This window comes from Roseivivax halotolerans (genome assembly GCF_900115815.1).
In the GTDB taxonomy this organism is placed as follows: Bacteria; Pseudomonadota; Alphaproteobacteria; order Rhodobacterales; family Rhodobacteraceae; genus Roseivivax; species Roseivivax halotolerans.
In genome coordinates this window covers 167,923-222,266 of record NZ_FOXV01000001.1, presented here as the reverse complement: position 1 = coordinate 222,266, position 54,344 = coordinate 167,923, and the positions used below count along the sequence as shown (strand labels likewise).

The window sequence follows — 54,344 nt, the reverse complement described above, 5'->3', positions numbered from 1 at the left end:
GAGGCAGCACTTGCCGCAGCCGTCGCAAAGCGCCTCCCACTCCGCGGGCGAGAGATCCTTGAGCGCTTTCCGCTCCCAGAACCGCTCGGTCAGGCCGTTCCGGTCGATCGGGTCTTTGTCGCTCATGCCGCCTCGAGGATCGCCCTGGCGCGGGCGCAATCGTCTTCCATTTGTGTGATCAACGCATCCAGACTGTCGAAATTCTCTTCGGGGCGCAGGAATTCCACGAGCGCGACCGAGACCTGCGCGCCGTAGAGGTCGCCTTTGAAATCGAACAGGAAGGTTTCGATATTGGCCTGGTTCTCACCGAACATCGGGCGCACGCCGATGGATGCCGCACCGCGATAGGTGCCTGTATGCGGCCCGGTCAGCACGTCGGCGAAGACGGCGTAAACGCCAAAGCGGGGCGGATGCAGCCCATCGATCGACATGTTCGCGGTGGGATAGCCAAGGTCGCGCCCGCGCTTCTCTCCGTGCAGGACGGGGCCTTCGATCCGGTGCCAATGGCCCAGCAGATCTTGCGCCGCCCTCGGGCGGCCCTCACTGAGCGCGCGGCGGATCGCGGTCGACGACACCTGCCGATCGCCCGCCTTCATGAGCGGCGCGATGGTGACACCGAAGCCCATCTTCGCCCCGAAGGCTTTCAGATCGTCTGCCGTGCCTGCGCGTCCTTTTCCGAAACAGAAATCCGCGCCAACAACAGCATGGGCAAGACCCAGACCGTCGGCGAGTACGTCCTGCGCGAAAGCCTCGGGCGACAGGCTTGCCAGCGCGGCATCGAAGGGCAACTCGAACAGGGTCTCGACGCCGATCTTCTGCAGTCTCGACGCGCGGGCCGCCGCAGATGTCAGGCGAAACGGAGGCGCATCGGGCGCAAAATATTCACGCGGATGGGGCTCGAAGGTCAGGACGCCGAGGGGTGCGTCCGGTGCCGCCTCTCGCGCGATCTCCAGGACGGAACGGTGTCCACGATGCACGCCGTCGAAATTCCCGATGGCGGCGCTTGCGCCGCGGGCGTCCTCGGGTATCCGGCGATGATCGCGAAAGATCCGCATGGGCCGCAATTAGCCCCGGAGCGGGGCCTCTGCAAGGCGCGGGTTCAGTCGAACTTGCGCGTTGGCGCGAGCACGGTCGCCTCGCCGATCAGAACCTTCTTGCCATCGACGGAGCAATGGCAATCGAGCGTCACGCGGCGCTTGCCGACCTCGATACCGGTGACCTTCACCTCGGCATGGACGAGATCGCCGGGCCGCACGGGTGCAAGAAACTTGAGCGTCTGACTCATATAGACGGTGCCGTGACCGGGAAGCTGTTCGCCGATGACAGCCGAGACCAGTCCAGCGGTCAGCATACCGTGGGCGATGCGACCGCCGAAGATCGTATCGCGCGCATAACCTTCGTCGAGATGGACAGGATTCCGGTCGGTTGAGACATCGGCGAATTTCTCGATATCGGCATCGGTAATCTCTTTCTGGAGATACCGGGTCATGCCCATCTCGATATCCTCGATGGGAATCGTGCCGCGCGGTTGATTATCCAACACTTCCGCCTCCGCGTCTTGTGTAAGTAATATCCCGCGACGCGTCGCGGCCTTTCGGGCAACAATATTACTTCGCGAGCGCAGAAATCAAGCGCCGCTTTGGTCGCAGAGGCCCTTAGCGCAGATAACCGATGGCAAAGCTTGGGGATATGCCTTCCTTTGCCAGATACGCCTTCAACGCATCGGGGTCGGGATCGGTGGTGGTGCGCGTCTCTTCAGAGGCAAGTCCACCGGAAATGAAGAGAGAATCGAGATCCTCGCCCATCGCACCCGAGATATCGGTCTGCGGGCCATCCCCGATGGCCAAGATCCCTGAATTGCTCGGCGCTTCGCCCAGTTCGGCCAGCCGGTTGCGCGCAAGATCGTAGATCGGCGGATGCGGCTTGCCGAAATAGAGGCTTTCCCCGCCCATCTCGGTGTAGAGCTTGGCGACCGCGCCCGCGCACCATTCGCGACTGTCGCCGCGGTCGACCACGATATCGGGATTGGCGCAAAGCAGCTTCAGGCCCTTCTGCTTGGCATAAAGGAGTTCGGGCCGGTTCACCGCGATATCCGCGTGCGGATCGAACGGGCCACAGCAGACGATACCCTCGGCTTCCTCAAGCGGGACTTGTTCGATCTCGACCGGGTTGTCGACGATGTGGAGAGGAGAGAAGAAGCTCTTGTCGTGATCCTCGCCCATGAACCAGACCTTGCGGCCAACCGCGCCACGGTACATCGCCGCGCGGGCGGAATCTCCCGAGGTCGCGATCGTGTCCCAGGCATCGTCCGGCACGCCGAGCTTCGCGATCTGGCGCGCCACGCTGTCGCGAGGGCGCGGCGCGTTGGTAACGAGCACCACTTTGCCGCCCGTCGCGCGGAACGCCTGCAGCGCCGTGACCGCGTCGTCATAGGCCACGACGCCGTTATGCACGCAGCCCCAGAGATCGACGAACAACGCGTCATACCGCGCCGAGATGTCAGAGAGCTGGCGGATGATTTCGGTCATGAGGCGGCTCCTGTGGCGATGCGCCTATTGGTAGGGGGCGGGCCCGCGAATGGCTAGATGCCAAACGACGCCAATCATCCTCGGAGTTGATCCGAGGATGACGTGGTTTGAGTTTTGGCTGCGCCGAACGCGCTTACGCCTTCAAATTCGGAATGATCTGCTTTTTCCGGCTCATGACGCCCGGGAGCACGACCGTGTCGCAGTCGACATTCGCACCGAAGCTTTTCTCGGCGATGGTCTTCACCCGGTTGTTCGGGATCAGCATCGTCGCCTCTTCCTTCAGGATGTCGACGACGAAGAGCGTCACCTCGTCCACGCCGTCCTCGACGCAGACATCGCTCATGGAGGCCATCAGGCTCTCCTTGCGCGACAGCACTTGCTCCGGCGCGGTGGTCTCGAGAACGGAGACGCGCAGCTTCACGCCGTCGACCTCGTATTCCTTGCTGTCCATGCGGATGAGCTCTGCATCCGAGAAGGCGGAGACATCGGATTTCGCCGCGAACATCTCGGCGGCATAGTCCGAAATGTCGATGCCGAGATCCTTCGCGAGCTCATGCGCGATGGCCTTGTCTTCCTGCGTCGTCGTGGGCGAGCGGAACTCCAGCGTGTCGGACAGGATGCAGGTCAGCATCGCGCCTTTCACGTGCTTGGGCGCTTGCGCCATGTCCTTGCCGATCATCTTCCACATGATCGTGGCGGTGCAGGCCAAAGGCTCGATACGGATATCGATGGGGCCCTTGGTCTCGAGGCCGCCGACCAGCTTGTGATGGTCGATGATCCCGCGAATGTCGGCGGAATTGATGTTCTCGGGCAGCTCGGCGGGATTGTTCGTGTCCACGATCACGACCGGAGCACCTTCCTCCAGCTTGCCCAGAACGCGCGGCATCGTGAGGCCCCAGCGCTCCAGCATGAAGGCGGCCTCGGTGTTGGGCTCGCCCAAGAGGACGGGCTCGGCTGTCTCGCCCTTGATTTCACTCAGATACCAGGCCCAGATGATCGGGCTGCCGGTGGAGTCGGTGTCGGGCGATTTGTGGCCGAAAACCTGGATGGTCATGGAATGTCCTCGTTTGACGCAACGTATGTCGCGCGCCTTATAGGAGGGCGCGATCAGCTTGTCACCCGTCGCCGCGTGGGCGTTCGACCCTAGTCGTAGACCCGCTCTCCGAAGATCGCCGACCCGACCCGAACATGCGTGGCACCGAAGGAGATGGCCTCCTCGAAATCGCCCGACATGCCCATCGACAAGCCGCTGAGACCGTTACGCTCTGCGATCTTCGCCAGAAGCGAGAAATGCAGCGAAGGTGTCTCTTCGACGGGCGGGATACACATGAGGCCGCGGATCGGCAGATCCAGGTCGCGGCATTCCGCGACGAAGCCATCCACGTCGGCGGGCGCGATCCCGGCCTTCTGCTCTTCCTCGCCGGTATTCACCTGGATGAAGAGATCGGGGCAGGAGCCGATCTCCTGCGCGAGCCGCGCCATGCTCCGCGCCAGTTTCGGGCGATCGAGCGAATGGATCGCCGTGAAAAGCTCCATCGCGCGGCGCGCCTTGTTCGATTGCAGCGGGCCGACGAGATGCACCTCGGTGCCCGGAAAGCGCGCCTGGAAATCCGGCCACTTGCCTTCGGCTTCCTGCACCTTGTTCTCACCGAAGAGGCGATGCCCTTCATTCAGCACCGCTTCGACGCGTTCGTTCGGCTGCACCTTGGAGATCGCGATGAGGTGCGTCGATCCGGGCTCGCGGCCCGCATCCGCCTCCGCCTTGGCGATACGCGCCTTGATGTCGCTCAGTCCCATGGATCGTCTCCCCAGGCCTTGATGAAGGGGGCCAGCTCGGCCTCGTGTTTCGTCCAGGCGGCGCGGCGTCCGGCATGGATCGGTTCGCGCACCTGCGCCACGGACAGCGTTTTGACGGCGCCGCCCGATTCGTGAAAGCGCAGGCAGGCATCTTCCCAATCGAGACCTGCCGCCTCGACGAGCGCGCGGGCCTGCGGTTCGGGATCGCTCACCAGATCCTCGTAGCGGAACTCGACGATGCGGTCGCCGAGCCGGCCCTTCCAATAGGCGATGCTGGCGCGGAAATCCTTGATGACGCCCGCGATATCGCCGAGATCGTTGGCGTAGCGGTGCGTGCCCGTGGCGAAATGGTTGCGGTAGATCGACAGCGCGATGTCGCGCGGATCGCGGTGGATCACGATGAAGCGCGCGCCGGGCAGGGCCTTCGACAGGAACCCGTAGATCAGATGCGTCTGGATCGACTTGTCGGTCACGACGCCGGACCGCGCGCCGGTGTCGCGCCGCACCATCATCGTGTAGGCGCGGGCGAGGTCGCGGATCTGCGCGTCGGACGCTTTGCGGAGCGGCGCCATCCGGCCCTCGGTTACGAAGGATGTCCAAACGAGCCGGAGCGCATGGGCAAGCTCCCCGCCCGCCGTCGCCTCGCTATGCGCGCCTATGATCTGTTCGGCCAGCGTCGTGCCAGAGCGCGGCAGGCCGGTGACGAAGACCGGGCGCGGCTCAGGGGTGGAGCCGATGGGTGTCAGGTCGACGCCTTCCTGCGCGGCGCGGATCGCCAATTGCTCGGCCCGGCGCGCGGCATCGTCATAGGGCGCCGCCTTGCGCTGGAGTTTGTTGGCGCGGTCCAGCTCCTCGAAGGCGCGCGGACCCTCGCCCTGGTCGAACAGCGCTTTCGCCATCGCGAAATGCCCCTGGATTCGCGCCTCGCCGGTCACGGCAGGATTGTTCAACGCCTTCCTGAGAGCGGGCAGAGCCGGATCACCGGCGTCGAGTTTCGAGGTGGCAAAGAACATCCGGTAGAGCGAGCCTTCGCGCGGATGCTTCGCCAGAAGCTTGCGGAAGATATCCTCGGCCTCGTCGAACCGCCCCAGCCGTTGCAGGTAGAGCGCCTTGTCGGCCTTGGGTTTGATCTGCGACGGCGCGGCGGCGATGAGCCGGTCATGGGCCGAGAGCGCGTCTTTCGGAAGATCTGCACGGGCGAACGCCTCCGCCGCCTCGGTCAGCAGCGCAGGCTCGTTTGGCTTCGCGGCGAGCGCATTCTTGAGATACCGCGCGCGGCCTTTCGCATCGCCTTCGAGATGCGCGAGACGCGAGAGCTGAAACAGGATTTCGGGCTGGTTCGGCCGCTCGAGATCGAGCGCGGCAAGGATCTTACGCGCCTCGCCCAGACGCCCGGCCTGCAAGGCGGCGATCCCGGCCTGGAACCGGGCGGTCAGGGGGCCCGGCTGGGCGGTATTTTGCGGCGCGCGCGACATGGGACTCGGTCTAAGCCGCGCCTTCGCAAAAGAAAAGAGCGGGCCCCGAAGGACCCGCTCTCCAATCCAATCTCCGGGGAGATTAGAAGCTCATGCGTGCACCCAGCGAGAAGGTGTCGAAGTCGTCGTCGTAATCAGCAGTCGTGAAGTCGATGTCTGCATCAGAGTAGCCGTAGCCTGCGTTCAGCGACAGACCACCGCCAAGATCGTATGCAACAGCGAGGCCGTAGCCGTCTACTTCGATCTCGTCGCTCTCGTAACGGCCGTAGTTGAGGCCGATTGCCAGAGCGTTCATCTCGTAGCCGACGCCAACGCCAAAGTGCGAAATCGTGGTGTCGATGCTCGGTCTTACGGCACCGCCACCAATACCCGTTACGAGTGCGGTTTCGATTGCGCTTTCAAGAGTGTCATCGATTTGCGTCTGCGCGAAGGACAAACCAGCGGAGAAGCCATTCGAGAACGTCATGTTTGCGCCAATGGAGGCTGTGGACGCCAAGTTCTCGGAAGTCTGGTAGCCAGCGCCCAGCAGAAGGTCAGCACCGCCGAAGGACGTTGCGTAAGAAGCGCCGACACCGAAGACTTCACCAACGTCTGCATTCCCATCGACAACGTTGATAGCCGAGCCGAGGTTGCCGTTGATGCCGCCACGATTCCCCTCGACCAATCCGCCGAATAGGTCGAAATCGAAGTTGTTCGTGTTGTCATTTCCATCCGAGTACTGCTCGACGGAAGCAGAGAGGATCAGGCCGCCGACGGTGTAGTCGAAGCGAGCAACCTGCCCATCGCCGGCACCGTCAATCGCCAGACCACCGCCGCCGAAGATAGCGTAGCCGTCATCGGGGTTATAGCCGAGGTGAATGGTCTCGTCGTCCGCCAGGGAGGACGCACCGCCGACCTTGGCTTCGGGCGAACGTGCGTCAAGCGCACCGTCGGTGTCACCCATGGTGAGCGTTGCGCCACCGAAAGACACGAAAATTGCTTCGCCACCCTGAAGTGCCGGATTCTCATGAACGCCGTTAGCATTGGCCTCGTCGAGGTCGATAGTCGCGCCGAACGACAGGCCGTTGTCTGCCTCGCCGGAGAACGTGAACCGGAGCTCGAGGTCGGTGAAGAATTGAGTGTCATCGTTGCCGTTGTCGAAGATACCCATTTCGGCGCCACCAGTCAGGGCGATATCGGCCTGAGCGACGCCTGCGGTTGCAACGAGCGCAGTCGATGCAAGAAGAAGCTTTTTCATTGTTTCCCTCATGTGTTCGTAAGGCACGTACCAATCCGGATGCCCGGCCTTGATGGGATTTCTATGCGCCGAGCACCCCTGGTCTTGCAAGCGGTGCAGAAATGGCCGGGGGAACAACTCGGTCCATGATGCACATTTGCCACAAAGCTGCCACAGGCCGTGCGGGCTGGCCCGAAGGCGGGCGCGGCATCCCGGCCTTGCCCATTGATCGCTTGTCGGGCGCAGCCGCCGCCGTTAATGAGGAGCGCGTTACTATAGACTATAAGGCGCAAGGGACGGGGACATGAACGCAATGCGGATCGCGAAAGGGCTTGGGCTCACGATGGCGCTGGTGGCGCTCACCGGTTGCGGTGTCTTCCAGCGCGACCCGAACGCGCCGCCGGTCGAGACCCGCCCCGCGAGCGAGATCCTCGACCAGGAGATCTACGGCGACGAAGGCCCTCCTTCGAGCACCATCTGGGATCTTTTCCGCAATCGCGGCGACAACGAGCAGATCGGCGCGGTCAACCGCTACATCTGGAACGCCTCGCTCGAGACGCTGAGCTTCCTGCCGGTCGATTCCATCGATCCCTTCACCGGCGTCATCACCACCGGCTTCGGCACCCCGCCGGGCGGAGGGCAGCCTTATCGCGCGACGGTCTACGTCACCGATCCGGCGCTCGATGCGCGTTCCCTGAACGTGGCGCTGATGACGCGGTCCGGCCCGGCGAACGCGGCGACCGTCCTCGCGGTCGAGGACGCGATCCTCACCCGCGCGCGGCAGCTCCGCCAGCAGGATTCGCGGTTCTGATCAGTCTTGCGGCGGGCGGGCGGTCTTGGCCGCCAGCTCTTCGGCCCAGGCCATCTGCTCCGGCAGGCACCTCGTTCTGAGATCGTAGGTCTCCACAACGTGCCGGCGCGCTGCCGCCCCGAGCCGCGCGCGCGTCTCGGGATCGTCCAGAAGCGCGTATATCTCGCGCAGCAGAGCCTCGCGGTCGAAGAAATCCACCAGCCGCCCCGTCTCTCCCTGCGCGATCACCTCGCGCACGGGCCGGGTGTCGCTCGCCACGATGGCGGCCTCGGCGCTCATCGCCTCGAGCAGCGACCAGCTCAAAACGAACGGGTAAGTCAGGTAGACATGCACGCGGCTGACCTGCAGCACCGACAGGAAGGTCTCGTAGGGAATGCGGCCGAGGAAATGCACCCGCGCCCAGTCCGCATCCGGGATCTGTCCGCGCACCTCATCGAGAAAGATGTCTTTCCAGCTGCGCCCATCGGGTGATTTCGAGCCATAGCTCACGCCATCGCCGCCCAGGATGACGACCTGCGCGTTGGGCCTGTCCCGCAGCAGCCGGGGCAGGGCGCGCATGAAGACGTGATAGCCGCGATAAGGCTCGAGGTTGCGGTTGATGAAGGTGACGACCTCGTCCTCGCGCGAAAGGCGCGGGCCGTTCTCGATCTGTAGCGCAGCGTCAGGGTCGGCGCGGACCGTATCGGTGTCGATCCCGTCATGGATGACGCTGAGCCGGTCCTGGAAGGCGGCGGGGAACGTCCCGGCCTGGAACCGCGTCGGCGACAGGCCGGAATCCATGATCTCTTCGTGCAAACGGTTGTTGAGGTTCTTCAGCCGCAGCTTGAGCGGCTGATCCTCGGGCGTCTTCGGCGCGAATTCGGGATCGAACTGCGTGAATTCCGGGTCTGACAGATGATACAATTCGCAATAAAGCCCCATCCGCGCGTTCGGCCAGACATCCTTGAGAAAGAGGCTCTCGCCCCAGCCGTGATGCGCCAGGATGACATCCGGCTCGAAGCCCTGCTTTTTCAGCGTCATCGCGTTGCGATAGCAGTAGGTCGCCCGCAGGAGCTTGGTCTCGAAATCGGCGACGAGCGGAAAGACGTTCTTGGTCGATGATCGCTCCACCTTGTAGGGCACGAGCTTCACGCCTTTCCACATCGCGCGTTCCTTGACCCTGAGCGTGAGCGCCCAGACATCGTGTCCGGCCTCGACCAGCGCCGGGGCGAGGTGTTTGTACTGGCCGGGAAAGTTCTGGTGGATGCAGAGGATCTTCATGTCGCGCAGGTCCGATGTCGTCTCGCGTGGGATGTGACACGAGCCGGGTGGCAGCGTCACTCCGGATGCGACCGGTTTCCGGGCCATTGTGCCCCGGACGCCCCGCCCTTGGGCTGGACGCCGCGCGCCGTGCGCCCTATCACCCCGAGGCGAAAACACGATCCGATCCCCGAAAGGACGCCCGCATGGCGCGCTACACCCCCGCCGAGATCGAGCCGAAATGGCAGGATGCCTGGCACGAGGCCGGCAGCTTCGAAGCCCGCCGCACCGGCGACAAGCCGAAATACTACGTGCTCGAGATGTTCCCCTATCCGTCCGGGCGTATTCATATCGGCCATGTCCGTAACTACACGATGGGTGACGTGGTGGCGCGCTACAAGCGGGCGACCGGGCATAACGTGCTGCACCCGATGGGGTTTGACGCGTTCGGCATGCCGGCCGAGAACGCCGCGATGGCGTCGGGTGGGCATCCCAAGACCTGGACCTACGACAACATCGACACGATGGTGAAGCAGATGAAGCCGCTCGGCTTCTCGCTCGACTGGAGCCGGATGTTCGCGACCTGCGATCCCGAATATTACGGCCAGCAGCAGGCGCTCTTCCTCGATTTCCTCGAGAAGGGTCTCGTCTACCGCAAGAACGCGGTGGTGAACTGGGACCCCGTCGACATGACCGTGCTCGCCAACGAGCAGGTGGAGGACGGGCGCGGCTGGCGGTCGGGCGCCTTGGTGGAGCGGCGCGAGCTGACGCAATGGTTCTTCCGCATCTCGGATTATTCCGAAGAGCTGCTCGATGCGCTCGATACGCTCGACGACTGGCCCGCCAAGGTGAAGACCATGCAGGCCAACTGGATCGGCCGGTCGCGGGGGCTGCAATTCGCGTTCTCGACGGTGGACGCGCCCGAAGGATTCGACCGGATCGAGGTCTATACGACCCGGCCCGACACGCTGCTTGGCGCGTCCTTCGTCGGCGTTTCGCCCGACCATCCGCTGGCCCGGCAGCTTGAGCGCGACAATGACGAGATCGCCGCGTTCAACGCCGAGTGCCGCCGCATGGGCACCTCCGAAGAGGAGCTGGAGAAAGCCGAAAAGCGTGGCTTTGACACGGGTATCACCGTGCGCCACCCGTTCGATACGAGCTGGGAGCTGCCGGTCTATATCGCGAACTTCATCCTGATGGATTACGGCACGGGCGCCATTTTCGGCTGCCCGGCCCACGATCAGCGCGACCTCGATTTCGCGCGCAAATATGAGTTGCCGGTCACCACCGTCTTTGCCCCGGCGATGGGCGAGGAAGGCACCTTCATCCTGCCGGAAGAGGGCGGGCCCGCCTACGTGCCGCCCAAGGCCGAGACCGTGCGCTATATCAAGGGCTTCGCGGGACAGGAGGCGCAGACCGGTGACGAGGCGCTCGAGGCCGCCATCGCGTTTTGCGAAGAACAGGGCGTCGGGCAGGGCGTGACCAAGTTCCGACTGCGCGACTGGGGTCTCTCGCGCCAGCGCTATTGGGGCTGTCCGATCCCGGTCGTCCATTGCGAGACCTGCGGCGTGGTGCCCGAGAAAAAGGAGAACCTGCCGATCGAGCTGCCGGACGATGTCAGCTTCGACGTGCCGGGCAATCCGCTCGACCGGCATCCGACCTGGCGCGATGTCCCTTGTCCGAACTGCGGTGCGGCGGCTCGGCGCGAGACCGACACGATGGACACATTCGTCGATTCGTCCTGGTATTTCGCCCGCTTCACCGCGCCGCGCGCGGAGACGCCGACGGATCGGGCGGAAGCCGATTACTGGATGAATGTCGACCAGTATATCGGCGGGATCGAGCACGCGATCCTCCATCTTCTCTATTCGCGCTTCTTTGCCCGCGCGATGCACCTGACCGGGCATCTGCCCGAGACCGCGAACGAGCCGTTCGACGCGCTCTTCACGCAAGGCATGGTGACGCACGCGATCTTCCAGACCAAGGACAAGGCGGGCCGCCCGGTCTACCACTTCCCCGAGGATGTCGAGCTGCGCGGCGATTCCGCGTTCCTGAAAGACGGCACCGAGGTCGAGATCGTACCATCTGCGAAGATGTCGAAATCGAAGAAGAACGTCGTCGATCCGGTCTCGATCATCGATCAGTACGGCGCGGATACCGCGCGCTGGTTCGTCCTCTCCGACAGCCCGCCCGAGCGGGATGTCGAGTGGACCGCCGCGGGGGCGGAAGCTGCGTCCAGGCACCTCGCACGGGTCTACCGCATCGCCTCCGAAGCGGCCGCCTCCGAGGCTTCCTCGCAAGAGGGGGACGAGGTGCTCTTGCGCGAGATGCACAAGACCATCGACGAGGTGACGAAGGGCGTTGAAAGCTTTGGCTTCAATGCCGCCATCGCGCGCCTTTACGCCTTCACCAACGCGCTTTCGAAGGCCGAGGCCGGAGGCGAGGCGAAGCGGGAGGCAGCGCGCGTGCTGGCGCAGCTCATGTCGCCGATGACACCGCACCTTTCTGAAGAGCTTTGGTCGATGCTCGGCGGCGAGGGGCTCATCGTCGATGCGCCCTGGCCCGAGGCCGACCCGGCGATGATGGTCGAGGACACCGTGACGCTTCCCATCCAGATCAACGGCAAGCGCCGCGCGGAGATCGCCGTACCGAAGGACATGGACAAGGCCGAGGTTGAAAAGACCGCGCTCGCTCATCATGCTGTGGTCAAGGCGCTTGATGGTGCCGAACCCAAGAAGGTGATCGTGGTGCCGGGACGGATCGTGAATGTGGTCGTTTGAGCGGATCCGGCATGGCGTTGCGGCGAGCCTGATCGCGGCGTCGCTGACCGGCTGCGGCTTCACCCCGGCCTATGGGCCGTCGGGTGGCGCGCAGGTGCTGGACGGTCAGATCCGGGTCGATGCGCCGGACAATCGCTCCGGCTATCTCTTGCGCCGACGGATCGAGGAGCGGATCGGCCGGGCCGAAGGGCCTTACGTTCTGACCGTGAACGTCTCAACCGAAGAGCAGGATTTCGGCACGACCTCGGCCGGCTTCACCACGCGCTTCCGCATCGTCGGCAGCGCCACCTATTCGCTAAAGGATTCGCGCGGCATCGAGATCGCGGAGGGTGAGGCCGAGGAATTCGTCGGCTATTCGGCTACCGGCTCCATCGTTTCGACGCCTGCGTCCCAATCCGATGCGGAGGAGCGGCTGGCGACGATTCTCGGCGACCGGATCGTCGAGGATCTCCTGTTCGTCGCGGACCGTCTGACCCCGGCGCGATGAAACTCTCGCCCCGCGATGCGCCCGCCTATTTCCGAAAGCCCGACCCGGAGGCCGCTGGCCTTCTGATCTATGGCGAGGACGCGATGCGCGTGGCGCTTCGCCGGCAAGAGGTGATCGCGGCGCTCATCGGCCCAAGCGGTGAGGAGGAGATGCGGCTCGAACGCATGTCCGCCGCCGAGCTGAGGAAAGAGCCTGCGCGACTCATCGATGCGATCAAGGCGCAAGGGTTCTTCCCCGGCCCGCGCGTCGCCTTTGTCGAGGAAGGCAACGACAACGTCGCGGCGCCGGTCACCACGGCGCTTGCGGATTGGCAACCGGGCGATGCGCAGATCATCGTCACGGCGGGCCAGCTCAAGGCCACCTCCAAGCTCCGCAAAGCCTTCGAGGCGCATCCTCGCGCCTATGCCGCTGGCATCTACAACGACCCGCCAAGCCGTGCGGAGATCGAGGCCGACCTGGAACGCGCTGGCCTGTCGCGGATCGACCGGTCCGCGGGCGATGCGCTTTTCGCGCTCGCGCGCAGCCTCGATCCCGGCGATTTCCGCCAGACGGTCGAGAAGATTGCGCTTTACAAGATCGGCGACGAGGCCCCGCTATCCGCTTCCGAGGTGGCGCTGATGGCGCCGACCTCGACCGAAGCGGATGTGGACGAGATCCTGCATGTCGTTGCAGAAGGGCGGACCGAAGAGATTGGCCCAGTCATGCAGCGGCTCGAGGCTCAGGGGAGCAACGCGGTGACGCTCGTTATCATGGCGACCCGTCATTTCCGCACGCTGCACGCGGCGGCCTCCGATCCTGGCGGGCCGCAGGCTGGGATCGGGCGCGTGCGCCCGCCCGTCTTCGGGCCGCGCCGCGACCGGATGTTGCGGCAGGCGCAAGGATGGGGCGGGCGCAAGCTCGAACAAGCGCTGACCATCCTGACCGATACGGATCTCAGCCTGCGCTCTGCGGGCCAGACCGCGCCGCAGATGGCGCTGGTCGAGCGCGCGCTCATCCGCCTTGCGATGCTCGCCCGCCGCTGAGCCTTGCCGGGGCAGAAGGTGGCTGTCACTCTGCACCGCAGAGGAGAGCATCAGATGAAATACACCCTTCTTGGCACGGCCAAAACGCGCGCCTTCCGCCCGCTCTGGCTCTTGGAAGAGCTTGAGGTCGACTACGAGCACCAGCCCGTCGGCCCGCGCAGCGACGAGGTGCGGCGCGCAAGCCCACTAGGCAAGGTCCCGGTCCTTCTTGCGGACGATCGGGCCATTCCCGATTCCGCAGCGATCCTGCAATTTCTCGCGGACCGGCACGGGGCTTTCACCTTTGCCGCCGGAACGGTTGAGCGCGCCAAGCAGGACGCCTGGACGTTTCGAATTCTCGACGAGCTCGACGCGCTTCTGTGGACGGCGGCTCGGCACTCTTTCATCCTGCCCGAACCTGCGCGCGTGCCCGCGATCAAGGACAGTCTGAAATCCGAGTTCGCCGAGAACCTGTCGCGGATCACAGACGACATCGCGGGGCCTTACCTTCTGGGTGAAACCATGACCGTGCCGGACATCCTCTTGTGCCATTGCGGCGGCTGGGCACGCGCGGCGAAGTTTCCCGACCCACCCGAGGCCTTCAAGGACTACACGCGGACCCTACGCGCCCGCGAGGCTTACAAACGGGCGTCGGCCCTGCCGTAGCGCGCGGCGGCCCGGCCCGCGCAAAGGCCGGTCGCCATCGAGGCGGTCAGAAGAAAGCCGCCCGTCGGGGCCTCCCAGTCGAGCATCTCGCCAGCGGCGAAGATGCCGGGATGGCTGTTGAGCATGAAGCCGGTATCGAGCGCGTCGGCTTGGATACCCCCGGCTGTCGAAATCGCCTCGTCCATTGGCCGCAGCCCGTCATGCTGAGCGGTCAGGTATTTGACGCATGCGGCAAGCTCGGCGGCATCACCAGGAAGGGGTCGACCCCATTCCATCAAAAGCGCCTGCGCCTGGGGCGCGAGATTTAGAGCCTTTCGTAGCCGGTTGGACAGGCTCTCCTTCCCGCGCCGTCTCGCGAGCCGCCGCGCCACATCATCCATGCTCAGACCCGGCGCAAGGTCGATCTTGAGCGGGGCACCTTCGCGCAAGGCAGGTGTCAACGGGTAGAGCCCGCCCCCTTCCAGGCCCCGTTCGGAGATCACCGCTTCGCCTTGCGACGTCAGATCACCTGCGCGAAACGCCACGTTCTTGAGAGGCGCGCCGAAATGGCGGCGCATGTGATCCGACCAGCGCACCCACAGCCCTGAATTGCTGGGGGCAAAGGGCGTGAGCGGGATGCCCGCGCTGGCAAGGGGCAAAGCCCATGCGCCATCCGAGCCAAGACGCCGCCAGCTTGCTCCGCCGAGCGCCAGAACCGTTACCCGCGGAGCGATTTCCGTGGCGCCCTCCGGCGTTTCGAAAGTGAACGGGCCGAGATCGCCTTGCCAGCGCCAGCGCGTACGGGTCTGAAGGCCCTTGCCCGCAAGCCGTGCGAGCCATGCGCGCAGAAGCGGCGACGCTTTCATCGCCTTGGGAAAGACGCGGCCCGTCGAGCCGGTGAACGTCTCTTGTCCCAGCGCCTCGCAAAAGGCGATGGCCTCGCGTGGGCCGAATGCGTCCAAAGCCGGGTGCAGCCAGGTCGCGGCGCCAAAGGCGGCGCGGAAGGCTGCGGGGGTGCTGTCATGGGTGATGTTCAGCCCGGATTTCCCGGCCATCAGGAACTTGCGCGCAAGGCTTGGTTTCTGGTCCGCCAGGAGCACGCTAAGACCGGCATCGAGCAAGGCTTCGGTGGCCATCAGGCCTGCAGGGCCGCCGCCGATCACCAGCGCATCCGCTCTTGAAGCCGTATCAGCCACTGCCATCTTGCCTGCCATGACCGATGATCCGATCTGTCCGCTGTGTCTGCGGCCCATTCCGCCCGACGCGAAGAGCAGCCTGCATCACCTCGTTCCGAAGCTCAAAGGCGGGAAAGGCGGGCCGGTCGTCAGGTTGCATCAGATCTGCCACAACGAGATCCATGCCACCTTCACCGAGGCCGATCTTGCGCGGGACTACGACACGCCCGAGAAGCTGCGCGCGCATCCCAGGATGCAAGGATTCCTCACCTGGGTCGCAAAGCGTCCGCCGACATTTCACAAAAGATCTTCGGGCGGGCGGCGCAAACGATGATCCGGCGGAGCGGGCCTTGGGCCCGCGCATCCTTGGCGGGCTGATCGTTCCGATCATCCCGCGAGCGAGGGGCGCGGCCCCTCGCGCTCCCCGCGGTATTTTGGCCAACCCAAGAGAAAGGGTCAGCCCGCGGCCTGGCTGCGTTCGAGATAGGAGCGCAGCTCTTCGGCCTCGTGGCGCGCCTCGCGCAAGCCCTCCATGGCCGCCGAAAGCTCAGCCTCGGTCTGTGCGAGCTGATTGGTGAGCTCGGCTTCGCGCTGCTGCAGGTAGGTGATCGCCTGGTCGCGCGTTTCTTCGGCCTCGTGCAGCTCCTGGCTCATCTTCTCGAGCTCGGAGATGTCGCTTTGGCTGACGCGCGTGAAGCGGTGCACCAGCCAGTTCGCGAACCAGCCCAGGCAGAACGCCACGAATAATATGATCGCTGTGCTGATGATGAATTCGATCCTGTTCACTCGCCTGCCTCGTCCGTCCCGTCCCCGCTTTCTTCTTGTGCCCCATCTTGGGGCGCGGCTTCAACGCTTTCGAGCGTTGTTTCTTCTTCCGGGACGGGATCAGGCTCGATCAGGGTGAATTCGATCCGGCGATTGGCCTCGCGGCCCGCTTCGGTATCGTTGTCGGCGATGGGGTCTTCCTCGCCGTATCCGACGGCGCGGTACGCGGAGGTCAGCACGCGGCGCTCGGCCAGCGCTATCAGCACGGCCTGGGCCCGCTCCTGGCTGAGCTGCTGGTTCATCACCTCGCGGCCCTGGCTGTCGGTGTGGCCCTGGATCTCGAGCGGGATATCGCCGCAGAGTTTCAGGAGCTCGGCGATATCGTCGAGGATGTCCCTTGCGGTGGCATCGAACGTGGCGGCACCTGGCTCGAAGGAAATCTTGCGCTCACCGATGATGTCATCGATTTGGGCGACGCATTCCTCGGGCGTCGGGATGCCGAGGCTCGGATCCAGTTTTTCGACATAAGTGACGTCGATCTCGAACTGGTCCGTGCCGAGTTTCTCGGACAGGAGCGAGGCGATCTCGGCGGAGGCGTCCTTGTTGCCCGTATCGCCGCGCACGGAGATCCGGTCCGGGGTGACGATGGCGGCGCCGTTGTCGAGGCGGGACAGCGCTTCGAGACCGGCGAGAACACGGGCGCGCCAGCCGTCCGGCAGATTGTCCGACACGCGCGCGCCCACCTGGATCGAGTTCGAGCTGAACGCGGCGCGGGCGAAGCCGTCGATGGCGGTGCGGGTCACCTCGTTATCGATCAGGCCACGTAGCGCGACTTGGCCCTCGGGGCTGCGGGTCGCGACGAATTCGAGCGGGGCGGCGTCTTCGTCGGGCGTTTCGGGCAGGACCGCGTCGAGTACGAAACTCTCGGGCAGATCGCCCTCAAGCGCGCCGACGACCCGGTCGAACCGTGCCGGGTCCGTGCCCTCGGCCGCGACGAGCGCGATGTCGGCGTTGGAGAAGGTGACGGAGCCGCCACCAATCTCGGCAAGGGCCGCGATGGCCTCTGCGCCGGCGGTGCCCCAGTCGGGGGACGGAACGCCGAGCGCGATGGTGCAATCGGTGTCCGCAGACGCGCCTGCGAGCCGCGCTGCATTGACGATGCTGGCGCGCGCGGCCTCCGTGTCGGCGGCGCAAGTCTCGAGCTCTGCGCTATCCTCGCTGATCGTGAAGCGCAGGGCGAAGGGCGAGATAACGGGGCGGGGTGCCTCGAGGTCCAGGACAAGCTCGATCCCGTCCGGCGCGGCACTGTCGAGCTTCGCGGCGATCCGGTCGCGGTCCTCGGCGGTCTCGGCCATCGCTTCGATGGCGATCCGCTCGGCATTGACGGAGATCTTGGCCCGGGGCAGGTCGGCGAGCGCAAAGCCGGCGAAGCGCATGGCGGGCCCCCAGCTCTCGGGAGCGGGGAAATTCGCGCTTTCCATCAGATCCGAGACGTCTTCGGGATCGTCGGCCAGCGCTTCGAGAGTCTGGACCAGCGGTTCGCGGTCGAAGCTGGTCGGAACGAGACCGATCAGCGAGATGCGGTCTTCATTCCTGAGGATCTCAACCGAGAATTGCGGGGCCTCGATGTCACTGCTGTCATTGACGTTGAGCTCGTCGATCACCCGCGCCGCGTCGACAACCTGGCCCGCAAGGGACAGGGCGCGGAAGCGGTCGGCCTCGGAGGGTGCGGTGCCGTAGACGAAGACCTGAAGCCCGTTCGCGTCCACTTCGGCCCAGTCGATCCCGTCGGTCTCGAGAACGCGGGCCACTCCGGTGATGGAGCTTTCCTCGATCACGCGGGCCGACAGGCTCGCGGCGATGATGGACAGGGCTGCGGCGCCGAGGAAGGTGCCGCCGAGCGTCGTCAGTGTGGAGAGTCGCATGGATCTTCCGGACTTTGTCTCAGCCGCCGCCTTGTAGGCGGCAGGGGGTGGACCTGCAATCACACGAATGCGGCACCGGCGAAAAACAGCACAGGCAAGAGCCCCGCATCGCGGTTCGAGCGAAAGAGTGCCAGCAGCCGGTCGTGGTTGTCGAGCTCGGTCCGTGCGAGTTGGCGGGCGAGGTGGATGGCGAAGGCGATGGGACCGAGAGCGACAAGAGTGGCGGTGAGCGGCGCATTCGGTGGCAGAGCGATCCAGACCGCCCCGGCCATGAGCAGGGTCGCACCAACGAGGAACATGGCCAGGAAACGCGGCGTGCGGTCGCCGAAGAGCCGGGCGGTCGATTTCACGCCGATGAGCGCGTCATCTTCCTTGTCCTGGTGGGCGTAGATCGTGTCATAGAAGAGCGTCCAGCCCATGCCCGAAAGATAGAGCAGCACCGCCGGCCATCCGAGGCTGCCGGTATGGGCGGTCCAGGCCAGAAGCGCGCCCCAGTTGAACGCGAGGCCGAGAAAGATTTGCGGCCACCAGGTGAAGCGCTTGGCGAAGGGGTAGATCGCGACGGGCAGAAGCGCGAGAATGCCGAGCGCGATCGCTGCCGTGTTGAAGGTCAGCAGGATCAGGAAGGCGACGAGGCATTGGGCAACGGCCCAGCCGAGCGCCTGCCGCGCGGTCACGTCGCCTGCCGGGATCGGCCGGAGCGCGGTGCGCGCGACCGAGCCGTCGATGTCCCGGTCGGTGATGTCGTTCCAGGTGCAGCCCGCGCCGCGCATCAGGATCGCGCCGATCCCGCAGCCCGCGAATATCCACAGATCGTGCCAGGTGAAGGTACCGGTATGCACCGATCCCAGGAACAGGCCCCACCAGCAGGGCAGGAGGAGAAGCCAGGTGCCGATCGGGCGGTCGAGCCGCGACAGGCGGAAATACGGCTTCCAGGCCTCGGGGGCGCTCTTGTCCACCCAATTGCCGCTGACCGCGTCGGCGATCTGGCCCTCTGGCGCTTTGCCCGGTCGGGTCATAGGGTCCCCCCTCATGGCTCAGGTCAGGCTGTATGTAGACGACGCCCTCGGGGCAGGACAACCGGTGACGCTGTCGCGGGACGCGGCGCATTATCTCTTCGGGGTGATGCGGCTCTCCGTGGGTGCCGAGGTGACGCTGTTCAACGGGCAGGACGGTGAATGGCGCGCGCGCGTTGCCGAGGCCCACAAGCGCGGCGGCGTGCTCGAGGCCGTTGAACAGACCCGCGCGCAGAGCCTGCCGCCGGATCTGTGGTTGCTGTTCGCGCCGGTGAAGAAGGCCCGCACCGATTTCATCGTCGAGAAAGCGGTCGAGATGGGAGTGCGCCGAATCGTGCCTGTCGCCACCGAGTTCACCAATTCCGAACGGGTGCGGCGGGACCGGTTGCAGGCGCATGCCAAGGAGGCGGCGGAGCAATGCGGCGGGCTCTTCGTGCCGGAGGTGGCCGAGCTGTCGAAGCTCCGCGATATCTTGGCGGATTGGCCGGATGGGCGGCGGCTCATGTTCTGCGACGAGGCAGAGGCCGAGACGGGAGAGGGCAGCTCGTCGGCCCGGGCGGGCCGCTTCGCGGCGGCGAGCGAACGTGGGCCCTGGGCGGTGCTGATCGGGCCCGAGGGCGGGTTTTCGGACCGGGAACGCGTCCATCTGCACGGGCTGCCCTTCGCCTACGTGGCCGGGCTCGGACCCCGGATCCTGCGCGCGGATACCGCGGCGGTCGCCGCTCTGACGCTCTGGCAGATGCAACTCGGAGACTGGACATGATCCGACCCGAAGCGCGCACGCAGATCATGCGCTGGCGCGAGGCCCTGATCGGTGTCGGCCTCGCGGCTATCGGTTTGGCAATCGCCTGGGGCGCGCTGGGTTGGCTGACGCTGACCTTCGGGGCGCTTCTCGTCGTTCTGGGTGTCGTGCTGGCCGGGATCGGTTTGCAGCGCGGGCGCTTTCGTTCCGGCGAAGACGGGCCGGGCATCGTCGAGGTCACGGAGCGGCAGCTTTCGTATTTCGGCCCGCTTTCGGGTGGTGTCGCGGCGCTCGACGACGTGACCGGGGTCGCGCTCGACGGCTCGGCGCGGCCGAAGCACTGGCGGATCGACCATGCCGGTGGCCCGGCGCTGTTCATCCCGGTGACCGCGGCCGGCGCGGATCGGCTCTTCGATGCCTTCGCGGGTCTGCCGAATTTCGACACCTCCGCGATGTTGCGCGCTCTCGAGCGGGACCATGAGGGCCTCGCCATCCTCTGGCGGCGTCACGGGCCCGAGAGCCACCGGCGGCTGCATTGACACCCCGCGCGTTCCTGACCATGGCTGTCATCCACGAAGAAGACTGAACGGAGCGTCCTGATGTCCATTCCCCAGAGCGGCGGCGGTCCGATCGAGTCCCATGCCCAGCTTGCCGAATATCTCGAAAGCGGCTGCAAGCCGCGCGAGGATTGGCGTATCGGCACCGAGCACGAGAAGTTCGGCTTTCTCAAAGGATCATTGGAGCCTCTGCCCTATGAGGGCCGTCAATCGGTGCGATCCGTGCTCGAAGGTCTCCGCGACCGCCACGGCTGGTCGGCAATCGAGGAATCCGGTCATCTGATCGGGCTCGAGAAGGACGGCGCGAATATCTCGCTCGAGCCGGGTGGGCAGCTCGAGCTTTCGGGTGCGCCGCTCGAGACGATTCACCAGACCTGTGACGAGGTGAACCAGCACCTCGCGGAGGTGCGCGATGTGGCCGACGCGATCGATGTGGGCTTCATCGGACTTGGCGCTGCGCCGCATTGGCACTTCGAGGATATGCCGATGATGCCGAAAGGGCGCTATCGGCTGATGACCCGGTACATGGACGAAGTCGGGACCATGGGGAAATCCATGATGTACCGGACCTGCACCGTTCAGGTGAACCTCGACTTCGCCTCCGAGGTGGACATGGTGCAGAAACTACGTGTGGCGCTGGCCTTGCAGCCGGTCGCCACGGCTCTGTTCGCCAACTCGCCGTTCTTCGAAGGCAAACTCAATGGCCACAAGAGCTGGCGCAGCCGCATTTGGCGGGATCTCGATGCGGACCGCACCGGCATGCTGCCTTTCGTGTTCGAGCCGGGCTTCGGGTTCGAGGCCTGGGCCGAGTACGCGCTCGATGTGCCGATGTACTTCGTCTACCGCGATGGGCAGTATATCGACGCGCTCGGCCAGTCCTTCCGCGATTTCCTGCGTGGCGAGCTGCCCGCGCTGCCGGGCGAAAAGCCGACGCTGAGCGACTGGGCCGATCACCTCACGACCATCTTCCCCGAAGCGCGGATCAAGAAGTTCATCGAGATGCGCGGCGCGGATGGCGGTCCGTGGCGGCGGCTTTGCGCGCTCCCGGCTTTCTGGGTCGGGCTGACCTACGACCAGGGCGCGCTCGATGCCGCCTGGGACATGGCGAAGAGCTTGGATGCGGATACGCGCGAGGCGTGGCGCGTCGCTGCGTCGGTGGATGGGCTCCATGCCGAGGTCGGCGGGCAGAAGATGCTCGACGTGGCGCGCGAGGTTCTGGACATCGCCGAGGCGGGGCTGAAGGCGCGGGCGCGGCCCGGCGCGGGCGGGCTTCTGCCGGACGAGACGCATTTCCTCAACGCGCTCCGCGAAAGCGTCGATAGCGGGCAGGCGCCGGCGGACGAGCTTATTCGCCGGTACGAGACCGACTGGAACCGCGACGTCCGCCCGGTCTTCGAGGAATTCGCCTATTGATGTGGGCGGCGCTCAGTAGCCGAGCGCCGCGCCATCCTTGCGGGGATCCGACGCGCCTTCGAGCGTGCCGTTCTCGTGAATTCGGATTGCCTGGGCGCCGCCGATAGGCCCGTCTGGCACCACGACCTTGTGGCCCATCTCGGCCAGTTCCTCGCGCACCTGGCCCGCATAACCCCGCTCGACCTGGAGCGTGTCGCCTTCGGCGAAAGAGCGTGGCGCGTCGAGCGCGTCTTGCGGATCGAGCCCGAAATCGCGCCAGTTCGTAACCATGCGCGCATGACCCGCGGATTGATACTGTCCGCCCATGACACCGAAGGGCATGCTGACCGCGCCGTTCTCGCGCAGCATCGCCGGGATGATCGTGTGCATCGGGCGCTTGCCGGGGGCTATCTCGTTCGGATGACCTTCTTTCAGCGAGAAGCCCGCGCCGCGGTTCTGGAAGAGGATGCCGAACTTCTCCGAGGCGATGCCAGAGCCGAAGCCATGGAAGATCGAGTAGATGAGCGAAACCGCCATGCGGTCCTTGTCCACCACGGTGATGTAGATCGTGTCCTTATGCACCGCTTCGGAGATCTCGGTCACGGCGGCCTGCGCGCGGCGCGGATCGATGAGCCCGGCCAGCTTGTCGGCGGTCTCCTGGCTCAGCATGTGATCGAGACGGGTCATGTGGTCGGGATCGGCGAGGAAGCGGTTACGGGCGTCATAGGCCAGCTTGGTGGCCTCGGCCTCGATATGCGCGCGCTCCGTTCCCCAGGGGTCCATACGCGCCAAGTCGAACTTCTTTAGAATGTTGAGAAGCAGGATCGCCGTCGCGCCCTGACCGTTCGGAGCATGCTCCAAAAGCTCCGCGCCGCCATAGCTGCCCTCGATCGGATCGCCGAAGGTTGCCTCGACCGCGCGGAAATCCTCTTCGGTGTGAACACCGCCAAGGCCGCGCAGCGTCGCCAGCATGTCCTCCGCAACCTCACCCTCGTAGAAGGCCCGCGCGCCGTCCTTGGCGACGCGGCGCAAGACCTCTGCCTGGCCGGGCAGGGAGAAAGGCGCGCCGGCGGCGGGCGCTTTGCCGGCGGTCAGGAAATGCTCCCGCGCCGCGCCTTGCAGCGTGTCGATCTGAGCGGCCCAGTCGAAGGCGACGCGCGGGGCCACGGGCACACCTTCGTCCATGTACCGGATCGCGGGTGCGAGGCTGTCGGCGAGGCCAAGCTTGCCCCACCGAGCCGACATCCGGTCGAAAGCATCCATCGCGCCGGGGATCGTCACGGCATCGGCGCTGCCGATGGGCACTGTCTCGTGGCCGGCCTCGCGGAGGCGCGCGGCACTGGCACCGGCGGGCGCGCGGCCCGAGCCGTTGATCGAGACGACGTCCTTGCCAGGCTCAGAGATGAGCGCGAAGCAATCGCCGCCGATCCCCGTCATCTGCGGCTCACAGAGGCCGAGAAGAACTGCGCCTGCGATCGCGGCATCCACCGCATTGCCACCCGATTTCAGGATGTCGATGGCCGCCGCCGCAGCCAAAGGATGCGACGTCGCTGCCATGCCATTCGTTGCGTAGACGGCCGAGCGGCCGGGCATGTGAAAATCGCGCATGTTCGGAGGTCCCCCTTTTGATCCTCGCGAACCATACGGAAGGCGGCACCGGCGTCAATGTAGGGGTAAGAACCTCGACGCCGCGCCCTGGGTGGGGGCAATTTCGACGCGACGTCGAGGGAAGCCTTTTGCAGCTACAATCGCGTTTTTGACGCATCTCTGTGTCGTCATTTGGCGGCAAACTTGGTCTTTTTGAGGCAATATCTGCCCGGAGCAGCACCTTCTGGAAGCGCCTGTCGGGTCCGCATGACGCGATCACCGCGATCACCGCGATCAGCCGGCGATCACGATCTCGAGGCGGTTCGAGCCTCGATGTCGTACGTAATCGAGCCGGTCGGAGAGCGAATTGATCATCCGCCAGCCGAAGCCCCCTTCTGGCAAATCTTCTGTCGCACAAGCCGGGGCCGTAAAGGCCGTATTCGACGCGGCCAGAAGAACGGCTGGCATGGTGCGGCCCGCATCGAGGATCCGCACATGCCAGGGCGCGCCGAGCGTGAGCTGAAGCCGGATCGGCGGGCTGGTCTCCTCGAGGCCGCCGTGCTCCACCACGTTGTTCAGCGCCTCGGCACAGACAAGGACGATGCGGTTCAGGTCGGCGGCGCGGGCGCCGTTCTCCCTCAAGGCCAGCGCTATTTTTTCGCAGGCGTGTCGGACGGCGAGTGGAGACACCCCGATCTTGAGCTCGAGTACGGCCGGAGTGTCCGGCAAGTCGAGCGCCGGCACCGGCTCAGGCCGCATCTTGCGCGAGCGCTGCGTCGAGCGTGGCGTGAATACGGAACACACTGTCCATCCTGGTGAGGCGGAACACCATGTCGACCGTCGGGTTGAGCGTCACGAGTTCGAGTGTCGCGGGCGGCTCGAGCATTTTCATGACCGCGACCACGGCCCCGAGACCGCTTGAGTCGATGAACTGGACCTCGGATAAATCGAGCAGGATGCGCCCGTCTGCTTCAGCGCAAACCGGTCGCATGAGGTCCTTGAACTCAATTGCGACCGCCGCATCGATGCGCGCGGCTTCCGGCCGGACGATTTTCGCCTCGCCGCACTGCTGAATTGCAAGCTCCATCGCTGGCCCCTTCTGCTGACGAGAGAGACCCTAGCGCGGGCGCGTTACCAAAGCGTAAGGATCTGCGCTGCGCCTATTCTGCCGTGGGTGCGGTCAGGCCCGCGACACTGTCCTGAAGCCAGACGCGAAGATCATTGATCTCTGCCACATAGGTTTCGAGAAGCGGTGCGAGCGCCGGGACCATCTCGGCCAGCGGGGCGGCGAGAACATAGAGCGCCACGATCACGACCAGCAAGAGGATCATCAGGAAGAAGCCGCGGCTGAAGCCGCCGCGCCGCTCTTCCTCGATCTCCGGGGCGCGTCCCTGCGGCGTCTCGACGGGGCGACGGTCGGTCGCCGAGCGCAGCGTTTGATTGATCTCGTCCACATCGGGCAGCATCTGGCTGCGCGAGCCGGTCTCGCTTTGCGGCTTTTCTTCCGGCGGGTGCGGATCGACTTCGGCACTCGGACCGCGCATGCGCGCCATACGTTCGCGCGCCTGCCGTGCGCGGCGTTCTTCATCGGTTTCGGATGGGCTGTCGAGGCCCAGATCGGGCTGCGTCTCGAGTGCGCCGCTATCGGCCTTGCGCGCCTGTGCCTCGCGCTCGGCTTCTTCGCGCAAAACGCTGGCCACGCTGGGATCGAGCGAGCGGCGTTGCGGCCCGGTCGTGCCGGGTGCGGGGCCAGCCTCGGGTGCAGGGGGCGCCTCGGGAACGGGCGGCTCTTCTGGCGGTTCCGGCTCCGGCTCTGGAGGCGACGGCGGTGCGGAGGCCTCCGCCGTGTCCTCCTCGACTGCATACTCGTCCGCCTCGATATCGTCCGGCTCGTAGGCCGCGTGGTCGGGATGATACTGGAACCAGGTATGCCCGCAATTGGAGCATTGCACGTCGCGACCGGCCTCCGGGATGACCTCCGTCGGCACCTCGTATTGCGCGCCGCAATTGGGGCAGATCAGTCGCATCCTCGGTCCCGTCCCGTTATCCTGCCAAAAGTCGTTGTTTGGAAACAATAAGCTGGCTCACCCGCGTGTAAAAGCCGTTTTCGCAGACGCTCCTCATTGAAACCGCGACGATGCTCGGGCACAACAACGCGGCATTGGTCCCGGGGGCAGGCGTGATCGAGTTCGAGAATGTGGCGTATAGCTATGGCGGGGGCGAGCTTCTGTCGGATGTGTCGCTGAGCCTCCAGCCCGGCTCGTTCCATTTTCTTACGGGTCCCTCCGGCGCGGGCAAGACCACTTTTCTCAAGCTCTGCTACGGTGCGCTTCTGCCGACCGCCGGACATGTCCGGCTTTTCGACCGGGATGTCACGCGGATCGGCCGGGACGGGGTGGCGCTGGCGCGGCGCAGGATCGGTGTCGTGCATCAGGATTGCCAGTTCCTCGACCACCTGACCGTCGCCGAGAATGTCGCGCTGCCGCTTGGCGTCGCCGGCGAGGAGAACGCGGCGATGGAAGCCGATCTCAGCGAGCTTCTGACCTGGGTCGGGCTCACGAACCGCGCACACGCACGCCCGCCGGAATTGTCCGGGGGCGAGCGTCAGCGTGCGGCGCTTGCGCGAGCGGTCATCATGTCGCCGGACGTGATCCTTGCCGACGAGCCCACGGGCAATGTCGATTGGGACATGTCGCAGCGGCTCTTGCGGCTTCTTCTGGAATTGAACCGCATGGGCAAGACGGTGATGATCGCGACGCACGATCTAAGTCTCATCCGTGCGGCCAAAGCCCACGTGCAGGCGCGCGTGTTGCGGATCGCAAGCCGCAAGCTGCAGCTTGCCGGGGCGGACCTGTGAGACGGCTTCTGCCCGATATCCGCGCTGTCTTCGTCCGGGAGGCCGGGGCGGACCGAGTGGTCCCGCCCGCCGGCTTCACGGTGCAGCTGACACTTTTCACATCGGCGGCGATGGCGTTTCTCGCGGTCTTCGCGCTGGCCTTGTCGCTTGCCGCGGGGCGTCTGGCGGACCGTTGGGGCGACGAGCTTGCGCGATCGGTCACCATCCGGATCTCCGCCCCCGAGGAGGAGATGGAACGGCAGACGAGTGCCGCACTCGCCGTTCTCGAGACGACGCCGGGGATCGCGGAATTCCGCGCGCTCTCGGATGATGAACAGCGTGCTCTCCTCGAGCCATGGTTCGGGGCGGAGCTGCCGCTCGCGCAACTGCCCGTGCCGCGCCTGATCGAGGTCACAGAGACCGGCGACGGCTTCGATGCGGCAGGCTTGCGATTAAGGCTTCAAGCCGAGGTGCCGGGAGCCGTTCTCGATGATCATGCCCGCTGGCGGCGGCCGCTTCTGGCCGCGGCCGGGGGGATGCGTCTCTTCGGCTGGACCGCGCTCATCCTGATTGCGGCTGCGACGGCGGCGATGGTGACGCTTGCGGCCAATGCCGCGCTCGCGGCCAACGCGCAGGTCATTGCTGTCTTGCGGCTCGTAGGGGCGACCGATGCCTATATCGCGGCGGCCTTCGTGCGCCGCTACACGTTGCGCGCGCTGGCGGGGGCAGCGGCAGGCACTCTGCTTGGCGTAGTGCTCGTGACGCTCATTCCCGATACTGGCGATGCGGGCGGAGTTCTCACCGGGCTCGGTTTCCAGGGCTGGGATTGGGTCTGGCCGGTCTTCGTGCCGCCGCTCGCCGCGCTGGTCGCGCTCCTGGCGACGCGCGCCGCCGCCAATCGTGTTCTGGAGGATCTCGCCTGATGGCCCATGCGATCCAATGGCTTCGCTCTCTCATCCATATCGTGACGATCTACGTCGCGATGCTGGTCCTCGGGATCGTCTTCTTTCCCTGGGCGATCTTCTCGCCGCGAGGAGCGCGGGCAGCTTGCAAGACATGGTGCCGCTTCACGCTCTGGACCGCGCGCTGGATGATCGGGATCACCTACGACATCCGCGGAGATGTGCCGCAAGATGAAGTGCTGATCGCGGCGAAGCACCAATCCTTTCTCGACATCATCCTGATTTTCTACGCCGTGCCCGCCGGCAAGTTCATCATGAAGCGCGAATTGATGTTCGCGCCGATCATCGGGCAATACGCCTTGCGGATCGGTTGCGTGCCGGTCAATCGCGGCAAGCGGGGCCAAGCGATCAAGCAAATGGTCTCGGACGTCGACAAAGGGCGCGCGGAGCCGGGGCAGCTCATCATCTATTCGCAGGGCACGCGGGTCGCGCCGGGTGTGAAAGCGCCCTACAAGATCGGCACCTCGGTCCTTTTCGACCAGCTCGGGCAGGATTGCGTGCCGGTCGCGACGAATGCCGGCGTGACCTGGCAGCGCAAGGGTATCTACCGCAGACCCGGCAAGGCCGTCGTCGAGTTTCTGCCGCGCATCCCGGCAGGCACCAGCCGGGAGGGCTTTCTCAAGCGCCTCGAAACCGAGGTCGAGGCGGCATCGGACACACTTCTCGAAGAGGCCGGATTTCATGCAAAAACTTGAAAGCGAGGCGGCGCTTGACGCGCTCTACGACGCACCGGTGCCCGCATCGCTGACGAAGGTCGCCACCCGGATTGGTCCGAGACATCGCGAATGGATCGAGGCGTCGCGCTTCTGCATCCTGTCGACGGTCGGTCCGGAGGGCGTTGACGGCAGCCCACGCGGTGACGATGGCCCCGTCGTGATGGTGGCGGATGAGCGCACGATCCTGATGCCTGATTGGCAGGGCAACAATCGCCTCGATTCCTTGCGGAATATCGTGCGCGATCCGCGCGTCGCGCTGATGTTCATGATTCCCGGCCACAAGAGCGTCGTGCGCGTCAACGGCACGGCGTTCGTGACCGACGACACCGATGCGTGCGCCCGGTTCGAGCAGCGCGGCCGTTGCCCGAAAAGCGTCATCGTCATCGAGGTCGTGGAGCTTTACGCGCAATGTGCGAAAGCCATCATGCGCTCGGGGCTCTGGGACCGCGACGATGCGGAGGGCGTGCCCACGACTGGCCAGCTTATCGAGGAAGGCTCGGCCGGATCGCATGGCGGACCGGACTATGATGCGGGCTACGCCGAGCGCGCCAAGGATCGTATGTGGTGATGCGCTGCCCCGAATGATGATTGGTGACGACCTGTCCGGGCGGTATCATCCCGTTATCGGTCAAAAGGAGGTCCGCCATGCGACTCGTTCATCCCCTCATCGCAATCCTCGGGATTTCCGCGCCTGCGCTGGCACAGGACGGTCCGTCCTTCGAGTGTGCTAACGCGGGGAGCGAGGCGGAAACACTCATCTGCTCGGATGCCGATCTTGCGCGGCTCGACCGCAGGCTCGCGGATCGTTTCGGCGCGGCTCTTTCTGTCGTGCAGGGCCTCGATGCCGGAGCGGCGGATGCGGAGGCGGAGCTGCGGGCAAAGCAGCGCGGCTGGATTTCGGGTCGTGACGACTGCTGGAAAGCCGAAGACCTGCGCGCCTGCGTCAGCGATGCGTATCTGCGCCGTGAGGGTGAACTGGTCGCGACCTGGCGACTCGAGGAACCAGCGGAGACCGTGTTCTGGACCTGTGGCGGCACTCCTGCGAACGAGGTCGTGACGCTGTTCTTCGACACCGAACTTCCGAGCGTGAGGTTCGAGCGCGGCGACACGATCGACGCCGGAACGCTCAGCCGCACCGCCTCCGGCGCGCGATATGACGGCTCTTTCGGGCGGTTCATCTGGATCAAGGGAGACGAGGCCAAATATCGCGAGCCCGACCCCGACGGGACGGAATACACTTGCACGGTAGCCGCGCGCCGCTAACCCTGCCAGTCCTCCTCCATGATCGCGGCGTCGAGGCTTTCGGCCCGTGCCCATCCTCGCGCTTCAAGTTCTGGCCCGTCGAACATGTCCGACACGTGGCCGAGACACAGATAGGCGACGATCTCCACATTCTCGGGCAGCGCGAACAGGGCCGAGAGCTCTGCCTTGTCGTAGATACTGACCCAGCCCATGCCGACACCTTCTGCCCGGGCGGCAAGCCAGAGGTTCTGCACCGCGCAGACGGTCGAATAGAGATCCATCTCGGGGTTCTGGGTCTTACCCAGCACGACCTGACCGCCGCGGCGCCGGTCGCAGGTGACGACGATATTCAGCGGCGCTTTTTCAATTCCTTCGAGCTTGAGCCGCGCATAGTCCGATTGCCGCGCCTCGGGAAACATCGCGCAAGCTGCGTCGTTGGCGCGGTCGAAGATCGCTTTAACGTCGGCCTTGCGCGCGGGGTCGCGAACGAGAATGAAATTCCACGGCTGCGACAGTCCGACCGACGGGGCGCGATGCGCCGCCTCGAGGATGCGGCGCAGGAGGGACGGCTCGATCGGGTCCGGCAGGAATTCGTTCCGGACATCACGCCGGTGGGCGATGACATCGTGGAGAGCCTGACGCTCGGTGTCGGTGAAAACGCGCGCTGGCTTCGGCGCGCAAGTGGACGATGGCGGCACGGCAGGCCTCCCTTGCAAAACGCTGCGCCGCCTCGCCGTCCTTACGCGGGGCGCGGGTTTTGTGCAGGCCGGTCTTCTGGCTTCGGATCGTCCGGGTCGCGGCGCCTTCCCGGATCGCTCCAGTGGCATTGCCGTCCCGTCCCCGTCACAGCGGCGGGCCCGCGCCGGAGCTGCCCCGGCTTCCCGATTCTCCCCATGCGGGGCACCTGCACAACCCAGATGTGACAAAGCCCGCCCCTGTCGGCAAGGGCGGGCTTCGGTGCCGGGCTGACGAGCCGATCACATGTGGATCGGGCCGTCTCCGCAGGCCAGGGCAGCCTCGCGCACCGCTTCGGAATAGGTCGGGTGGGCGTGGCAGGTGAGGGCCACATCCTCCGCCGCCGCTCCAAACTCCATCGCTACGCAGATCTCGTGGATAAGATCGCCCGCCATCGGCCCGATGATATGTGCCCCAAGGATGCGGTCGGTGTCCTTGTCGGCGAGGATCTTCACGAAGCCGTCCGCGGCGAAATTGGCCTTCGCCCGGCCATTACCCATGAAGGAAAACTTGCCGACCTTGTAGGAGTGCCCCGCATCCTTCAGCTCTTCTTCGGTCTTGCCGACAGCGGCGACCTCTGGATGGGTATAGATGACGCTCGGGATCACGTCGTAGTTCACGTGGCCCGCCTTGCCGGCAATCGCCTCAGCGGCGGCCATGCCTTCATCCTCGGCCTTGTGAGCGAGCATTGGGCCTTCGGTCGCATCGCCGATTGCGTAGATGCCGTCGATGTTGGTCTTCCAATGCCCGTCGGTTTTCACGAATCCGCGCTCGGTGATCTCGACCCCGAGTTCCTTTAGGCCGAGGCCCTCGGTCACCGGCTTGCGGCCCGTGGAGACGAGAACGACATCGGCGTCCAGCACCTCCTCGCTGTCGTCCTTCTTGAGCGTGTAGGAGACCTTCGCCTTGGTCTTCATCGTCTCGACGCCCGAGACGGCCGCACCCAGCACGAAGGTCAGCCCCTGTTTCTGCAGGATCTTCTGGAAGTTCTTGGAAACCTCGCCGTCCATCGTCGGGGTGATCTTGTCGAGATATTCGACCACCGTAACCTCGGTGCCGAGGCGCGCATAAACCGAGCCCATCTCGAGACCGATCACGCCCGCGCCGATCACCACCATCTTCTTGGGAATCTTCGGCAGCGACAATGCGCCGGTAGACGAGACGACGATCTTCTCGTCGATCTCGACACCCTTGAGCGTGGCGACGTCCGAGCCGGTGGCGATGATGATGTTCTTCGCCTCGTGCACCTCGTCGCCGACCTTGACCTTGCCCTTCTCGGGGATAGAGCCCCAGCCCTTGAGCCAGTCGATCTTGTTCTTCTTGAACAGGAACTCGATGCCCTTGGTGTTGGTCTCGATCGTCTCGCCCTTGTAGGTCTGCATCTGGTCCCAGTCGACCGAGGGGGATTTGCCCTTGAGGCCCATCTTGGCGAAGTTGTGCTCGGCCTCGTGCAGCTGGTGCGTGGCGTGCAGGAGCGCCTTGGAGGGGATGCAGCCCACGTTGAGGCAGGTGCCGCCCAGCGTCTCGCGCCCTTCGACGCAGGCCGTCTTGAGACCGAGCTGCGAGGCGCGGATCGCGGCCACGTAGCCGCCGGGGCCGGAGCCAATCACGATGACATCGTAGGAAGCCATTTCCCTTGTCCTTTCTTTTCTGTCGGAGCGCCGATCAGGAGATCAGCGCGTAAATCAGCATGAGAACCGTGGCGAGCCAGCCCGCCGCCCATATGAGGGAGCGGCCCGGACGCCAACCGAAGTAATAGGCCGGCACGTAGAGGATACGCGCCAGCAGGTAGATCACGGCGAAGGCCGCGGTGAAGACATCGCCCTTGTCGGCATAGGTGACGACGACGACCGCGATGGTGAAGAGGATGAGCCCCTCGAAATGATTTCCGAGCGCCCGCTGGAGCCGGGCGGTCCCGGTCGAGAGCTCGCGCGAGGGCTCGCGGTCGCGGGCGGACATCGTGTAGCCGGGGCCCAGTTCGAGGTTCGCAGGGATCGCGAACAGCACGAACTGCACGCATTGCAGAAGCGCCGCTAGGGCGAGGATAGTGAGTTCGGGGGTCATGCGGCATGCCTTTTTGCGGATTGGGGCAGCGCGTCGGCCAGACGGCGGGCCTTGGTGTCGAGGCTTTCGCCGCGCGCCGAGAGATGCGGCAGCGCCTGATGCGACACGCCGAAGCGCGCGCAGCATCGGGCCGCGTCCCGACCAAGCGCGATGACGGGGCGCCTGTCGATTTCGTGCCTGGTGATCCGGTCGAAGCTTTCCTCAACGAGGCGGGCCGGGATCGCGGCGGAGCGGGCTTCGGGCAAGGCATGGAACGCGTGGGTCAGATAGATGTCGCGACGCACCATCCGCGCCAGCGCCAGCGCCCGGTCGAGCACCCGGTTGAACAGCATTTCCGGCAGATAGCCGTCCCGCGCGATCCGCTCCCTGTTGGCCAGTGCGGTGGGCGCGTCCATGTGATTGTAGGAGATCAGCACCGGGCCATCGGGATTGCGGCAAGAGAGCTGATAGGGCGAGACCAATGGCAGATCGAGGCCGACATCGGCGAGCGTCGCGTAGCCTTCGGGGGCGAAGGCGCGGCGGGCTTGGAGGGCTGTGTCGAAATGGTGCACGGGATCTCTTTGCATGGCTTGGGCCGAGGATGGGCCCGAGGCGCAGTCTCGCATGCCGTAAACGGCCCGCAAGCACTGCGCCCCGAAGACCGTCATCACAGATCCATCAGCATCCGGCGCGGATCCTCGAGGGCTTCCTTGACCCGCACGAGGAAGGTCACCGCGCCTTTGCCGTCAACGATGCGATGATCGTAGCTGAGCGCGAGGTACATCATCGGGCGCGCTTCGATCTTGCCGTTCACGACCATCGGCCGCTCCTGGATCTTGTGCATGCCGAGGATGCCCGATTGCGGGGGGTTCAGGATCGGCGAGGACATGAGCGAGCCGTAGACGCCGCCGTTCGAGATGGTGAACGTGCCGCCCTGCATCTCGGCCATCGAGAGCTTGCCGTCTCGGGCGCGTTTGCCCTTGTCCGCGATATCGGCCTCGATCTCGGCAAAGGACTTGGCGTCCGCATCCCGGATCACCGGCACGACGAGACCCTGCGGCGTGCCCGTCGCGATGCCCATATGCACGAAGTTCTTGTAGACGATGTCGGTGCCGTCCACCTCGGCATTGACCTCGGGCACCTCTTTAAGCGCATGGCAGCAGGCCTTCGTGAAGAAGGACATGAAGCCGAGACGCACGCCGTGCTTCTTCTCGAAGAGCTCCTTGTATTCGGAGCGGAGCGCCATCGTCTCGGTCATGTCCACCTCGTTGTAGGTGGTCAGCATGGCCGCGGTGTTCTGCGCGTCCTTGAGGCGACGGGCGATGGTCTGGCGCAGGCGGGTCATCTTCACCCGCTCCTCGCGCTCGGCATCCTCGGCGGAGACCGGGGCGCGCGGGGCCTGCTTGGGCTGGCTGCCCTCGGCGGGGGCGGATTTGGCGGCGGCGAGTGCCGCGTCCACGTCTGACTTCATCGCTCGCCCGTCGCGGCCGGTGCCGGTGACCTGGTCGCGGCTGACGCCTTTCTCGGCCATCGCCTTCTTGGCCGAAGGCGCATCCTCCACATCCTTGCGGCCTTGCCCGGCGGGAGGTGTCGAATACTGGTTGTCGCCTTCCTTGGCAGAGGGGCTGTCGCCACCGTGTTCCACGCCCGCATCGGGCTTGGCCTTGCCGGACTGACCGGCGGCGGATTTCGCGATCACGGCAAGCTGGCCGCCGGCTTCCACGGTGGAGCCTTCCTCGGCCTTGATCTCGGAGAGCGTGCCCGCGGACGGCGCGGGCACCTCGACGGAGACCTTGTCGGTCTCCAGCTCGCACAGCGTCTCGTCCGCCTCAACACTGTCGCCGACCTTCTTGAACCAGGTGGAGACGGTGGCTTCGGAGACCGACTCGCCGAGCGTCGGAACCATGACATCAACGGTCTCGCCCGTCGTGTCGCCCTGGTCGCCGCCCGACCCGGCCGCCTCTTCCTTCGGCGCCTCCTTGGTCTCTTTCGAGCCCTCGTCGGATTTGCCGCCAGACGCGCCTTCGGAGATGTTCGCCAGAAGCGCATCGACGCCGACAGTCTCTCCTTCGCCCGCAACGATATCGGCGAGGGTTCCGGCGGCGGGCGAGGGCACCTCGACCGTCACCTTGTCGGTTTCCAGCTCGCACAGCATTTCGTCCTGCTCGACGCTATCCCCCGGTTTCTTGAACCAGGTTGCCACGGTCGCCTCGGAGACGGATTCGCCCAGGGTGGGAACGCGCACTTCGGTGGTCATGTCACTTACTTTCCTTCAATCGTCAGCGCTTCGTCCACGAGCGCCGCTTGTTGTGCCTTGTGGGTCGAGGCCAGACCCGTTGCGGGCGAGGCCGAGGTCGCGCGGCCGACATACCGGGCGCGCTTGTACTCAGCCTCGATCCGGCCGAGCACCCATTCCAGATTGGGTTCGATGAAGCTCCAGGCGCCCTGGTTCTTGGGCTCTTCCTGGCACCAGACGATCTCGGCCTGCTTGAACCGCTGCAGCTCGTTCACCGCGGAGACGGCGGGGAACGGGTAGAACTGCTCGATCCGCATCAGGTAGACGTCGTCGATCCCGCGATTGTCGCGCTCTTCCAAGAGGTCGTAATAGACCTTGCCGGAGCACAGCACGACGCGCTTGATTTCGGCGTCGGGCTTCAGCTCGGTCTCGGAATGACCCTTCTCCGCATCGTCCCAGAGGACGCGGTGGAAGGACGAGCCTTCCACGAACATCTCCGCTTCAGAGACGCAGAGCTTGTGGCGCAGAAGCGATTTCGGCGTCATCAGGATCAGCGGCTTGCGGAAGGAGCGGTGCAGCTGCCGCCGCAGGATGTGGAAGTAGTTCGCCGGGGTCGAGCAATTCGCCACGATCCAGTTGTCTTGACCGCACATCTGCAGGAAGCGCTCGAGCCGGGCGGAGGAGTGCTCCGGGCCCTGTCCCTCGTAGCCATGCGGCAGAAGGCAGACGAGACCCGACATCCGCAGCCACTTGCTTTCGCCCGAAGAGATGAACTGGTCGAACATGATCTGGCCGCCATTGGCGAAGTCGCCGAACTGCGCTTCCCAGAGGGTGAGCGCATTGGGTTCGGCCATCGAGAAGCCGTACTCGAACCCGAGCACCGCGTATTCCGAAAGGGCGGAATCGATCCCTTCGAAGCGGGCCTGACCCTCACGGATATGATTGAGCGGATAATACCGTTCCTCGGTTTCCTGGTCGATCAGGGCCGAATGGCGCTGAGAGAACGTCCCGCGCGTCGAATCCTGGCCCGAGAGCCGCACCGGATAGCCTTCTGTCAGGAGCGAGCCGAAGGCCAGGGCCTCGGCGGTCGCCCAATCGAAGCCCTGCCCGGTCTCGAACATCTTCTTTCGGGTCTCGAGGAGACGGCCGACCGTTTTGTGCAGCGGGAAGCCTTCGGGTGGCTCCGTCAGGGCGCGGCCGATTTCCTCGAGGGTCTTCTTCTTGATCGAGGTCTTGCCACGCTGGTACTTGCCCTCTTTCTGGCGATCGAGATGCGACCAGCGCCCATCGAGCCAGTCGGCCTTGTTGGGCTTGTAGTTCTTGCCGGCCTCGAACTCCTCGTTGAGATGCGATTGGAACGAGGCTTTCATGTCCTCGATCTCGCCCTCGGGGATGAGCCCGTCTTTCACAAGGCGTTCGGTATAAAGCGTGAGCGTTGTCTTGTGGCCCTTGATCTGCTTGTACATCAACGGGTTGGTGAACATCGGCTCATCGCCTTCGTTGTGACCGAAGCGGCGATAGCAGAACATGTCGATGACCACGTCCTTGCCGAATTTCTGGCGGAACTCCGTGGCGACCTTGGCAGCGTGAACCACGGCTTCCGGGTCATCCCCGTTGACGTGGAAGATCGGTGCCTCGACGACGAGCGCGTTGTCGGTCGGGTAGGGGGAGGAGCGCGAGAAGTGCGGCGCGGTGGTGAACCCGATCTGGTTGTTCACCACGAGATGGATCGTGCCGCCCGTCCGGTGCCCGCGCAGGCCCGAGAGTGCGAAACATTCCGCGACGACGCCCTGGCCCGCGAAGGCCGCGTCGCCATGCAGAAGGATCGGCAACACCTTGGTGCGTGAGCTGTCCTTGAGCTGGTCCTGTTTGGCGCGGACCTTGCCGAGCACGACCGGGTTCACCGCCTCGAGGTGCGAGGGATTCGCGGTCAGCGAGAGGTGAACGGTGTTGCCGTCGAACTCGCGGTCGGATGATGCGCCAAGGTGGTATTTCACGTCGCCAGAGCCGTCGACATCCTCGGGTTTGAAGCTGCCGCCCTGGAATTCGTTGAAGATCGCGCGGTAGGGCTTGCCCATCACGTTCGCCAGGACCGAGAGGCGGCCCCGGTGGGGCATGCCGATGACGATTTCCTCGAGGCCGAGCGCACCGCCGCGCTTGATGATCTGCTCCATCGCCGGGATCGCGCTTTCGCCGCCATCGAGGCCGAAGCGCTTGGTGCCCATGTACTTGACGTGCAGGAACTTCTCGAAGCCCTCGGCTTCGACCATCTTGTTGAGGATCGCCTTGCGGCCCTCGCGGGTGAACTTCACCTCCTTGCCATAGCCCTCGATCCGCTCTTTCAGCCAGGCGGATTGCTCGGGGTCGGAGATGTGCATGTACTGCAGCGCGAAGGTGCCGCAATAGGTGCGCTTCAGGACCGAGATGATCTCGCGCAGGCTCGCGATCTCGAGGCCGAGCACGTTGTCGATGAAGATCGGACGGTCGAGATCGGCATCGGTGAAGCCGTAGGAGCGATGATCGAGTTCGGGATGCTCGGAGGTGTCGCGCATGCCCAAGGGGTCGAGATCGGCGGCAAGGTGGCCACGGATCCGGTAGGCGCGGATGATCATGAGCGCGCGGATCGAATCCAGCACCGCACGTTGGATGTCATCATCGGTGAGCTTGACGCCCTCCGCATCGGCCTTGGCCTTGATCTTCTCGCCCGCGGCCTTCGCCTCGCCCGGGATGGCGGGCATCGGCCATTCGCCGGTCAGCGCCGCTGTCAGCTCGTCGACGGGTTCGGGCGGCCAGTTTTTGCGCACCCAGGACGGGCCTTCGGCCTCTTTCTTGACCGAGATCTCATCGTCGCCGAGCCCCTTGAAAAAGGCCTGCCAGGCCTCGTCGACCGCGCTCGGGTCGTTGGCGTAACGCGCGTACATCTGTTCGAGATATTCCGCGTTGTGCCCCTGCATGAACGAGGAGGCGTGGAAGGCGTCGTTGGGGCTTTGGTCGGTCATGATGTCACCTCTTGGGGCTGGGGACCGGGCTTGAAAGGAAAGGGCTCGAACCGCATCAGAGATCGCATGGCGTCTCCGGCGTGATCGGCTGACCCTCGGGGATATTACAGATGTCTCGGGTGATGTCGTCCGACAGGGCGCGACGCTCGGCATCGCTCATGTCGACGAAGCGTTGGGCAGGGTCTGCCGGTGCCGGAGCAGCGGTTTGTAGCGCCACGTATTCGGCGCGTTCAATCTCGACCCAGCCGTTGCCGTCGTCCTTGAAATAGACCTCGTTGCCGAAGCCGAAAAAGGAGCAGCCGCCCAACGCAAGCGCTGTGCATAGCAGGATCGACGGTGCGATCGTGTTGCCCATTCCGGCGGCCTCCTCTGAGCCCTGTCTGGCGAAGTGTCCGGCCTCAGCCTTTGTCGATCGCCTTGAGAACGGCCTCGCCGAGGGTGGCGGGACTGTCGGCGACAACGATACCCGCCTTGTTCATGGCCTCGATCTTGTCGTCCGCGCCGCCTTTGCCGCCAGCGACGATCGCGCCGGCGTGGCCCATGCGGCGGCCCGGAGGCGCGGTGCGCCCTGCGATGAACCCGGCGGTCGGCTTCCAGCGGCCTTTCTTTTTCTCATCGGCGAGGAACTGCGCGGCATCCTCTTCGGCCGAACCGCCGATCTCACCGATCATGATGATCGCCTCGGTCTCGTCGTCGGCGAGGAACCATTCCAGAACGTCGATATGCTCCGTTCCCTTGATCGGGTCGCCGCCGATGCCGACGCAGGTCGACTGGCCGAGGCCCACATCGGTGGTCTGCTTGACCGCCTCATAGGTGAGCGTGCCCGAGCGGGAAACGACGCCGACCTTGCCGCGCTTGTGGATGTGGCCGGGCATGATGCCGATCTTGCAGGCGTCGGGCGTGATGACACCAGGGCAGTTCGGGCCGATCAGCTTCGACTTGGAGCCTTCGAGCGCGCGCTTGACCTTCATCATGTCGAGGACGGGAATCCCTTCCGTGATGCAGACGATCAGCTCCATCTCCGCGTCGATCGCCTCGAGGATCGAGTCGGCGGCGAAGGGCGGCGGCACGTAGATCACCGAGGCGTTCGCTTCGGTTTCGTGCTTGGCTTCGTGCACGGAATTGAAGACCGGCAGGTCAAGATGGCTCTGCCCGCCTTTGCCCGGTGTCACGCCACCGACCATCTTGGTGCCGTAGGCGATCGCCTGTTCGGAGTGGAACGTGCCCTGGGAGCCGGTGAAGCCCTGACAGATCACCTTGGTGTTTTCGTCGACAAGAACGGCCATTTCGTTTCCTTCGTCCCTCTGGCGGGCCTTTTCCGGCCCGCCCCGTTTTGATCAGTAGTCTGGCCCCTCGTCGTCCACGAGCTCGTCGAGGGCGCGGACCGCGATGGTCGCACCTCCCATCAGGATGAGCGTGCGGCCGAGAGAGCCTGTGAGATTTGCGGGAATGAAGCGCGCAATCCCGTCGCGCGCCACACGGGCCGCGTCGCGGCCGGATTTGACGTCTTTCAGCCGCGCCGGCCGGTTGGGCTCGGGCAGCGAAAGGGTGTTGGGTTCGGTGCGCCGAAGCGCGAGGCCGAAGCCGACCATCGCGATCCCGATCAGGAACGGCGCGTAGCTCGCGCTGTTCTCGGGAAGGCTGGGCAGGGTCTGGGTCTTGGATCTGGACAGAAGCGACATGGCGGCTCTCCTATGCTGGGCCGTGACCCGCGCGCGCCGAGGCGCGGCAGGCGGGAACGCGGGCGCCGGGGCAAAGCTCGCCCCGATGCTCGGGGGGGAAACGCCCGAGATACGCCGATTGTTCACGGCCGGTTGCATGTATGTGTTCGAGCTTCATCGCGATCCGTCCGCCGAATTCTCAGCCCTTGACCGCCTGAACGATTTTCTGCGCGCCGTCCTTGAGATCGTCCGCGGCGATCACGTCGAGGCCGGAGTTGTTGATGATCTCCTTGCCCTGCTCAACATTGGTGCCCTCCAGACGCACGACCAGCGGAACTTTCAGGCCGACTTCCTTCACCGCGGCGACCACGCCCTCGGCGATGACGTCGCAGCGCATGATGCCGCCGAAAATGTTCACAAGGATGCCTTTGACGTTGCTGTCAGAGGTGATGATCTTGAACGCCTCGGTCACTTTCTCCTTCGTGGCACCGCCGCCGACGTCGAGGAAGTTCGCCGGCTCCGCGCCGTAGAGCTTGATGATATCCATCGTCGCCATTGCGAGGCCCGCACCGTTGACCATGCAGCCGATCTCGCCGTCGAGCGCGATGTAGTTGAGGTCGTACTTGGACGCTTCAAGCTCCTTGGGGTCTTCCTCGGTCTCGTCGCGCAGCTCTGCCACGTCGGGCTGACGGTAAAGCGCGTTCGAGTCGAAACCGAGCTTGGCGTCGAGAACCTTCAGCTCGCCGTTCGTCATCACGATCAGCGGGTTGATCTCGAGCATCTCCATGTCGCGCTCGATGAAGGCGTTGTAGAGAATGCCCATCAGCTTGACGCATTGCTTGATCTGCGCGCCCTCCAGCCCGAGGGCGAAGGCGATGCGGCGCCCGTGATAGGGCTGGTAGCCCGTGGCAGGATCGACCGCGAAGGACAGGATCTTCTCGGGCGTGGAGGCCGCGACCTCTTCGATGTCCATGCCGCCTTCGGTGGAGCAGACGAAGGATACGCGGCTCGACACGCGGTCTACCAGCAGCGCGAGGTAGAGCTCGCGCTCGATATCGGAGCCATCCTCGATGTAGATACGGTTGACCTGCTTGCCCGCCGGGCCGGTCTGGTGCGTCACGAGGGTCTTGCCGAGCATCTTCTTGGCTTCTTCGGCGGCTTCCTCGACCGATTTGGCCAGGCGCACGCCGCCTTTCTCGCCAGCATCGGCTTCCTTGAAGGAGCCCTTGCCGCGACCGCCCGCGTGGATCTGGGCCTTCACCACCCAGAGCGGGCCATCGAGATTGGCGGCCTCGGTCTTGGCGTCCGCAGCTTTAAGCACGACGCGGCCGTCGGAGACCGGCGCGCCGTAGCTCCGCAGAAGAGCCTTGGCCTGATACTCGTGGATATTCATGTCATCCGTCCCGTTTTGCTGTCTTTCCACCTGCTATAAAGGCTAGCTGGGGCGTCGTGCACCGAAAAACACCTCGAATTGCGCTGACCCGGCAATAATTCGCCTTTTGTGATCACACAGGAATTTAGTGTGATCACAATGCGGGGCGGCGGTGTCCGACTCTTCTATGGGCGCTCTCGGTGCCGGTCTGCATCACTGGTCGCCGAAAGCGGCGGGGCGATTTTGACAAGCGAGGCGCGCCTCGCATACCGTCTCATCAACAAAAAGAAGAAATTCTGAGGTTTCGAGCAATGCCTCGCGAGATGACGTCCAACAGGGCGCAGATGTCGGCGTCCGGTGGTCGCTGGAGCGTCGTTGCAACCGTGCGCGAACCTGCGGCGCTGCTTTTGGCGTTTGCGGCGCATCACCTCGATCTCGGCGCCCTGCATGTTCATCTCTATCTCGATGGACCGCATCCGGATCTCGAAGCGGCGATCGGTGCGGACCCGCGCGTGACGCTCATCACCTGCGATGATGCCTTTTATTCCAGTATCGGACGCCGTCGTCCGGGCTGGATCAACAGACGGCAGATCGTGAACGCCAACCACGCTGAGACGCTAAGCGATGCAGACTGGCTCTTCCATCTCGACGCCGACGAGTTCCTGACCGCCGACCCCGCCGAGGAGCTTGCCGCCTTGCCGCCCGAGATCGCGGCATACTGGGTGCAGAACGGAGAGAGGGTCTACCTCGAAGGCGCGCCGCTCGAGACCATTTTCGACGGCGCACTGGCGCTGCCGATGACCGATCCGGGCCGTCTTGCCCGGGTGCGGGGCCCGGATATGGGGCATCTGACGCGTCACGGTCTTCTGGCACATGCACTCGGAAAGGGGGCGCTGCGTGTTGGCGGCGGCATCGGCGCAGGCATCCACCGGCCGCGCTGCGACACGGACGTGACCCATGCCGCCGACACCGTTAGAATAAGTCATTTCGACGGTCTCACCCGTCTGCACTGGGCTTTGAAGCTTCAACGTCACGCAGAGAACGGGGTTCTGCCGAAGCCCGGCCGCCGTCATTCGAGTTACCGGGATCAGCAGATCGCGCTGGCTGTCCAGTCGGGCGGCGATCTCGCTCCAATCGTCGCATTGCACGACCGGCTCAGGGTCATTCCGCCGCTGATGGCTCGGAGGATGAGCCGCATACACCGTTTGAAGCCGACCGGTGTCGATGCGTCGGCGTCGCTGACGCGGATATTTCCAGGCGTCTCGGCAGATCTGTCCGTCGAGGCGTTCGATGCGGCGCTACTGGTCGAGCGGGCCGGCCGCGAGGGCCATGCAGCCCTACTCAAGGCGTAAGCGATGCGCTGGGGCGTCGTCTCGACCGTCGCAGAGCCGCCTGAACTTCTTGCGGCGCACGCCGCGCACTACGTGACGATGGGTGCATCGGAGATCCGCTACTATCTCGATCGATCCGACCCTCGCATCAACGAGTTGCTCGGGCGTGTGCCGCAGGTGCATCTCATCGGGGCCGATGAGGCATTTTATACGGACATTGTCGGAGTGCGGCGCAAGCCCGCGGCTCTCAACCGCAAGCAACGGTTCAATGCGGAGCACGCGGTGCGGACGATGGAGGTCGATTGGCTCCTGCACGTAGATGCCGACGAATTCCTGGCGGCAGAGGAATTCGCAGGACTGCTCTCCGCTTTGCCAGACGACATCGACAGTTTGCATATCCCGAACGGTGAGCGTGTCTGGCTGAGGGACGCGCCGGTGGACACGATATTCGACGGTGCCCTGCTGTGGCAGGTTCCGGGTCCGCCGCGTGCCGCGCGCCGCCTGCTTGGAGACGAGCTTGCGCTCTTCACCGATCGCGGCTTTTGCGGACATGCGCTTGGTAAGAGCGTCACTCGGACCGGGCGTGGGCTCAGCCTCGGGCTTCATGGCCCCCGTCGTGAGCCGCCTGCGCGCATCGCGGAAAGCCGCGAGGCGAAGATCTGTCATTTCGACGGGCTGACGCGGGCGCATTGGTGCGCCAAGCTCATGCGGTACGCCGCGCAGGGCATGTATAAAGACGGCTCGCGCGCCCAGTCCTTTCGCGCGCGTCAGATTGCAGAAGTCACGGAGGCGGGGGGCGACGGAGCAGCGGCGCTCGCCCTGCATGACAAGCTGCGCGTCCTCGGGCCGGAACTGGCCGATGCACTGAGGCAGGCCGGTTGCCTGGAGCCCATGCCGTGCGATCCGGCCCGCGCGACGGCGGCGCTTTTCGGTGGGAGCGTTGACCTCAGACCGGAGGCTTTCGATCGAAGCGTCGGACTGTCATCGCCAGACTGAACCGCAACGAAAAGGGCGGCTCAGAGGCCGCCCTTGATTGCAATCGCAGCGTCGCCGATCTCAGCTCAGGCTGTCGTCGATGCCCTTGCAGGCGTCCACGAGACCTTTGACCGCGTTGACCGAGTTGTCGAACATCGCCTGCTCGTCCTTGGTCATCTGGATCTCGACAATACGCTCGATACCGCCTGCGCCAATGACGGTCGGCACACCGACGTAAAGACCCTTCAGGCCGAACTGGCCGTCGCACCATGCCGCGCAGGGAAGGACGCGCTTCTGGTCCTTGAGATAGGCCTCGGCCATCTCAATCGCGCTCGTTGCGGGCGCGTAGAAGGCGGAGCCGGTCTTCAGGAGGCCAACGATCTCAGCGCCGCCGTCACGGGTGCGTTGCACGATCGCGTCGAGCTTGTCCTGCGTGGTCCAGCCCATTTTGACAAGGTCGGGCAGAGGCACACCTGCGACCGTCGAATAGCGGGTCAGCGGCACCATCGTGTCACCGTGACCGCCGAGAACGAATGCCGAGACATCCTTCATCGACACGCCAAACTCGAGGCTGAGGAAGTGGCGGAAACGCGCACTGTCGAGAACACCCGCCATGCCGACGACTTTCTCGTGCGGCATGCCCGAGAATTCGCGCAGGGCCCAGACCATCGCATCGAGCGGGTTGGTGATGCAGATCACGAACGCATCCGGCGCATTGTCGCGGATGCCTTCGCCAACCGATTTCATGACCTTAAGGTTGATGCCCAGAAGGTCGTCGCGGCTCATGCCCGGCTTGCGCGGCACGCCGGCGGTGACGATGCAGACATCCGCGCCAGCGATATCGGCGTAGTCCTGGGTGCCTTTGAGGTTCGCATCGAAGCCTTCGGACGGCCCGGATTCTGCGATGTCGAGCGCCTTGCCCTCGGGCGTGCCCTCGGCGATGTCGAAGAGGACGACGTCGCCCAGCTCCTTCAGCGCGGCAAGATGTGCAAGCGTCCCGCCGATCTGTCCCGCGCCGATGAGCGCGATCTTGGGTCTGGCCATGAGGTAGTCTCCGGTTGGGTGAAAATTTGCGTGATGGCCTAAGCAATGTCCGGGCCGCGCGCAAGCCTGCCGCGATGCAGCGACCCTGGAAGGCCAGCCTGTTCATTGCCGGGCTCAAGCGCTAACACATCGCTAACACCGTCATTTACGGACGTTTTCACATGGATCTTCTCAGCTGGCCCGTTTTTGCTCTCGCCGTGCCTGCGGTGATCTTCGCGGGGGTCTCCAAGGGTGGATTCGGCTCGGGCGCGGCGTTTGCGTCGGCCTCGATTCTGGCGATCGTGCTCGATCCCGGCTCGGCACTCGGGATCATGTTGCCGCTTTTGATGGTCATCGACGTGGTCAGTTTGCCGGCCTACTGGAAGAAGTGGCGCTGGCCGGAGGCGCGGCTCCTGATCGCGGCGGGTCTGCCCGGCGTGGTGCTGGGCGCGCTGTTCTATCGCTGGACGAACGACGACGCGATTCGCCTGGTGATCGGGCTGGTCTGTCTTTTGTTCATCGCGTGGCAATGGGCGCAGAAAGCCGGTGTCATCCGCATCGAGCGGCAGATGGGCCAGCGCGCGGGCATCCTTGCGGGTCTGACGCTGGGCTTCACCTCTTTCGTCAGCCATGCAGGCGGACCTGCCGCCGCGGTCTATCTGCTGGGACGCAGCCTGCCGAAGACCGCGTTCCAGGCGACCACGGTTCTCGTGTTCTGGGCGATCAATCTCTCCAAGGTCGGGCTTTACGCGGGGATGGGAATCTTCACCCGCGAAAGCCTGCTTCTCGATCTCGCGCTGATCCCCGCGGCGGTCCTTGGCACCTGGATCGGGATCAAGGCGCATCACCTCGTGCCGGAGCGGGTCTTCTTCGGTCTGACCTATACGCTGCTCGGCATCACCGGCTCGAAACTCATCTGGGACGCGCTGACCTGAGGGCGGCTCTCTGCATTGCAGCAAATTCTGCTTGAATGTTTCGGCAAAAACTGGCTGTTTCCGGCGCAATATTGTTTCGCGCCGCCTGAGGGGATGCCGCCCATGATGACCCGCCCGCTTCGCTCCGTCCTCTATATTCCGGGCTCCAAGCCGCGGGCGATCGACAAGGCGCGGGGACTCGCGGTCGATGCGATCATCTTCGATCTGGAGGACGCGGTCTCGCCCGAGGAAAAGGCGGCGGCCCGTGCGACACTCGCCGAAGAGCTGGACAAGGGCGGCTTCGCGCCGCGCTTCACGCTGGTGCGGATCAACGGTCTTGAGACCGAATGGGGCAAGGACGACGCGAAGGCCGCGGCCGAGATGAAGGCCGATGCGGTGCTTCTGCCGAAGGTCGAGAACACGGCGCAGCTCGACTCTCTCGCGGGGATCACCGGCGACGTGCGGCTTTGGGCCATGATGGAGACGCCGCGCGGTATTCTCGCAGCGCCCGAGATCGCGGCCCATCCTCTGATGGACGGCTTCATCATGGGCACGAACGACCTCGTGAAGGAGCTTGGCGCGCGGGCGACAGCCGACCGGGTCTCGATGCTGCCGGCGCTGGGTCAGTGCCTGCTGGCGGCGCGCGCGCATGGCATCGCGGCGGTCGACGGCGTCTACAACGCGTTCAAGGACGAAGAGGGGCTCGCCGCCGAATGCCGGCAAGGCCGCGATATGGGCTTTGACGGCAAGACGCTGATCCATCCCGCTCAGGTCGAGATCGCGAACCGCGCCTTCGGCCCCTCCGAAGGCGACCTCGATCTCGCGCGTCGTCAGATCGAGGCTTACGAGGTCGCCAAGGCCGAAGGGCAGGGGGTCGCGGTGGTCGACGGGAAGATCGTCGAAAATCTGCACGTAGACACGGCCCGCAAACTCTTGGCACAAGCAGAGGCAATCGACGCCATCGCGAAAGGATGACCGCAATGCTTCTGCTGATACTCGGGCTGCTCCTCTGGGTCGCCGCGCATTTCTTCAAACGTGTCGCGCCCGAGCAGCGCGCGGCGATGGGCAATGCGGGCAAGGGGCTCGTCGCGGTCGGCGTTCTTGCGGGACTCGTCCTGATGATCCTTGGCTATCGCGCGGCGCCCTTCATCAATGTCTGGACCCCGCCGTCCTTCATGGTCCACATCAACAACCTGATGATGCTGGGTGCCGTGTTCCTCTACGGGATGAGTGCCACGAAAGGCCGTTTGCGCGGCAAGCTGCGGCATCCGCAGCTCACGGCGGTCAAGGTGTGGGCGATCGCGCACCTTCTGGTCAACGGCGACCTGGCCTCGATCATCCTTTTCGGCGGGCTCTTGGCCTGGGCCGTCGCCGAGGTGATCCTCATCAACAAGAGCACGACCTGGGACCGGCCCGAGCCCGGCCCTGCGAAGAAAGATGTCGTCCTTCTTATCATTACCATCGTGATGTTCGTCCTCATCACCGGAATTCACGCCTGGCTGGGCGTCTGGCCCTTCCCGGCCTGACCCCGCGAGAGGAGACCTTATGAAACTCTACCGCTTCCTCAGCGAAGACGACACGTCGGCCTTTTGCCACAAGGTGAGCGAAGCCCTCTCCAAGGGCTGGGAGCTCTACGGCGATCCGACCTACGCCTTCGATTCCGCGAACGGCGTGATGCGCTGCGGCCAAGCCGTCGTGAAGGACGCACCCGGCACCTACGATCCTGACATGAAGCTCGGAGAGCAGTGATGAAGGATGAGGGTGGATCGGTGGCGAAGACCAATTCCGGAAATTTCTTCGAGGATTACGAGATCGGGCAGGTGCTGGAACACGCCGTGCCCCGCACCGTCGGTCCGGGCGAGCGCGCGCTGTATCACGCGCTTTATCCCGAGCGGCGCGCGCTCTACTCCTCGGACCAGTTCGCGCGCGACTCTGGCCTGCCGGAAAGTCCGCTCGATGATCTGGCGGCGTTCCACGTCGTTTTCGGCAAGTCGGTGCCGGATATCTCGCTCAACGCGCGGGCCAATCTGGGCTATGCGGAAGGACGCTGGCTGAAGCCTGTCTTCGCCGGCGACACGCTGCGCGCGCAGTCGGAAGTGATCGGCCTCAAGCAGAATTCGAACGGGAAAACCGGCGTCGTCTGGGTGCGGACCAAGGGCATCAATCAACGCGACGAGACGGTGATCGACTTCGTGCGCTGGGTGATGGTCAAGAAACGCGATGAAGATGCTCCCGCCCCCTCGACGGTCGTGCCCAACCTCAAGAATGCGCTCGAGCCCGCCGATCTGACGATTCCCTCGGGGCTCGATTTCTCGGATTACGATTTCGGTCAGGCCGGAGAACGGCACCGCCTCAGTGACTACGCGATCGGCGAGGTTATCGACCACGTGGACGGCGTCACGGTCGAGGAAGCCGAGCACATGATGGCGACGCGCCTTTGGCAGAACACGGCCAAGGTGCATTTCGACGCCACCCAGCGCGAGGATGGCAAGCGCCTGATCTATGGCGGGCATGTCATCTCGATGGCCCGCGCGCTCAGTTTCAACGGTCTCGCCAACGCGCAGATCATCGCGGGGCTCAATGCAGGGGCGCATGCCAATCCGTGCTTTGCAGGCGACACGATCCGGGCCTGGTCTGAAGTGCTCGACACGGCGGAAACCTCCGCGCCGGGCGTCGGTGCGATCCGTTTGCGCCTGGTTGCAACGAAAGACGGCAGCGTCGGCGAGCTTAAGGATGAGGATGGCAGGTATCTGCCCGGTATCCTCCTCGATCTCGATTATTGGGCGCTGATCCCGCTCTAATGGCACGAGGCGACTCGCTGCGCGGTGGATATTTGTGATCACACGCGTATTTCTTGTGATCACTTGCCGCGCTATCAGCCCGGCAACCGCGGCAAAGGCGCTCATTTTCGAGGCTGGGCGCGTGACAGCGCGATAAATATGACTAGAACCAAGCTCAGGGAACCGAAAGGAATTCGTCAATGGCAGACGTGAACCGGGGGAACCGCCCCCTGTCGCCGCACCTGCAGGTCTACCGCCCGCAGCTGACCTCCATCACCTCGATCCTGACGCGGATTACCGGCAATGCGCTGATCGTCGCGATTTTCATGATTGTATGGTGGTTCATCGCCGCGGCATCCGGGCCCGAGTATTTCGCCACCGCGAACGGCTTCGTGACGAGCTGGTTCGGCGATCTGGTGATGTTCCTGTCGGTCTGGGCGCTTTGGTACCACTTCTTCGCCGGCATCCGGCACCTCATCTGGGATTACGCGATAGGTCTCGAGCTCGATATCGCGGAAAAGCTCGGCTGGGGCGTGATCGGTGCCTCCGTCGCCATGACCATCCTCACCGTCATCATCATCTGAAGGGGCGCAGCACATGGCATTCCTGACCGACCGCAAGCGCGCCGTGAACTGGGGCAGCGCGAAAGCCGGAACCGAGCATTTCTGGAAGATGAAGATCCAATCCGTGGGCCTTCTTTTCCTGGTGCCGCTTTTCGTCTTCACCTTCGGCCCGATCCTGGGATCGAGCTACGAAGAGGTGATCGCTTATTACTCCCGTCCCTTCCCGGCGATCGTGGCGGGGCTCACGATCCTCGTGACCTGCATCCACTTCAAGGACGGCTTCCAGACCCTCGTCGAGGATTACGTGCACGGACTTTGGGAAAAGGTCCTCATCCTCGGCATGACCTGCCTTATGTATGCGCTCGCCGCGACCGGCCTTTTCGCCGTCGCGCGCCTGGCGCTTTGATTTCGCGGAGACCGACGAGACATGGCTGAATACGAATACGAGACGCATGATTATGACGTCGTGGTCGTGGGGGCCGGCGGCTCGGGCCTGCGCGCGACGCTTGGCATGGCCGAGCAAGGGCTCAAGACCGCCTGCGTGACCAAGGTGTTCCCGACCCGGTCGCATACTGTGGCCGCACAGGGCGGCATCGCGGCCTCTTTGTCGAACATGGGGCCCGACCACTGGCAATGGCACATGTACGACACCGTGAAGGGGTCCGACTGGCTCGGCGACACCGACGCGATGGAATATCTCGCGCGTCATGCTCCCGCGGCGGTCTACGAGCTTGAGCATTACGGCGTACCGTTCTCGCGCACCGAAGAGGGCAAGATCTACCAGCGTCCCTTCGGCGGCCACACGACCGAGTTCGGTGAAGGCCCGCCGGTACAGCGCACCTGTGCTGCCGCCGACCGCACCGGTCACGCGATCCTGCACACGCTCTACGGCCAGTCTCTCAAGAACAACGCCGAGTTCTACATCGAGTATTTCGCCATCGACCTTCTGATGGACGATGACGGCACCTGCACGGGCGTCGTCTGCTGGAAACTCGACGACGGCACGATGCATGTCTTCAACGCGAAGATGGTCGTGCTCGCGACCGGCGGCTATGGCCGTGCCTATTTCTCCGCGACCTCGGCGCATACATGCACCGGCGATGGCGGCGGCATGGTCGCGCGGGCCGGGCTGCCCCTTCAGGACATGGAGTTCGTTCAGTTCCATCCGACCGGCATCTACGGCGCGGGCTGCCTTATCACCGAGGGTGCGCGCGGCGAAGGCGGGTATCTGACCAACTCCGAAGGCGAGCGGTTCATGGAGCGCTATGCGCCCAACTACAAGGACCTCGCGCCACGTGACTACGTCTCGCGCTGCATGACGATGGAGATCCGCGAAGGACGCGGCGTCGGCAAGGGTGGCGATCACATTCACCTGAACCTCTCGCACCTGCCCAAAGAGGCGCTGCAACTGCGTCTGCCCGGCATCTCCGAGAGCGCGCGCATCTTCGCGGGCGTCGATGTCACGAAAGAGCCGATCCCGGTGATTCCGACCGTGCATTACAACATGGGCGGCATCCCCACGAATTACTGGGGCGAGGTGCTGAACCCGACCGCGGACGATCCGAACAAGATCGTGCCCGGCCTCATGGCCGTGGGCGAGGCGGGGTGCGCCTCCGTGCACGGTGCGAACCGCCTCGGATCGAACTCGCTCATCGACCTCGTGGTCTTCGGTCGCGCCGCCGCGATCCGCGCGGGCGACGTGGTCGACCGGGCAGCCTCGCCGCGCAAGGCCGACAAGGGACAGGTGGACAAGGCGTTCGACCGCTTCGATGCGCTGCGCCATGCCGATGGCGGCACGCCCACAGCGGAACTCCGGCTCGAGATGCAGAAGACCATGCAGGAAGACGCCGCCGTCTTCCGCACCGCCGAGACGATGGCGAACGGTCTCAAGCGCATGACCGACATCGCAGGCAAGATCGGCGATCTGAAGGTCACGGATCGCAGCCTCGTCTGGAACTCCGATCTCATGGAGACGCTGGAGCTTACCAACCTCATGCCGAACGCGCTGGCGACCATCGCCGGAGCCGAGGCACGGAAGGAAAGCCGCGGTGCCCATGCGCACGAGGACTTCGCCGAGCGCGACGACGAGAACTGGCGCGTACATACGATCAGCCGGATCTCGGACGCGAAGGTGGATCTCAGCTATCGTCCCATCGTGACCGATCCTTTGACCACGGAAGAGCAAGGCGGGATCGAGCTGAAGAAGATCGCGCCCAAGGCGCGGACGTTCTGATGGCTCGGGGTTTCAAACCGCTCGCGGCTGCCGCACTCACAGCTCTTTCCGCCTGTGCCGCACCGCCCGCGCCGGCGCCCCAGCCGGCCCCGATCGTTCAGGCGGACGTCTATACCGGCAAAGGTGCGGGCCTCTCGGCGCATGGCGCGGGTGTTCGGACCGGCGGATCTGTCGTGACCGCCGCCAGCGTAGACTGTCCGCCCGGCGCCCCCACTCTCTATCGCGGGACGCTCTATTGCCTCGATTGACCCGGTCATACATGCGCGCCGCCCCTACGGCGCTGATTGCCATCCTGGCACTTGCCGGCTGCACGCCGCAGACGCAGGATCAGATCGCGCGCTCTGCGGCGAAATCGACCGTCAACCGGGTCGTGCTCGAACGCTATCCCGGCCTTCCTGTGGAGCCAGCGATCAACTGCATCATCGACAATGCGAACTCGACACAGATCGTCTCCCTCGCCACCGACAGCGTGACCGGCCCGACCGACGCCACAGGCGAGGTCGTCACCGCGATCCTGCGCAAGCCGGAGACGTTGCAGTGTCTGAGTGGCGCTGCACTGAGCGAGGTAGCTCGTCTATGACGATTGCACGCAGAGACCCGAAGAGATGCCGCGCATTGTCACGGTCGGTCGGTCCCGCCTTTTATGCCGCGCGCTCACGCCATATCTTGAATGATGAAATAGCCACGGAGGCACCGTCATGGTTCAACTGACGCTCCCCAAGAACTCCACCATCCGGACGGGCAAGACCTGGCCGAAGCCTGAGGGCGCGAACCGGGTTGGTACGTTCAAGATCTACCGTTGGAGCCCCGATGACGGGGAAAATCCACGGGTCGATACGTACTTCCTCGACCTCGACGCCTGCGGGCCGATGGTTCTGGACGCTCTTATCAAGATCAAGAACGAGATCGACCCGACGCTGACCTTCCGCCGCTCCTGCCGCGAAGGCATCTGCGGTTCCTGCGCGATGAACATCGACGGGATCAACACGCTGGCCTGCATCTACGGCATCGACGAGGTGAAGGGCGACGTGAAAATCTACCCGCTGCCGCACATGCCGGTGGTCAAGGATCTCATCCCGGACCTGACGCATTTCTACGCGCAGCACGCCTCGATCCATCCCTGGCTCGAGACGGAGACGCCGCGTCCGGCCAAGGAATGGAAGCAGTCCATCGAGGATCGCGAGAAGCTCGACGGTCTTTACGAATGCGTGATGTGCGCCTGCTGCTCGACCGCCTGCCCGTCCTACTGGTGGAACGGCGATCGGTATCTCGGGCCGGCAGCGCTTCTGCATGCCTATCGCTGGATCATCGACAGCCGTGACGAGGCGACGGGTGAGCGGCTCGACGATCTGGAAGATCCCTTCAAGCTCTATCGCTGCCACACGATCATGAATTGCGCGAAGACCTGCCCCAAGGGTCTGAACCCAGCCAAGGCGATCGCGGAGATCAAGAAAACGATGGTCGAGCGAGCCATCTGAGCGTAGACTGATCGCACGCGAAGCGCCCCGGCCCTAGGTCGGGGCGTTTTGTTTGTGCCATGTGCTGCCTGCATCGCTCGGTTGCAGATCTGATGCTTGTGCTGCGCCGCAGCGATGGTCAAATCGGAGGTGTAGGGAGGGGACCACGCATCCGAGAAGAGGCCCCTTATGGCAGACAATTCCACATCCCCCGCCGAGGCTCTCGCGCTTCTGAACGAAGCCTTCGCGTATTTCGACGTGCGCGACCTCGCCCCGCAGGCAGAGGCCGAAGACACCGCAGACTACGACGAATTCGGTCTCGCGGCCTGAGCGCGCCGCACGTCCGGCAGACCGCTTTGCATCCCGGCTCCGCCCCGCCTAGCGTGGGACGGAGCTTTTTGTTTCGGAGACCTAGTGACACCTTTGCCTGACATCTGCGGAGTCGCGGCGCGCCGATGATCGTTGTCATCGGTCTTATCGTTGCGTTCGTTCTGGTCGCGATCTTCGCGAACCGGGAGACGCGCGATTGTCGCTGGCGCGAATATCGGACCGGCGACGGGCGCGCGGAATGGCGCTGCGCCTTCTGCGGCGCGGTGACCGAGGGGACGCAAGGCAAGACGCCGCAACGCTGTTACCGCCCCGAAGACAGCTAGGCGCACGGCCCGGATTTGATCAAAAGCCACAAGGGGATAGCGCGATTCCGCCGTTGCGGAAAATTCTTATCCCACGCATGAAATTTCTCTTGAAACGACTCAGGTGAACGTCGATATGCGCGCTACGACAGACGCCAACGCACGCGCCTCTTTCCCATGGGTCCGCCCCACGGTTACGTAGCGACGGTAACGTCTCCCGAAGAAGTGAGCGGTCATAGATGGCCGGGTCTAGTGGAGATGGACATGAACGCATACGTCGCCGATTTTTCGGCATTTTCCGCACCTCAAACCTCCCGCGTCGAAGAATTCATCTTCTCGAGCAGCTTCGACCGTCCGACCCTCGTGATCGACCGCGATGCGGTTGCACACCAGTTCCGTGCCCTGCGCGCCGGTCTGGGCCGCGCGTCGATCCACTACGCGGTCAAGGCGAACCCCGCGCGCGAGATCATCGAGACGCTTGTCGGCCTCGGATCGCATTTCGATGCAGCCTCGCGCGGCGAGATCGAGCTTTGCCTGAGCCAGGGCGCGGCGCCAGAGCATGTCTCCTTCGGCAATACGATCAAGCGCGCTTCGGACATTGCCTGGGCTCATAGCGTCGGGATCGATCTGTTCGCGGCCGACGCCGAGGAAGAGCTCGAGAAAATCGCGGAGCACGCGCCCGGTGCTCGGGTCTACATTCGCCTCATTGTCGATGCCTGCGAGGCCGACTGGCCGCTGACCCGCAAGTTCGGCTGTGCGCCTGACAAGGCGGTGGACCTCGTTGCACGCGCGACCGCGCTCGGCCTGACGCCGGTCGGCTTCTCCTTCCATGTCGGCTCGCAGACGAAGCGGGCCGCAGCATGGGCGCCGATCCTCGACCAGGTGAAATCGGTGTGGGACGCGACCCGCGAGGCGGGCTTCGAGCTGTCGCTCCTGAATATCGGCGGCGGTTTCCCGGCCTTCTACACCGATGCCGTGCAAGGCCCGACGCCCTACGCCGCTGAGGTGATGCAGCTCGTCGAGGCGCGGTTCGGTACTGAGGTTGAGATCATGGCAGAGCCGGGCCGCGGCATGGTTGCCGAGGCAGGTGCCATCGCCGCGGAGGTCGTTCTGGTCTCCAAGAAATCCGAGAACGATATGCACCGCTGGGTCTATCTCGACATCGGCCGGTTCTCCGGTCTTGCCGAGACCGAGGGCGAGGCGATCCGCTACCAGTTCGCGACGCTGCGCGAGCACGAGGGCAAAGGCCCCTGCGTCATGGCCGGCCCGTCCTGCGATTCCGCCGACGTGCTCTACGAAAAGCGCCCGGTCGAGCTGCCGCTCGGTCTGCGCGCGGGCGACAAGGTGGTGATCCGGTCCTGCGGCGCATACACCTCGACCTATTCCTCGGTCGGCTTCAACGGCTTTCCGCCGCTCGATGTCGTCGTGATCTGAACACAGCCCCACGTGGTGAAAAGAGGCCGGGCCTTGCGCCCGGCCTTCTTGCTTTCGTGTCCATGCCGATTGAGCGTAGTCTCGCGCAAACGCAGCGAGAGGGGGCACAGAGTGACGCAGGAACCGCAGGACGCAGAGACGCGCCGGGCCGCAGCACCGGTGATCTGCTATCCGCCCGAGACGCTGCCAGCGCCGCCGCTTGCCGCCTTCGAGGCTGCTTTGGTGACGGCGACACGAAGCGACGAGATCATCATACCACCCCGCGAGGCGCGCACGTTCCGCGTACCTGCCGGGTCGTTCTTCCGCATCGTCAGCGTAGAGGGGCCTCAGGTCGGCGATCTCAATCTCTGGAACGCGGACGATCTGTCAGAGCGGTTCTATTCCGGCAAGACACGTGCACTGCATGGAACGCATGTCACCACTGGTGAGCGGCTCTGGTCGTCCTTCCCGCATCTGCGACCGATGGCGACGATCGTGCGCGACGATCTCGGCTGGTACGGGATTGATGCGGATGGCGGCTCCGTGCATGACGTGATCGGCACGCGCTGCGATCCTTACACGGCCAATGTGCTGTCGGGCGCGCAGTATCACCACTGTTGCCACTCCAACCTGACGCGCGCGCTGGCCGATGAGCTGGGCTGCACGCTGCGTGACGCCGAGCCGCACGTGCATGACGTTCTGAACGTCTTCATGTGCACCGGTTTCACGCGGGATACAGGGCAGTATTTCATGAAAGCCAGTCCAGTGCGACCGGGTGATGCCTTGACCTTCTTCGCGGAGATCGAACTTCTTGGCGCGCTCTCGGCGTGTCCGGGCGGCGATTGCGGTGCCGAGCATTCCTCGGACGAGGCGGCATGTTTTCCGCTGCGCGTAGAGGTGCTGACACCGGCCGCGCAGCCGGAGGGCTGGCAACCGCCCGCGCGCTCCGGTTACGACGGCACGCACGGGCGATAGGGCGTCAGGGAAAGGCGGCGTCCAGAGCGATCTCGACCATGTCCCCGAAACTGCGCTCCCGATCTTCGGAAGGCAGCGCCTCATGGGTAATGAGGTGATCGCTGACGG

Annotated in this window: 60 protein-coding genes and 1 riboswitch (2 of these 61 only partly in view); of the genes, 31 read left to right on the top strand and 29 right to left on the bottom strand. The window is 64.6% G+C overall.

The genetic code is table 11. From position 1 onward, the window contains the following. From BM171_RS01095 to BM171_RS01060, 8 genes are all read right to left on the bottom strand, one after another. A protein-coding gene (locus BM171_RS01095) for a YcgN family cysteine cluster protein (RefSeq protein WP_093008944.1) crosses the window boundary here: on the bottom strand, positions 1–126 show its 5' end (the start). 351 nt of this gene lie to the left of the window's left edge; 126 of the gene's 477 nt are visible here — the first part of the coding sequence; it begins with the start codon at positions 124–126; the stop codon falls past the left edge of the window. Continuing rightward, positions 123–1,055, bottom strand: a complete 933-nt coding sequence (locus BM171_RS01090; protein WP_093008943.1) for a bifunctional riboflavin kinase/FAD synthetase — start codon at positions 1,053–1,055, stop codon at positions 123–125. The genes BM171_RS01095 and BM171_RS01090 overlap by 4 nt, the downstream gene beginning before the upstream one ends. Before the next feature lie 44 nt (positions 1,056–1,099). Further along, entirely contained in the window at positions 1,100–1,543 is a 444-nt protein-coding gene (locus BM171_RS01085; protein ID WP_093008942.1) for a MaoC family dehydratase, read from the bottom strand. Positions 1,544–1,655: 112 nt separating this feature from the next. Next, a complete protein-coding gene (locus BM171_RS01080; RefSeq protein ID WP_093008941.1) occupies positions 1,656–2,528 on the bottom strand; it encodes a TIGR01459 family HAD-type hydrolase in 873 nt (290 codons plus the stop codon). A gap of 133 nt (positions 2,529–2,661) precedes the next feature. Continuing rightward, entirely contained in the window at positions 2,662–3,582 is a 921-nt protein-coding gene (locus tag BM171_RS01075; protein WP_093008940.1) for a manganese-dependent inorganic pyrophosphatase, read from the bottom strand. Positions 3,583–3,671: 89 nt separating this feature from the next. Beyond that, on the bottom strand, positions 3,672–4,325 hold the full coding sequence (locus BM171_RS01070) for a YggS family pyridoxal phosphate-dependent enzyme (protein WP_093008939.1): 654 nt from the start codon (positions 4,323–4,325) through the stop codon (positions 3,672–3,674). Beyond that, entirely contained in the window at positions 4,316–5,800 is a 1,485-nt protein-coding gene (locus BM171_RS01065) for a tetratricopeptide repeat-containing sulfotransferase family protein (RefSeq protein WP_093008938.1), read from the bottom strand. The genes BM171_RS01070 and BM171_RS01065 overlap by 10 nt, the downstream gene beginning before the upstream one ends. Before the next feature lie 82 nt (positions 5,801–5,882). Further along, the gene (locus BM171_RS01060; protein ID WP_093008937.1) at positions 5,883–7,037 is read right to left on the bottom strand and encodes a porin; all 1,155 of its coding nucleotides are present in this window, start codon (positions 7,035–7,037) and stop codon (positions 5,883–5,885) included. A 283-nt stretch (positions 7,038–7,320) separates the two neighbouring features. On the opposite strand from BM171_RS01060, the gene BM171_RS01055 reads away from it, so the two are divergent. Then, positions 7,321–7,827 carry a DUF3576 domain-containing protein gene (locus BM171_RS01055; protein WP_425438929.1) on the top strand — a complete coding sequence of 169 codons (507 nt, stop codon included), beginning with the start codon at positions 7,321–7,323 and terminating at the stop codon, positions 7,825–7,827. Here the strand turns inward: BM171_RS01055 and BM171_RS01050 are convergent, their stop codons facing one another. Continuing rightward, entirely contained in the window at positions 7,828–9,087 is a 1,260-nt protein-coding gene (locus tag BM171_RS01050) for a glycosyltransferase (RefSeq protein ID WP_093008936.1), read from the bottom strand. 185 nt (positions 9,088–9,272) lie between these two features. Between BM171_RS01050 and leuS the strand changes: the two genes are divergently transcribed. The 4 genes from leuS to BM171_RS01030 are packed head-to-tail and all read left to right on the top strand — an operon-like array spanning position 9,273 to position 14,000. Further along, on the top strand, positions 9,273–11,846 hold the full coding sequence (gene leuS, locus BM171_RS01045) for a leucine--tRNA ligase (protein WP_093008935.1): 2,574 nt from the start codon (positions 9,273–9,275) through the stop codon (positions 11,844–11,846). Further along, positions 11,833–12,333, top strand: coding sequence for an LPS assembly lipoprotein LptE (lptE, locus tag BM171_RS01040; protein ID WP_093008934.1), 501 nt, complete (start codon positions 11,833–11,835; stop codon positions 12,331–12,333). Before leuS ends, lptE begins: the two co-directional genes overlap by 14 nt. Then, complete coding sequence (holA, locus tag BM171_RS01035; RefSeq protein ID WP_093008933.1) at positions 12,330–13,355, top strand: DNA polymerase III subunit delta; 1,026 nt, start codon at positions 12,330–12,332, stop codon at positions 13,353–13,355. Before lptE ends, holA begins: the two co-directional genes overlap by 4 nt. A gap of 54 nt (positions 13,356–13,409) precedes the next feature. After that, complete coding sequence (locus tag BM171_RS01030) at positions 13,410–14,000, top strand: glutathione S-transferase family protein (RefSeq protein WP_093008932.1); 591 nt, start codon at positions 13,410–13,412, stop codon at positions 13,998–14,000. On the opposite strand, the gene BM171_RS01025 is transcribed toward BM171_RS01030, so the two are convergent. Continuing rightward, positions 13,973–15,193, bottom strand: a complete 1,221-nt coding sequence (locus tag BM171_RS01025) for a TIGR03862 family flavoprotein (RefSeq protein WP_245760147.1) — start codon at positions 15,191–15,193, stop codon at positions 13,973–13,975. The genes BM171_RS01030 and BM171_RS01025 overlap by 28 nt on opposite strands. On the opposite strand from BM171_RS01025, the gene BM171_RS01020 reads away from it, so the two are divergent. Beyond that, positions 15,192–15,488, top strand: a complete 297-nt coding sequence (locus tag BM171_RS01020; RefSeq protein ID WP_093008931.1) for an HNH endonuclease — start codon at positions 15,192–15,194, stop codon at positions 15,486–15,488. The two genes, BM171_RS01025 and BM171_RS01020, sit on opposite strands and share 2 nt — an antisense overlap. A 122-nt stretch (positions 15,489–15,610) precedes the next feature. On the opposite strand, the gene BM171_RS01015 is transcribed toward BM171_RS01020, so the two are convergent. From BM171_RS01015 to ubiA, 3 genes are read right to left on the bottom strand one after another with little or no spacing between them, the layout of a single operon-like run. Further along, entirely contained in the window at positions 15,611–15,940 is a 330-nt protein-coding gene (locus BM171_RS01015) for a hypothetical protein (RefSeq protein WP_093008930.1), read from the bottom strand. After that, on the bottom strand, positions 15,937–17,844 hold the full coding sequence (locus tag BM171_RS01010) for an OmpA family protein (RefSeq protein ID WP_093008929.1): 1,908 nt from the start codon (positions 17,842–17,844) through the stop codon (positions 15,937–15,939). The genes BM171_RS01015 and BM171_RS01010 overlap by 4 nt, the downstream gene beginning before the upstream one ends. 59 nt (positions 17,845–17,903) lie before the next feature. Beyond that, complete coding sequence (gene ubiA, locus BM171_RS01005) at positions 17,904–18,863, bottom strand: 4-hydroxybenzoate octaprenyltransferase (protein WP_093008928.1); 960 nt, start codon at positions 18,861–18,863, stop codon at positions 17,904–17,906. Positions 18,864–18,876: 13 nt separating this feature from the next. On the opposite strand from ubiA, the gene BM171_RS01000 reads away from it, so the two are divergent. Genes BM171_RS01000 through BM171_RS00990 form a run of 3 tightly spaced genes read left to right on the top strand, consistent with a single transcriptional unit; the run spans position 18,877 to position 21,572 of the window. Then, a complete protein-coding gene (locus tag BM171_RS01000) occupies positions 18,877–19,623 on the top strand; it encodes a 16S rRNA (uracil(1498)-N(3))-methyltransferase (protein ID WP_093008927.1) in 747 nt (248 codons plus the stop codon). Beyond that, positions 19,620–20,141 (top strand): hypothetical protein, encoded by a 522-nt coding sequence (locus tag BM171_RS00995; RefSeq protein WP_093008926.1) that lies wholly within the window; start codon positions 19,620–19,622, stop codon positions 20,139–20,141. The genes BM171_RS01000 and BM171_RS00995 overlap by 4 nt, the downstream gene beginning before the upstream one ends. Positions 20,142–20,201: 60 nt before the next feature. After that, a complete protein-coding gene (locus BM171_RS00990; protein WP_093008925.1) occupies positions 20,202–21,572 on the top strand; it encodes a glutamate--cysteine ligase in 1,371 nt (456 codons plus the stop codon). A 12-nt stretch (positions 21,573–21,584) separates the two neighbouring features. Here the strand turns inward: BM171_RS00990 and BM171_RS00985 are convergent, their stop codons facing one another. The 4 genes from BM171_RS00985 to BM171_RS00970 all read right to left on the bottom strand — a co-directional run bounded on the left by BM171_RS00985 (position 21,585) and on the right by BM171_RS00970 (position 25,165). After that, entirely contained in the window at positions 21,585–23,159 is a 1,575-nt protein-coding gene (locus BM171_RS00985) for a gamma-glutamyltransferase family protein (RefSeq protein WP_093008924.1), read from the bottom strand. A gap of 273 nt (positions 23,160–23,432) precedes the next feature. Continuing rightward, positions 23,433–23,897 carry an ATP-binding protein gene (locus BM171_RS00980; RefSeq protein WP_093008923.1) on the bottom strand — a complete coding sequence of 155 codons (465 nt, stop codon included), beginning with the start codon at positions 23,895–23,897 and terminating at the stop codon, positions 23,433–23,435. Then, positions 23,887–24,225, bottom strand: coding sequence for an STAS domain-containing protein (locus BM171_RS00975; RefSeq protein WP_093008922.1), 339 nt, complete (start codon positions 24,223–24,225; stop codon positions 23,887–23,889). The genes BM171_RS00980 and BM171_RS00975 overlap by 11 nt, the downstream gene beginning before the upstream one ends. 73 nt (positions 24,226–24,298) lie before the next feature. Further along, positions 24,299–25,165 (bottom strand): zinc-ribbon domain-containing protein, encoded by an 867-nt coding sequence (locus BM171_RS00970; protein WP_093008921.1) that lies wholly within the window; start codon positions 25,163–25,165, stop codon positions 24,299–24,301. Positions 25,166–25,317: 152 nt separating this feature from the next. On the opposite strand from BM171_RS00970, the gene BM171_RS00965 reads away from it, so the two are divergent. The 5 genes from BM171_RS00965 to BM171_RS00945 all read left to right on the top strand — a co-directional run bounded on the left by BM171_RS00965 (position 25,318) and on the right by BM171_RS00945 (position 28,915). Further along, positions 25,318–25,995, top strand: coding sequence for a cell division ATP-binding protein FtsE (locus BM171_RS00965; protein WP_093009265.1), 678 nt, complete (start codon positions 25,318–25,320; stop codon positions 25,993–25,995). Beyond that, positions 25,992–26,897 (top strand): cell division protein FtsX, encoded by a 906-nt coding sequence (locus tag BM171_RS00960; RefSeq protein WP_245760146.1) that lies wholly within the window; start codon positions 25,992–25,994, stop codon positions 26,895–26,897. The genes BM171_RS00965 and BM171_RS00960 overlap by 4 nt, the downstream gene beginning before the upstream one ends. Next, positions 26,897–27,631: a lysophospholipid acyltransferase family protein gene (locus tag BM171_RS00955; protein ID WP_093008920.1), complete on the top strand. Its 735-nt coding sequence runs from the start codon at positions 26,897–26,899 to the stop codon at positions 27,629–27,631. The genes BM171_RS00960 and BM171_RS00955 overlap by 1 nt, the downstream gene beginning before the upstream one ends. Further along, complete coding sequence (locus BM171_RS00950; protein ID WP_093008919.1) at positions 27,618–28,220, top strand: pyridoxamine 5'-phosphate oxidase family protein; 603 nt, start codon at positions 27,618–27,620, stop codon at positions 28,218–28,220. Before BM171_RS00955 ends, BM171_RS00950 begins: the two co-directional genes overlap by 14 nt. A 77-nt stretch (positions 28,221–28,297) precedes the next feature. Next, positions 28,298–28,915 (top strand): lysozyme inhibitor LprI family protein, encoded by a 618-nt coding sequence (locus tag BM171_RS00945; protein ID WP_093008918.1) that lies wholly within the window; start codon positions 28,298–28,300, stop codon positions 28,913–28,915. Here BM171_RS00945 and bluB read toward each other — a convergent pair. The 10 genes from bluB to sucC form a co-directional block, all read right to left on the bottom strand. Continuing rightward, entirely contained in the window at positions 28,912–29,592 is a 681-nt protein-coding gene (gene bluB, locus BM171_RS00940) for a 5,6-dimethylbenzimidazole synthase (RefSeq protein ID WP_093008917.1), read from the bottom strand. The genes BM171_RS00945 and bluB overlap by 4 nt on opposite strands. A gap of 49 nt (positions 29,593–29,641) precedes the next feature. Continuing rightward, a riboswitch (cobalamin riboswitch) is annotated at positions 29,642–29,817 on the bottom strand. 54 nt (positions 29,818–29,871) lie between these two features. After that, complete coding sequence (gene lpdA / locus BM171_RS00935; protein WP_093008916.1) at positions 29,872–31,260, bottom strand: dihydrolipoyl dehydrogenase; 1,389 nt, start codon at positions 31,258–31,260, stop codon at positions 29,872–29,874. Positions 31,261–31,294: 34 nt separating this feature from the next. Beyond that, complete coding sequence (locus tag BM171_RS00930; protein ID WP_093008915.1) at positions 31,295–31,693, bottom strand: MAPEG family protein; 399 nt, start codon at positions 31,691–31,693, stop codon at positions 31,295–31,297. Then, on the bottom strand, positions 31,690–32,244 hold the full coding sequence (locus tag BM171_RS00925; RefSeq protein ID WP_093008914.1) for a hypothetical protein: 555 nt from the start codon (positions 32,242–32,244) through the stop codon (positions 31,690–31,692). The genes BM171_RS00930 and BM171_RS00925 overlap by 4 nt, the downstream gene beginning before the upstream one ends. A gap of 95 nt (positions 32,245–32,339) precedes the next feature. Further along, positions 32,340–33,929 (bottom strand): 2-oxoglutarate dehydrogenase complex dihydrolipoyllysine-residue succinyltransferase, encoded by a 1,590-nt coding sequence (gene odhB / locus BM171_RS00920; protein WP_093008913.1) that lies wholly within the window; start codon positions 33,927–33,929, stop codon positions 32,340–32,342. 5 nt (positions 33,930–33,934) lie between these two features. Continuing rightward, positions 33,935–36,907: a 2-oxoglutarate dehydrogenase E1 component gene (locus tag BM171_RS00915; protein WP_093008912.1), complete on the bottom strand. Its 2,973-nt coding sequence runs from the start codon at positions 36,905–36,907 to the stop codon at positions 33,935–33,937. A gap of 55 nt (positions 36,908–36,962) precedes the next feature. After that, positions 36,963–37,262, bottom strand: a complete 300-nt coding sequence (locus BM171_RS00910; RefSeq protein ID WP_093008911.1) for a hypothetical protein — start codon at positions 37,260–37,262, stop codon at positions 36,963–36,965. A gap of 43 nt (positions 37,263–37,305) precedes the next feature. Further along, on the bottom strand, positions 37,306–38,193 hold the full coding sequence (gene sucD / locus BM171_RS00905; RefSeq protein ID WP_093008910.1) for a succinate--CoA ligase subunit alpha: 888 nt from the start codon (positions 38,191–38,193) through the stop codon (positions 37,306–37,308). Between the two features lie 51 nt (positions 38,194–38,244). Beyond that, positions 38,245–38,589 carry a hypothetical protein gene (locus BM171_RS00900; RefSeq protein WP_245760145.1) on the bottom strand — a complete coding sequence of 115 codons (345 nt, stop codon included), beginning with the start codon at positions 38,587–38,589 and terminating at the stop codon, positions 38,245–38,247. Positions 38,590–38,767: 178 nt separating this feature from the next. Continuing rightward, a complete protein-coding gene (gene sucC, locus BM171_RS00895) occupies positions 38,768–39,961 on the bottom strand; it encodes an ADP-forming succinate--CoA ligase subunit beta (RefSeq protein WP_093008909.1) in 1,194 nt (397 codons plus the stop codon). A gap of 290 nt (positions 39,962–40,251) precedes the next feature. Between sucC and BM171_RS00890 the strand changes: the two genes are divergently transcribed. Continuing rightward, the gene (locus BM171_RS00890) at positions 40,252–41,292 is read left to right on the top strand and encodes a glycosyltransferase family 2 protein (RefSeq protein ID WP_093008908.1); all 1,041 of its coding nucleotides are present in this window, start codon (positions 40,252–40,254) and stop codon (positions 41,290–41,292) included. A 3-nt stretch (positions 41,293–41,295) separates the two neighbouring features. Continuing rightward, positions 41,296–42,267 carry a glycosyltransferase family 2 protein gene (locus BM171_RS00885; protein ID WP_093008907.1) on the top strand — a complete coding sequence of 324 codons (972 nt, stop codon included), beginning with the start codon at positions 41,296–41,298 and terminating at the stop codon, positions 42,265–42,267. Between the two features lie 60 nt (positions 42,268–42,327). Here BM171_RS00885 and mdh read toward each other — a convergent pair whose 3' ends face one another. Continuing rightward, positions 42,328–43,290 carry a malate dehydrogenase gene (mdh, locus tag BM171_RS00880; protein ID WP_093008906.1) on the bottom strand — a complete coding sequence of 321 codons (963 nt, stop codon included), beginning with the start codon at positions 43,288–43,290 and terminating at the stop codon, positions 42,328–42,330. 161 nt (positions 43,291–43,451) lie between these two features. Here mdh and BM171_RS00875 point away from each other — a divergent pair, with 161 nt between their 5' ends. The 15 genes from BM171_RS00875 (at position 43,452) to BM171_RS00810 (ending at position 54,236) form a co-directional block, all read left to right on the top strand. Next, a complete protein-coding gene (locus BM171_RS00875) occupies positions 43,452–44,204 on the top strand; it encodes a sulfite exporter TauE/SafE family protein (protein WP_093008905.1) in 753 nt (250 codons plus the stop codon). A gap of 102 nt (positions 44,205–44,306) precedes the next feature. Further along, positions 44,307–45,158, top strand: a complete 852-nt coding sequence (locus tag BM171_RS00870; RefSeq protein WP_425438928.1) for an HpcH/HpaI aldolase/citrate lyase family protein — start codon at positions 44,307–44,309, stop codon at positions 45,156–45,158. A 5-nt stretch (positions 45,159–45,163) separates the two neighbouring features. After that, positions 45,164–45,709, top strand: a complete 546-nt coding sequence (locus tag BM171_RS00865) for an NnrU family protein (RefSeq protein WP_093008904.1) — start codon at positions 45,164–45,166, stop codon at positions 45,707–45,709. Between the two features lie 19 nt (positions 45,710–45,728). Continuing rightward, entirely contained in the window at positions 45,729–45,932 is a 204-nt protein-coding gene (locus BM171_RS00860) for a DUF1737 domain-containing protein (RefSeq protein ID WP_093008903.1), read from the top strand. A gap of 20 nt (positions 45,933–45,952) precedes the next feature. Continuing rightward, positions 45,953–46,984, top strand: a complete 1,032-nt coding sequence (locus BM171_RS00855; RefSeq protein ID WP_093009261.1) for a MaoC family dehydratase — start codon at positions 45,953–45,955, stop codon at positions 46,982–46,984. A 179-nt stretch (positions 46,985–47,163) separates the two neighbouring features. Continuing rightward, positions 47,164–47,547 carry a succinate dehydrogenase, cytochrome b556 subunit gene (gene sdhC / locus BM171_RS00850; protein WP_093008902.1) on the top strand — a complete coding sequence of 128 codons (384 nt, stop codon included), beginning with the start codon at positions 47,164–47,166 and terminating at the stop codon, positions 47,545–47,547. 13 nt (positions 47,548–47,560) lie between these two features. After that, positions 47,561–47,932 (top strand): succinate dehydrogenase, hydrophobic membrane anchor protein, encoded by a 372-nt coding sequence (gene sdhD / locus BM171_RS00845; RefSeq protein ID WP_093008901.1) that lies wholly within the window; start codon positions 47,561–47,563, stop codon positions 47,930–47,932. A 21-nt stretch (positions 47,933–47,953) separates the two neighbouring features. Next, a complete protein-coding gene (gene sdhA / locus BM171_RS00840) occupies positions 47,954–49,759 on the top strand; it encodes a succinate dehydrogenase flavoprotein subunit (protein WP_093008900.1) in 1,806 nt (601 codons plus the stop codon). Further along, complete coding sequence (locus BM171_RS00835; protein ID WP_093008899.1) at positions 49,759–50,007, top strand: hypothetical protein; 249 nt, start codon at positions 49,759–49,761, stop codon at positions 50,005–50,007. The genes sdhA and BM171_RS00835 overlap by 1 nt, the downstream gene beginning before the upstream one ends. Positions 50,008–50,018: 11 nt before the next feature. Then, on the top strand, positions 50,019–50,339 hold the full coding sequence (locus BM171_RS00830; protein ID WP_093008898.1) for a hypothetical protein: 321 nt from the start codon (positions 50,019–50,021) through the stop codon (positions 50,337–50,339). Positions 50,340–50,457: 118 nt separating this feature from the next. Continuing rightward, on the top strand, positions 50,458–51,237 hold the full coding sequence (locus BM171_RS00825; protein ID WP_093008897.1) for a succinate dehydrogenase iron-sulfur subunit: 780 nt from the start codon (positions 50,458–50,460) through the stop codon (positions 51,235–51,237). A 168-nt stretch (positions 51,238–51,405) separates the two neighbouring features. Beyond that, a complete protein-coding gene (locus BM171_RS18825) occupies positions 51,406–51,546 on the top strand; it encodes a hypothetical protein (RefSeq protein ID WP_175497465.1) in 141 nt (46 codons plus the stop codon). 125 nt (positions 51,547–51,671) lie between these two features. Then, the gene (locus BM171_RS00820; protein WP_093008896.1) at positions 51,672–51,869 is read left to right on the top strand and encodes a hypothetical protein; all 198 of its coding nucleotides are present in this window, start codon (positions 51,672–51,674) and stop codon (positions 51,867–51,869) included. A 243-nt stretch (positions 51,870–52,112) separates the two neighbouring features. Further along, entirely contained in the window at positions 52,113–53,282 is a 1,170-nt protein-coding gene (locus BM171_RS00815; RefSeq protein ID WP_093009260.1) for a type III PLP-dependent enzyme, read from the top strand. Positions 53,283–53,393: 111 nt separating this feature from the next. Further along, a complete protein-coding gene (locus BM171_RS00810; RefSeq protein WP_093008895.1) occupies positions 53,394–54,236 on the top strand; it encodes an urea carboxylase-associated family protein in 843 nt (280 codons plus the stop codon). A gap of 4 nt (positions 54,237–54,240) precedes the next feature. On the opposite strand, the gene deoD is transcribed toward BM171_RS00810, so the two are convergent. Then, positions 54,241–54,344, bottom strand: the end of a protein-coding gene (deoD, locus tag BM171_RS00805) for a purine-nucleoside phosphorylase (RefSeq protein WP_093008894.1). The gene runs 601 nt beyond the window's last position; only the last 104 of its 705 coding nucleotides appear in the window; its start codon lies off the right edge, out of view; it ends in the stop codon at positions 54,241–54,243.

Excerpts from the sequence above, each read along its gene's own strand:
- BM171_RS01090 (WP_093008943.1), bottom strand. The coding sequence starts at position 1,055 with ATGCGGATCTTTCGCGATCATCGCCGGATACCCGAGGACGCCCGCGGC.
- BM171_RS01080 (WP_093008941.1), bottom strand. The coding sequence starts at position 2,528 with ATGACCGAAATCATCCGCCAGCTCTCTGACATCTCGGCGCGGTATGAC.
- BM171_RS01075 (WP_093008940.1), bottom strand. The coding sequence starts at position 3,582 with ATGACCATCCAGGTTTTCGGCCACAAATCGCCCGACACCGACTCCACC.
- BM171_RS01070 (WP_093008939.1), bottom strand. The coding sequence starts at position 4,325 with ATGGGACTGAGCGACATCAAGGCGCGTATCGCCAAGGCGGAGGCGGAT.
- BM171_RS01065 (WP_093008938.1), bottom strand. The coding sequence starts at position 5,800 with ATGTCGCGCGCGCCGCAAAATACCGCCCAGCCGGGCCCCCTGACCGCC.
- BM171_RS01060 (WP_093008937.1), bottom strand. The coding sequence starts at position 7,037 with ATGAAAAAGCTTCTTCTTGCATCGACTGCGCTCGTTGCAACCGCAGGC.
- BM171_RS01055 (WP_425438929.1), top strand. The coding sequence starts at position 7,321 with ATGAACGCAATGCGGATCGCGAAAGGGCTTGGGCTCACGATGGCGCTG.
- BM171_RS01050 (WP_093008936.1), bottom strand. The coding sequence starts at position 9,087 with ATGAAGATCCTCTGCATCCACCAGAACTTTCCCGGCCAGTACAAACAC.
- leuS (WP_093008935.1), top strand. The coding sequence starts at position 9,273 with ATGGCGCGCTACACCCCCGCCGAGATCGAGCCGAAATGGCAGGATGCC.
- lptE (WP_093008934.1), top strand. The coding sequence starts at position 11,833 with ATGTGGTCGTTTGAGCGGATCCGGCATGGCGTTGCGGCGAGCCTGATC.
- holA (WP_093008933.1), top strand. The coding sequence starts at position 12,330 with ATGAAACTCTCGCCCCGCGATGCGCCCGCCTATTTCCGAAAGCCCGAC.
- BM171_RS01030 (WP_093008932.1), top strand. The coding sequence starts at position 13,410 with ATGAAATACACCCTTCTTGGCACGGCCAAAACGCGCGCCTTCCGCCCG.
- BM171_RS01020 (WP_093008931.1), top strand. The coding sequence starts at position 15,192 with ATGACCGATGATCCGATCTGTCCGCTGTGTCTGCGGCCCATTCCGCCC.
- BM171_RS01025 (WP_245760147.1), bottom strand. The coding sequence starts at position 15,193 with ATGGCAGGCAAGATGGCAGTGGCTGATACGGCTTCAAGAGCGGATGCG.
- BM171_RS01010 (WP_093008929.1), bottom strand. The coding sequence starts at position 17,844 with ATGCGACTCTCCACACTGACGACGCTCGGCGGCACCTTCCTCGGCGCC.
- ubiA (WP_093008928.1), bottom strand. The coding sequence starts at position 18,863 with ATGACCCGACCGGGCAAAGCGCCAGAGGGCCAGATCGCCGACGCGGTC.
- BM171_RS01000 (WP_093008927.1), top strand. The coding sequence starts at position 18,877 with ATGGCTCAGGTCAGGCTGTATGTAGACGACGCCCTCGGGGCAGGACAA.
- BM171_RS00995 (WP_093008926.1), top strand. The coding sequence starts at position 19,620 with ATGATCCGACCCGAAGCGCGCACGCAGATCATGCGCTGGCGCGAGGCC.
- BM171_RS00990 (WP_093008925.1), top strand. The coding sequence starts at position 20,202 with ATGTCCATTCCCCAGAGCGGCGGCGGTCCGATCGAGTCCCATGCCCAG.
- BM171_RS00985 (WP_093008924.1), bottom strand. The coding sequence starts at position 23,159 with ATGCGCGATTTTCACATGCCCGGCCGCTCGGCCGTCTACGCAACGAAT.
- BM171_RS00980 (WP_093008923.1), bottom strand. The coding sequence starts at position 23,897 with ATGCGGCCTGAGCCGGTGCCGGCGCTCGACTTGCCGGACACTCCGGCC.
- BM171_RS00975 (WP_093008922.1), bottom strand. The coding sequence starts at position 24,225 with ATGGAGCTTGCAATTCAGCAGTGCGGCGAGGCGAAAATCGTCCGGCCG.
- BM171_RS00970 (WP_093008921.1), bottom strand. The coding sequence starts at position 25,165 with ATGCGACTGATCTGCCCCAATTGCGGCGCGCAATACGAGGTGCCGACG.
- BM171_RS00955 (WP_093008920.1), top strand. The coding sequence starts at position 26,897 with ATGGCCCATGCGATCCAATGGCTTCGCTCTCTCATCCATATCGTGACG.
- BM171_RS00950 (WP_093008919.1), top strand. The coding sequence starts at position 27,618 with ATGCAAAAACTTGAAAGCGAGGCGGCGCTTGACGCGCTCTACGACGCA.
- BM171_RS00945 (WP_093008918.1), top strand. The coding sequence starts at position 28,298 with ATGCGACTCGTTCATCCCCTCATCGCAATCCTCGGGATTTCCGCGCCT.
- lpdA (WP_093008916.1), bottom strand. The coding sequence starts at position 31,260 with ATGGCTTCCTACGATGTCATCGTGATTGGCTCCGGCCCCGGCGGCTAC.
- BM171_RS00930 (WP_093008915.1), bottom strand. The coding sequence starts at position 31,693 with ATGACCCCCGAACTCACTATCCTCGCCCTAGCGGCGCTTCTGCAATGC.
- odhB (WP_093008913.1), bottom strand. The coding sequence starts at position 33,929 with ATGACCACCGAAGTGCGCGTTCCCACCCTGGGCGAATCCGTCTCCGAG.
- BM171_RS00915 (WP_093008912.1), bottom strand. The coding sequence starts at position 36,907 with ATGACCGACCAAAGCCCCAACGACGCCTTCCACGCCTCCTCGTTCATG.
- BM171_RS00910 (WP_093008911.1), bottom strand. The coding sequence starts at position 37,262 with ATGGGCAACACGATCGCACCGTCGATCCTGCTATGCACAGCGCTTGCG.
- sucD (WP_093008910.1), bottom strand. The coding sequence starts at position 38,193 with ATGGCCGTTCTTGTCGACGAAAACACCAAGGTGATCTGTCAGGGCTTC.
- BM171_RS00900 (WP_245760145.1), bottom strand. The coding sequence starts at position 38,589 with ATGTCGCTTCTGTCCAGATCCAAGACCCAGACCCTGCCCAGCCTTCCC.
- sucC (WP_093008909.1), bottom strand. The coding sequence starts at position 39,961 with ATGAATATCCACGAGTATCAGGCCAAGGCTCTTCTGCGGAGCTACGGC.
- BM171_RS00890 (WP_093008908.1), top strand. The coding sequence starts at position 40,252 with ATGCCTCGCGAGATGACGTCCAACAGGGCGCAGATGTCGGCGTCCGGT.
- BM171_RS00885 (WP_093008907.1), top strand. The coding sequence starts at position 41,296 with ATGCGCTGGGGCGTCGTCTCGACCGTCGCAGAGCCGCCTGAACTTCTT.
- mdh (WP_093008906.1), bottom strand. The coding sequence starts at position 43,290 with ATGGCCAGACCCAAGATCGCGCTCATCGGCGCGGGACAGATCGGCGGG.
- BM171_RS00875 (WP_093008905.1), top strand. The coding sequence starts at position 43,452 with ATGGATCTTCTCAGCTGGCCCGTTTTTGCTCTCGCCGTGCCTGCGGTG.
- BM171_RS00870 (WP_425438928.1), top strand. The coding sequence starts at position 44,307 with ATGATGACCCGCCCGCTTCGCTCCGTCCTCTATATTCCGGGCTCCAAG.
- BM171_RS00865 (WP_093008904.1), top strand. The coding sequence starts at position 45,164 with ATGCTTCTGCTGATACTCGGGCTGCTCCTCTGGGTCGCCGCGCATTTC.
- BM171_RS00860 (WP_093008903.1), top strand. The coding sequence starts at position 45,729 with ATGAAACTCTACCGCTTCCTCAGCGAAGACGACACGTCGGCCTTTTGC.
- sdhC (WP_093008902.1), top strand. The coding sequence starts at position 47,164 with ATGGCAGACGTGAACCGGGGGAACCGCCCCCTGTCGCCGCACCTGCAG.
- sdhD (WP_093008901.1), top strand. The coding sequence starts at position 47,561 with ATGGCATTCCTGACCGACCGCAAGCGCGCCGTGAACTGGGGCAGCGCG.
- sdhA (WP_093008900.1), top strand. The coding sequence starts at position 47,954 with ATGGCTGAATACGAATACGAGACGCATGATTATGACGTCGTGGTCGTG.
- BM171_RS00835 (WP_093008899.1), top strand. The coding sequence starts at position 49,759 with ATGGCTCGGGGTTTCAAACCGCTCGCGGCTGCCGCACTCACAGCTCTT.
- BM171_RS00830 (WP_093008898.1), top strand. The coding sequence starts at position 50,019 with ATGCGCGCCGCCCCTACGGCGCTGATTGCCATCCTGGCACTTGCCGGC.
- BM171_RS00825 (WP_093008897.1), top strand. The coding sequence starts at position 50,458 with ATGGTTCAACTGACGCTCCCCAAGAACTCCACCATCCGGACGGGCAAG.
- BM171_RS18825 (WP_175497465.1), top strand. The coding sequence starts at position 51,406 with ATGGCAGACAATTCCACATCCCCCGCCGAGGCTCTCGCGCTTCTGAAC.
- BM171_RS00820 (WP_093008896.1), top strand. The coding sequence starts at position 51,672 with ATGATCGTTGTCATCGGTCTTATCGTTGCGTTCGTTCTGGTCGCGATC.
- BM171_RS00815 (WP_093009260.1), top strand. The coding sequence starts at position 52,113 with ATGAACGCATACGTCGCCGATTTTTCGGCATTTTCCGCACCTCAAACC.